Origin of the sequence: Pseudomonas asiatica, from assembly GCF_040214835.1 — a bacterium.
In the GTDB taxonomy this organism is placed as follows: Bacteria; Pseudomonadota; Gammaproteobacteria; order Pseudomonadales; family Pseudomonadaceae; genus Aquipseudomonas; species Aquipseudomonas putida_Z.
On sequence record NZ_CP157874.1, the window covers coordinates 1,064,300 to 1,121,970 of the forward strand.

The 57,671-nt window shown below is 63.7% G+C and carries 47 protein-coding genes (1 of these 47 cut by a window edge); 21 read left to right on the top strand and 26 right to left on the bottom strand.

The genetic code is table 11. From position 1 onward, the window contains the following. Positions 1-28: 28 nt before the first annotated feature. The 5 genes from rlmF to ABNP31_RS04945 all read right to left on the bottom strand — a co-directional run bounded on the left by rlmF (position 29) and on the right by ABNP31_RS04945 (position 6,563). On the bottom strand, positions 29-982 hold the full coding sequence (rlmF, locus tag ABNP31_RS04925; protein ID WP_350013049.1) for a 23S rRNA (adenine(1618)-N(6))-methyltransferase RlmF: 954 nt from the start codon (positions 980-982) through the stop codon (positions 29-31). A 179-nt stretch (positions 983-1,161) separates the two neighbouring features. After that, on the bottom strand, positions 1,162-4,008 hold the full coding sequence (locus tag ABNP31_RS04930) for a valine--tRNA ligase (protein ID WP_013971095.1): 2,847 nt from the start codon (positions 4,006-4,008) through the stop codon (positions 1,162-1,164). Between the two features lie 209 nt (positions 4,009-4,217). Next, positions 4,218-4,583, bottom strand: coding sequence for a hypothetical protein (locus ABNP31_RS04935; protein WP_013971096.1), 366 nt, complete (start codon positions 4,581-4,583; stop codon positions 4,218-4,220). Positions 4,584-4,588: 5 nt separating this feature from the next. Further along, positions 4,589-5,020 carry a DNA polymerase III subunit chi gene (locus ABNP31_RS04940; RefSeq protein WP_350013050.1) on the bottom strand — a complete coding sequence of 144 codons (432 nt, stop codon included), beginning with the start codon at positions 5,018-5,020 and terminating at the stop codon, positions 4,589-4,591. A gap of 49 nt (positions 5,021-5,069) precedes the next feature. Continuing rightward, a complete protein-coding gene (locus tag ABNP31_RS04945; RefSeq protein WP_238067305.1) occupies positions 5,070-6,563 on the bottom strand; it encodes a leucyl aminopeptidase in 1,494 nt (497 codons plus the stop codon). 301 nt (positions 6,564-6,864) lie between these two features. Here ABNP31_RS04945 and lptF point away from each other — a divergent pair, with 301 nt between their 5' ends. Continuing rightward, on the top strand, positions 6,865-7,980 hold the full coding sequence (gene lptF / locus ABNP31_RS04950; protein ID WP_025337841.1) for an LPS export ABC transporter permease LptF: 1,116 nt from the start codon (positions 6,865-6,867) through the stop codon (positions 7,978-7,980). Beyond that, positions 7,973-9,034 (top strand): LPS export ABC transporter permease LptG, encoded by a 1,062-nt coding sequence (gene lptG / locus ABNP31_RS04955; RefSeq protein WP_025337842.1) that lies wholly within the window; start codon positions 7,973-7,975, stop codon positions 9,032-9,034. The genes lptF and lptG overlap by 8 nt, the downstream gene beginning before the upstream one ends. 178 nt (positions 9,035-9,212) lie before the next feature. Here lptG and ABNP31_RS04960 read toward each other — a convergent pair whose 3' ends face one another. The 6 genes from ABNP31_RS04960 to gcvH all read right to left on the bottom strand — a co-directional run bounded on the left by ABNP31_RS04960 (position 9,213) and on the right by gcvH (position 16,286). Continuing rightward, complete coding sequence (locus tag ABNP31_RS04960; protein WP_075043880.1) at positions 9,213-9,701, bottom strand: RDD family protein; 489 nt, start codon at positions 9,699-9,701, stop codon at positions 9,213-9,215. Positions 9,702-9,792: 91 nt separating this feature from the next. Next, complete coding sequence (locus ABNP31_RS04965) at positions 9,793-10,005, bottom strand: cold-shock protein (RefSeq protein ID WP_003257941.1); 213 nt, start codon at positions 10,003-10,005, stop codon at positions 9,793-9,795. 356 nt (positions 10,006-10,361) lie between these two features. After that, positions 10,362-11,483, bottom strand: coding sequence for a glycine cleavage system aminomethyltransferase GcvT (gcvT, locus tag ABNP31_RS04970; protein ID WP_085664523.1), 1,122 nt, complete (start codon positions 11,481-11,483; stop codon positions 10,362-10,364). Between the two features lie 27 nt (positions 11,484-11,510). Next, positions 11,511-12,887: an L-serine ammonia-lyase gene (locus ABNP31_RS04975; RefSeq protein WP_350013051.1), complete on the bottom strand. Its 1,377-nt coding sequence runs from the start codon at positions 12,885-12,887 to the stop codon at positions 11,511-11,513. A 148-nt stretch (positions 12,888-13,035) separates the two neighbouring features. Continuing rightward, positions 13,036-15,891, bottom strand: a complete 2,856-nt coding sequence (gene gcvP / locus ABNP31_RS04980; RefSeq protein ID WP_350013052.1) for an aminomethyl-transferring glycine dehydrogenase — start codon at positions 15,889-15,891, stop codon at positions 13,036-13,038. Positions 15,892-15,902: 11 nt separating this feature from the next. Continuing rightward, entirely contained in the window at positions 15,903-16,286 is a 384-nt protein-coding gene (gene gcvH, locus ABNP31_RS04985) for a glycine cleavage system protein GcvH (RefSeq protein WP_003257943.1), read from the bottom strand. Between the two features lie 473 nt (positions 16,287-16,759). Here gcvH and ABNP31_RS04990 point away from each other — a divergent pair, with 473 nt between their 5' ends. The 4 genes from ABNP31_RS04990 (at position 16,760) to ABNP31_RS05005 (ending at position 21,148) form a co-directional block, all read left to right on the top strand. After that, a complete protein-coding gene (locus tag ABNP31_RS04990; protein ID WP_025337847.1) occupies positions 16,760-18,817 on the top strand; it encodes a carbon starvation CstA family protein in 2,058 nt (685 codons plus the stop codon). A 13-nt stretch (positions 18,818-18,830) separates the two neighbouring features. Further along, positions 18,831-19,034 (top strand): YbdD/YjiX family protein, encoded by a 204-nt coding sequence (locus ABNP31_RS04995; protein ID WP_003257949.1) that lies wholly within the window; start codon positions 18,831-18,833, stop codon positions 19,032-19,034. 102 nt (positions 19,035-19,136) lie between these two features. Beyond that, positions 19,137-20,483 (top strand): cache domain-containing protein, encoded by a 1,347-nt coding sequence (locus tag ABNP31_RS05000; RefSeq protein WP_085664596.1) that lies wholly within the window; start codon positions 19,137-19,139, stop codon positions 20,481-20,483. A gap of 32 nt (positions 20,484-20,515) precedes the next feature. After that, positions 20,516-21,148, top strand: coding sequence for a response regulator (locus ABNP31_RS05005; RefSeq protein ID WP_085664525.1), 633 nt, complete (start codon positions 20,516-20,518; stop codon positions 21,146-21,148). Here ABNP31_RS05005 and gltS read toward each other — a convergent pair. The 7 genes from gltS to arcD (ABNP31_RS05040) form a co-directional block, all read right to left on the bottom strand. Next, on the bottom strand, positions 21,145-22,344 hold the full coding sequence (gltS, locus tag ABNP31_RS05010) for a sodium/glutamate symporter (RefSeq protein ID WP_085664526.1): 1,200 nt from the start codon (positions 22,342-22,344) through the stop codon (positions 21,145-21,147). The genes ABNP31_RS05005 and gltS overlap by 4 nt on opposite strands. Positions 22,345-22,652: 308 nt before the next feature. Continuing rightward, positions 22,653-24,161: a sigma-54-dependent transcriptional regulator gene (locus ABNP31_RS05015; RefSeq protein ID WP_075043888.1), complete on the bottom strand. Its 1,509-nt coding sequence runs from the start codon at positions 24,159-24,161 to the stop codon at positions 22,653-22,655. Between the two features lie 169 nt (positions 24,162-24,330). Beyond that, on the bottom strand, positions 24,331-24,699 hold the full coding sequence (locus ABNP31_RS05020) for a DUF5064 family protein (protein ID WP_238067313.1): 369 nt from the start codon (positions 24,697-24,699) through the stop codon (positions 24,331-24,333). Between the two features lie 55 nt (positions 24,700-24,754). Beyond that, complete coding sequence (gene arcC, locus ABNP31_RS05025) at positions 24,755-25,684, bottom strand: carbamate kinase (protein WP_003257953.1); 930 nt, start codon at positions 25,682-25,684, stop codon at positions 24,755-24,757. Positions 25,685-25,864: 180 nt separating this feature from the next. Then, positions 25,865-26,875, bottom strand: coding sequence for an ornithine carbamoyltransferase (locus tag ABNP31_RS05030; RefSeq protein ID WP_025337853.1), 1,011 nt, complete (start codon positions 26,873-26,875; stop codon positions 25,865-25,867). Positions 26,876-26,944: 69 nt separating this feature from the next. After that, positions 26,945-28,198 (bottom strand): arginine deiminase, encoded by a 1,254-nt coding sequence (arcA, locus tag ABNP31_RS05035; protein WP_075043890.1) that lies wholly within the window; start codon positions 28,196-28,198, stop codon positions 26,945-26,947. A gap of 33 nt (positions 28,199-28,231) precedes the next feature. After that, positions 28,232-29,659 (bottom strand): arginine-ornithine antiporter, encoded by a 1,428-nt coding sequence (gene arcD / locus ABNP31_RS05040; protein WP_025337855.1) that lies wholly within the window; start codon positions 29,657-29,659, stop codon positions 28,232-28,234. Positions 29,660-30,095: 436 nt separating this feature from the next. Between arcD (ABNP31_RS05040) and arcD (ABNP31_RS05045) the strand changes: the two genes are divergently transcribed. Continuing rightward, entirely contained in the window at positions 30,096-31,523 is a 1,428-nt protein-coding gene (gene arcD / locus ABNP31_RS05045) for an arginine-ornithine antiporter (RefSeq protein WP_137163069.1), read from the top strand. On the opposite strand, the gene ABNP31_RS05050 is transcribed toward arcD (ABNP31_RS05045), so the two are convergent. The 6 genes from ABNP31_RS05050 to gap all read right to left on the bottom strand — a co-directional run bounded on the left by ABNP31_RS05050 (position 31,503) and on the right by gap (position 38,450). Next, complete coding sequence (locus tag ABNP31_RS05050) at positions 31,503-31,919, bottom strand: YbaN family protein (RefSeq protein WP_350013053.1); 417 nt, start codon at positions 31,917-31,919, stop codon at positions 31,503-31,505. The genes arcD (ABNP31_RS05045) and ABNP31_RS05050 overlap by 21 nt on opposite strands. Positions 31,920-31,973: 54 nt before the next feature. Further along, positions 31,974-32,567: a biliverdin-producing heme oxygenase gene (locus ABNP31_RS05055; RefSeq protein ID WP_025337858.1), complete on the bottom strand. Its 594-nt coding sequence runs from the start codon at positions 32,565-32,567 to the stop codon at positions 31,974-31,976. 221 nt (positions 32,568-32,788) lie between these two features. Further along, on the bottom strand, positions 32,789-35,392 hold the full coding sequence (locus tag ABNP31_RS05060) for a TonB-dependent receptor (protein WP_350013054.1): 2,604 nt from the start codon (positions 35,390-35,392) through the stop codon (positions 32,789-32,791). A 267-nt stretch (positions 35,393-35,659) separates the two neighbouring features. Then, entirely contained in the window at positions 35,660-36,619 is a 960-nt protein-coding gene (locus ABNP31_RS05065; protein WP_075043895.1) for a FecR family protein, read from the bottom strand. 71 nt (positions 36,620-36,690) lie between these two features. Beyond that, complete coding sequence (locus tag ABNP31_RS05070) at positions 36,691-37,203, bottom strand: RNA polymerase sigma factor (RefSeq protein WP_025337861.1); 513 nt, start codon at positions 37,201-37,203, stop codon at positions 36,691-36,693. A 245-nt stretch (positions 37,204-37,448) separates the two neighbouring features. Continuing rightward, positions 37,449-38,450, bottom strand: coding sequence for a type I glyceraldehyde-3-phosphate dehydrogenase (gene gap, locus ABNP31_RS05075; RefSeq protein ID WP_041506241.1), 1,002 nt, complete (start codon positions 38,448-38,450; stop codon positions 37,449-37,451). Between the two features lie 265 nt (positions 38,451-38,715). On the opposite strand from gap, the gene edd reads away from it, so the two are divergent. The 11 genes from edd to ABNP31_RS05130 all read left to right on the top strand — a co-directional run bounded on the left by edd (position 38,716) and on the right by ABNP31_RS05130 (position 52,163). Further along, positions 38,716-40,542 (top strand): phosphogluconate dehydratase, encoded by a 1,827-nt coding sequence (gene edd / locus ABNP31_RS05080; protein WP_238067316.1) that lies wholly within the window; start codon positions 38,716-38,718, stop codon positions 40,540-40,542. Continuing rightward, positions 40,539-41,501, top strand: a complete 963-nt coding sequence (locus ABNP31_RS05085; RefSeq protein WP_350013055.1) for a glucokinase — start codon at positions 40,539-40,541, stop codon at positions 41,499-41,501. The genes edd and ABNP31_RS05085 overlap by 4 nt, the downstream gene beginning before the upstream one ends. 168 nt (positions 41,502-41,669) lie before the next feature. Beyond that, positions 41,670-42,395: a two-component system response regulator GltR gene (gene gltR / locus ABNP31_RS05090; protein ID WP_025337864.1), complete on the top strand. Its 726-nt coding sequence runs from the start codon at positions 41,670-41,672 to the stop codon at positions 42,393-42,395. Next, positions 42,376-43,830, top strand: a complete 1,455-nt coding sequence (locus tag ABNP31_RS05095) for an ATP-binding protein (protein ID WP_025337865.1) — start codon at positions 42,376-42,378, stop codon at positions 43,828-43,830. Before gltR ends, ABNP31_RS05095 begins: the two co-directional genes overlap by 20 nt. Before the next feature lie 240 nt (positions 43,831-44,070). Continuing rightward, positions 44,071-45,321 carry an AGE family epimerase/isomerase gene (locus ABNP31_RS05100; RefSeq protein WP_350013056.1) on the top strand — a complete coding sequence of 417 codons (1,251 nt, stop codon included), beginning with the start codon at positions 44,071-44,073 and terminating at the stop codon, positions 45,319-45,321. Positions 45,322-45,425: 104 nt separating this feature from the next. Further along, positions 45,426-46,712 carry an ABC transporter substrate-binding protein gene (locus tag ABNP31_RS05105; RefSeq protein WP_238067320.1) on the top strand — a complete coding sequence of 429 codons (1,287 nt, stop codon included), beginning with the start codon at positions 45,426-45,428 and terminating at the stop codon, positions 46,710-46,712. A 181-nt stretch (positions 46,713-46,893) separates the two neighbouring features. Then, positions 46,894-47,802: a carbohydrate ABC transporter permease gene (locus ABNP31_RS05110; protein WP_025337868.1), complete on the top strand. Its 909-nt coding sequence runs from the start codon at positions 46,894-46,896 to the stop codon at positions 47,800-47,802. Then, positions 47,795-48,640, top strand: coding sequence for a carbohydrate ABC transporter permease (locus ABNP31_RS05115; RefSeq protein ID WP_075043901.1), 846 nt, complete (start codon positions 47,795-47,797; stop codon positions 48,638-48,640). The genes ABNP31_RS05110 and ABNP31_RS05115 overlap by 8 nt, the downstream gene beginning before the upstream one ends. A gap of 3 nt (positions 48,641-48,643) precedes the next feature. Continuing rightward, the gene (locus ABNP31_RS05120; protein ID WP_025337870.1) at positions 48,644-49,798 is read left to right on the top strand and encodes an ABC transporter ATP-binding protein; all 1,155 of its coding nucleotides are present in this window, start codon (positions 48,644-48,646) and stop codon (positions 49,796-49,798) included. Positions 49,799-49,899: 101 nt separating this feature from the next. Continuing rightward, positions 49,900-51,192: a carbohydrate porin gene (locus tag ABNP31_RS05125; RefSeq protein ID WP_350013401.1), complete on the top strand. Its 1,293-nt coding sequence runs from the start codon at positions 49,900-49,902 to the stop codon at positions 51,190-51,192. 116 nt (positions 51,193-51,308) lie between these two features. Then, positions 51,309-52,163: a D-hexose-6-phosphate mutarotase gene (locus tag ABNP31_RS05130; protein ID WP_013971129.1), complete on the top strand. Its 855-nt coding sequence runs from the start codon at positions 51,309-51,311 to the stop codon at positions 52,161-52,163. Here the strand turns inward: ABNP31_RS05130 and hexR are convergent. Next, on the bottom strand, positions 52,156-53,019 hold the full coding sequence (hexR, locus tag ABNP31_RS05135; protein WP_169774905.1) for a DNA-binding transcriptional regulator HexR: 864 nt from the start codon (positions 53,017-53,019) through the stop codon (positions 52,156-52,158). The genes ABNP31_RS05130 and hexR overlap by 8 nt on opposite strands. A 212-nt stretch (positions 53,020-53,231) precedes the next feature. Here hexR and zwf point away from each other — a divergent pair, with 212 nt between their 5' ends. From zwf to ABNP31_RS05150, 3 genes are read left to right on the top strand one after another with little or no spacing between them, the layout of a single operon-like run. After that, entirely contained in the window at positions 53,232-54,701 is a 1,470-nt protein-coding gene (gene zwf / locus ABNP31_RS05140; protein WP_085664535.1) for a glucose-6-phosphate dehydrogenase, read from the top strand. Next, positions 54,688-55,401: a 6-phosphogluconolactonase gene (gene pgl / locus ABNP31_RS05145; protein WP_350013057.1), complete on the top strand. Its 714-nt coding sequence runs from the start codon at positions 54,688-54,690 to the stop codon at positions 55,399-55,401. The genes zwf and pgl overlap by 14 nt, the downstream gene beginning before the upstream one ends. A gap of 17 nt (positions 55,402-55,418) precedes the next feature. Beyond that, the gene (locus ABNP31_RS05150) at positions 55,419-56,099 is read left to right on the top strand and encodes a bifunctional 4-hydroxy-2-oxoglutarate aldolase/2-dehydro-3-deoxy-phosphogluconate aldolase (RefSeq protein WP_350013058.1); all 681 of its coding nucleotides are present in this window, start codon (positions 55,419-55,421) and stop codon (positions 56,097-56,099) included. 238 nt (positions 56,100-56,337) lie between these two features. Here the strand turns inward: ABNP31_RS05150 and leuA are convergent, their stop codons facing one another. Continuing rightward, positions 56,338-57,671, bottom strand: the 3' portion of a protein-coding gene (gene leuA / locus ABNP31_RS05155; protein ID WP_085587545.1) for a 2-isopropylmalate synthase. The gene runs 340 nt beyond the window's last position; 1,334 of the gene's 1,674 nt are visible here — the last part of the coding sequence; its start codon lies beyond the right edge, outside the window — the gene reads right to left on this strand; the stop codon is at positions 56,338-56,340.

Genomic DNA, 57,671 nt, shown 5'->3' on the forward strand with positions numbered 1-57,671 from the left:
GCGCCCGGCTTGCCCGGGCGCGGTTTTTTCATGCCTGGGTTTTACGCCTGGCGTGCCAGGCTTGGCGTGCGGCGTCGTCGTGGAAGCTCCAGGCGACCATGCGGCTTTGCTTCTGCCCCTGGCCCATTTCACTGATGCGCACGGCCTTGGCGCCCGCTTTCCTGAGCGCAGCCTCGATCCCCGGCAGGTTGCTGGCCTTGGACACCAGGCTGGTGAACCACAGTACCCGCTCGGCGTACTGCACGCTTTCGCTGACCAGTTGGCTGACAAAGCGGATCTCGCCGCCTTCGCACCACAGTTCGTTGTTCTGGCCGCCGAAGTTGAGCACCGGCAGCTTGCGCTTGGGGTCCTGCTTGCCGAGGTTCTTCCACTTGCGCTGGCTGCCACGGGTGGCTTCGTCGCGTGAGGAATGGAAGGGCGGGTTGCACAGGGTGAGATCGAAGCGTTCGCCCTCCTGCAGCAGGCCGCTGAGGATGTGTGCACGGTTGGCCTGCTGGCGCAGGGTGATGGCCTTGCCCAGGCCATTGGCCTGGACGATGGCCTTGGCCGAAGCCAGGGCCACGGGGTCGATGTCCGAGCCGAGGAAGCGCCAGCGGTAGTCGCTGTGGCCCAGCAGCGGGTAGATGCAGTTGGCCCCCACGCCTATGTCCAGCGCCCGCACCTGGGCGCCCTTGGGGATCTCGCCAGCATTGTCGTCGGCCAGCAGGTCGGCGGCCACGTGGATGTAGTCGGCGCGGCCGGGAATCGGCGGGCACAGGTAGTCGGCGGGGATATCCCAGTGCTGGATGCCGTACTGGGACTTCAGCAGGGCACGGTTGAACACCCGCACGGCCTCGGGGTTGGCGAAGTCGATGCTGGGTTTGCCGTGGGGGTTGGTGATGGTGAAGCGCGCCAGGTCAGGGTGGGCCTTGATCAGGCTGGGGAAGTCGTAGCGGCCCTGGTGGCGGTTGCGCGGGTGCAGGGTGGGTTTGTTCGGGGTCATGGCAGTGTCCAGCCCTATACGAGCGGTGGCTGATAGAGCCTGGGGCTGCTTTGCAGCCCTTTCGCGACACAAGGCCGCTCCTACAGAATAGCGGCGCCCTTCAGACCGGCGCCGTCCCTGTAGGAGCGGCCTTGTGTCGCGAAAGGGCCGCAAAGCGGCCCCAGCTTTTTCTCTAGTGATTAAAGCGCTGCAATCCGCGCATGCTGCTCGGTGAAGTTGGCCAGGGCCTGTTCGGACTCGGCCAGCTTGGCGCGTTCCTTCTCGATCACGGCAGGTGGTGCCTTGTCGACGAAGGCGGCGTTGGAAAGCTTGCCACCCACGCGAGCCACTTCACCCTGCAGGCGCTGGATTTCCTTGTTCAGGCGCGCCAGCTCGGCATCCTTGTCGATCAGGCCGGCCATTGGCACCAGCACTTGCAGGTCACCGACCAGGGCGGTGGCCGACAGCGGGGCTTCGTCGGCATCGCCCAGTACGGTGAACGATTCGACCTTGGCCAGCTTCTTCAGCAGGGCTTCGTTTTCCTGCAGGCGACGCTGGTCGTCGGCGTTGGCGTTCTTCAGGAACAGCGGCAGCGGCTTGCCCGGGCCGATGTTCATTTCGGCGCGGATGTTGCGCAGGCCGACCATCAGCTCCTTGAGCCACTCGATGTCGCCTTCGGCGGCAGCATCGATGCGGCTTTCATTGGCCACCGGCCATGGCTGCAGCATGATGGTCTTGCCTTCGATGCCGGCCAGCGGCGCGATGCGCTGCCAGATTTCTTCGGTGATGAACGGCATGAACGGGTGTGCCAGGCGAAGCGCCACTTCCAGCACGCGCACCAGGGTGCGGCGAGTGCCACGGGCGCGCTCGACCGGGGCGTTCTCGTCCCACAGCACCGGCTTGGACAGCTCCAGGTACCAGTCGCAGTACTGGTTCCAGATGAACTCGTACAGCGCCTGGCTGGCCAGGTCGAAGCGGAACTGCTCCAGCTGGCGGGTCACTTCGGCTTCGGTACGCTGCAGCTGCGAGATGATCCAGCGGTCGGCCAGCGACAGCTCGTAGGCTTCGCCGTTCTGGCCGCAATCCTCGCCCTTGTCCAGCACGTAGCGGGCGGCGTTCCAGATCTTGTTGCAGAAGTTGCGGTAGCCTTCGACGCGGCCCATGTCGAACTTGATGTCGCGGCCGGTGGAGGCCAGCGAGCAGAAGGTGAAGCGCAGGGCGTCGGTGCCGTAGCTGGCGATACCTTCGGGGAACTCGGCCTTGGTCTGCTTGGCGATCTTCTCGGCAAGCTTGGGCTGCATCATGCCGCTGGTGCGTTTTTCCAGCAGGGCGTCGAGGGTGATGCCGTCGACGATGTCCAGCGGGTCCAGCACGTTGCCCTTGGACTTGGACATCTTCTGGCCCTGGCCGTCACGTACCAGGCCGTGCACGTACACGGTCTTGAACGGTACCTGCGGGGTGCCATCCTCGTTCTTGATCAGGTGCATGGTCAGCATGATCATGCGCGCAACCCAGAAGAAGATGATGTCGAAGCCGGTCACCAGCACGTCGGTGGAGTGGAACTTCTTGAGGAACTCGGTCTGTTCCGGCCAGCCCAGGGTAGAGAAGGTCCACAGGCCCGAACTGAACCAGGTATCGAGTACGTCGTCGTCCTGGCGCAGGACCACGTCGGCGCCCAGGTTGTGCTTGGCGCGCACTTCTTCCTCGTTGCGGCCGACATAGACCTGGCCGGCCTCGTCGTACCATGCCGGGATGCGGTGGCCCCACCACAGCTGGCGGCTGATGCACCAGTCCTGGATGTCACGCATCCAGGAGAAGTACATGTTCTCGTACTGCTTGGGCACGAACTGGATGCGGCCATCTTCCACGGCGGCGATGGCAGGTTCTGCCAGCGGCTTGGTTGAAACGTACCACTGGTCGGTCAGCCATGGCTCGATGACGGTGCCCGAACGGTCGCCTTTCGGCACTTTCAGCGCGTGGTCGTCGATGCTCACCAGCAGGCCCTGGGCATCCAGGTCGGCGACGATCTGCTTGCGCGCGACGAAGCGGTCGAGGTTGGCGTATTGGGCCGGCAGGCGGGTGTCCACCTGCTCGTTGACGCTGCCGTCGAGGTTGAAGGCCTGCGCGCTGGCCAGCACGAAGGCGTTCTTGTCGAAGATGTTCAGCAGCGGCAGGTTGTGGCGCTTGCCGACTTCGTAGTCGTTGAAGTCGTGGGCCGGGGTGATCTTCACGCAGCCGGTACCGAACTCGGGGTCGCAGTAGTCGTCGGCGATGATCGGGATGCGGCGGCCGACCAGTGGCAGTTCGACGAACTTGCCGATCAGTGCCTGGTAGCGCTCGTCGTTCGGGTTGACCGCCACGGCGGCGTCACCCAGCAGGGTTTCCGGACGGGTGGTGGCGACTACCAGGTAGTCCTTGCCTTCGGCGGTCTTGGCGCCGTCGGCCAGTGGGTAGCGCAGGTTCCACAGGTGGCCCTTCTCGTCGTGGTTTTCCACTTCGAGGTCGGAGATGGCCGTGTGCAGCTTGGTGTCCCAGTTGACCAGGCGCTTGCCGCGGTAGATCAGGCCGTCTTCATGCAGGCGCACGAAGGCTTCCTTGACCGCTTCGGACAGGCCGTCGTCCATGGTGAAGCGCTCGCGGCTCCAGTCGACCGACGAGCCCAGGCGGCGGATCTGACGGCTGATGTTGCCACCGGACTGATCCTTCCATTCCCAGACCTTTTCCAGGAACTTTTCGCGGCCCAGGTCATGCCGGTTCTGACCCTTGGCCTCGAGCTGGCGCTCGACCAGCATCTGGGTGGCGATACCGGCGTGGTCGGTGCCTGGCTGCCACAGGGTGTCGCGGCCTTGCATGCGGCGGAAACGGATCAGGGCGTCCATGATCGCGTTGTTGAACCCGTGGCCCATGTGCAGGCTGCCGGTCACGTTCGGCGGCGGGATCATGATGGTGTAGGACTCGCCTGCACCTTGTGGGGCGAAATAGTTCTCGGACTCCCAGGTGTTGTACCAGGAAGTTTCGATGGCGTGCGGCTGGTAGGTCTTATCCATGCGCGGCGGGACCCTGTGCATTTATTCGGGAAAGCCGGGAAGTATAACCAAGCTGGGGGCCGCAGGCGACAAGCTGCTGCTATCTGGCAGGCAGGGACGGCCTATTCGCGGGTAAACCCGCTCCCACAGGAGCTGCGCAAGCTTTGAGACTTGCGCCGGTCCTGTGGGAGCGGGTTTACCCGCGAAGAAGGCACCGCCGAATTTCGGTTTTACTCGGAACGCTTGATCAACCGCTCGATCCGCGCATCCAGCCGGCGCTTGATCTCGTTCTCGATGTGCGGGGTGAAGTCGTTGATCACGTCCTGCATGATCATCTGCGCTGCCGCACGCAGCTCGCTTTCCAGGTGCAGCAGGGTGTCCTGGCGGCGGGTCTGCGGGTCGTCTTCGGGTTCGGCAGCTACCGGTTCGGCCGCAGGCACATGATTGCCGGGCGCTTCTTCCAGCAGCAACGGGATCTGCTCCACCGTCTCGGTCAGCAGCGGCGGTTGCAGGTCGGCGTCGCCAAGCAGCTGGCGTATCGACTCGAGGTCATCGAGCAGATGGGCGGAATCGGGCAGGGGGGAGGGCTTGTCCATCGTCGTCAAAGTCGCTGTAAGCGGTGGTCTTGCAGAGCATAGCCCTGTTCACGGTAGAAACGGAATCGTTCACGGGCCGATTGGCGGATGCCAGGCTCTTCAACGACGATTTCGGCCACTCGCTCGAACTGGCCGACGAAGGCCGGTACGCCGGCGCCCAGGTTGATCAACAGGTCGTGGTGGTCGCCTGCACTGTCGGCGGCCAGGCCCAATGCCACGCTGGCATCGGCATGTACCTCCGCGAGGTCGTGGGGCACGAAGGCCTCGCCCTTGAAGCGCCACAGGCGTTGGTCCAGCTCGCTGCGCTGCTCGGCGTCCTGGCAATTCAGGTAGACCCGGTGGCCAAGGCGCCAGGCCTTTTCGCACAGCTTGCAGGCGAAATCGAGCCGCGCCGACAGCGAGTCGGTGGGCAGGATGTAGAAATCGACTTTGCTCATGGTGGTATCGCCGGCCGGTGGCGCGCGGGGCGCCACCGGCTTCATGGCGTCAGGCGCCTGCGCGGTCCAGCAGGTACTGGGTCAGCAGGGGCACAGGGCGGCCAGTGGCGCCCTTGTCCTTGCCACCGCTGACCCAGGCGGTGCCGGCGATGTCCATGTGCGCCCAGTCGTAGGCCTTGGCAAAGCGCGACAGGAAGCAGCCGGCGGTGATGGTGCCGGCCTTCGGCCCGCCGATGTTGCCCATGTCGGCGAACGGGCTGTCCAGCTGCTCCTGGTACTCATCGAACAGCGGCAGCTGCCAGGCACGGTCGTCGGCGCGCTTGCCGGCGTCGAGCAACTGGCCGACCAGGTCGTCGTTGTTGCCCATCAGGCCGGTGGTGTGGCTGCCCAGGGCGACGATGCAGGCACCGGTCAGGGTGGCGATGTCGATGACTGCCTGCGGCTTGAAGCGCTCGGCGTAGGTCAGGGTGTCGCACAGCACCAGGCGCCCTTCGGCGTCGGTGTTGAGGATTTCCACGGTCTGCCCGCTCATGGTGGTGACGATGTCACCCGGGCGGGTGGCGCCGCCGCTCGGCATGTTCTCGGCGCAGGCCAGCAGGCACACCAGGTTGACCGGCAGCTGCAACTCGAGCACCGCACGCAGGGTGCCGAGCACGCTGGCGGCACCGCACATGTCGTACTTCATTTCGTCCATGCCGGCACCAGGCTTGAGGCTGATGCCGCCGGTGTCGAAGGTAATGCCCTTGCCCACCAGCACGAACGGCTTGTCCGCCTTCTTGCCGCCCTGGTAGTTGAGCACGATCAGGCGTGGTGGCTGGTCGCTGCCCTGGCCGACGGCGTAGAACGCGCCCATGCCCAGGTCCTTGATCTTCTTCTCGTCCAGCACTTCGACTTTCAGCGCCTTGTGCGTCTTGCCCAGGTCCTTGGCCTGTTCGGCCAGGAAGCTTGGGTGGCACAGGTTGGGCGGCAGGTTGCCCAGGTCGCGGGTGAAAGCCATGCCGGTGGCGATGGCGCTTGCATGCTTGACGGCACGCTCGACCTCGACCTGGCCGGCCTTTTCGGCCAGCAGGGTGACCTTCTTCAGGGCGCGCGGCTCGGCCTTCTGGCTCTTGAAGCGATCGAACACGTATTCGCCGTCGAGCAGGGTTTCGGCCAGCAGGCGGTACTTGCCATAGTGGGCATCGCGGTTGCTGACCGCGATGTCGTCCAGGGCCAGCACTGCGTCAGCGCCGTTCAGGCCCTTGAGCACACCGGCGACGCTGGCGACCAGTTTGCGCCAGGCGCGGTCGCCCAGGGCTTCGTCCTTGCCGCTGCCCACCAGCAGCACGCGCTCGGCCTTCAGGCCCGCGAGGTTCTGCAGGAGCAGGGTCTGGCCCGGCTTGCCGGCCAGGTCGCCACGCTTGAGCACGGCACTGATGGCGCCCTCGCTGGCCTGGTCGACGGCCTTGGCCACGGCGCCGAGCTTGCGGTTTTCACCTACCGGGAGGACCAGGGTGGCGGTTTTTACGGATGCAGCAGCTACGCTTTTTACAACCAGTTCCATGTCAGGATCCCCGAATGATCGATACAGTCGGCGCTGTGTGTTCCAGCGCTCTGGACAGGCCTGGCCGCGTCGTCGCGCGCCAGCGGAAAAGCTGCCAGTTTGAGCCTGCGGCAAGCGTGCTGACAACCCCGTTATGCGCCTTCATGCGCGGCGAAGTGACAGGGGCGGTCAATCACAGGATAATGCGCGCACTTTACATGGAGGTTCGCCTTTGGCGAACCGGCATTGGTCTTGGCTGTACTAAGTCATTGTCTGGCGCCATTGCTTGGCAGTCCGCCCTGACAACCCAGGAGTGTCTGGTTTGATCGTCTTTCGTTATCTGTCCCGCGAGGTCCTGGTGACCTTGAGCGCCGTCAGCGCTGTGCTGCTGGTGATCATCATGAGTGGGCGCTTCATCAAGTACCTGGCCCAGGCTGCCCAGGGTGTGCTCGACCCGAGCGTGCTGTTCCTGATCATGGGCTTCCGTCTGCCGGGCTTCCTGCAGCTGATCCTGCCTCTGGGGCTGTTCCTCGGCATTCTCCTGGCGTACGGGCGCCTGTACCTGGAAAGCGAGATGACCGTGCTGTCGGCCACCGGCATGAGCCAGCAGCGCCTGCTGGGCCTGACCATGGCACCGGCCGCCCTGGTCGCCCTGCTGGTGGCCTGGCTTAGCCTGAGCCTGGCGCCGCTGGGTGTTGCCCAGGTGCAGCAGATCATCAGCCAGCAGGATGCCCTGACCGAGTTCGACACCCTGGTGCCGGGCCGCTTCCAGACCCTGCGCGACGGCTCGCGGGTGACCTACACCGAAGAGCTGTCGGACGACCGCATCAACCTGGCCGGGGTGTTCATTTCCGAGAAGCGCTTCAACCAGGACAAGACCAAGGACCGCGCCCCGTCGGTGCTGGTTGCCGAAAAAGGCCACCAGGAAATCCAGGCCGACGGCAACCGCTATCTGGTGCTGGAAAACGGTTACCGTTACGACGGCAACCCGGGCCAGGCCGATTACCGTGCAATCAAGTACGACACCTACGGCGTGCTGCTGCCCAAGCCGGAAGTCGCCGAGGAAGTGACCGATCGCGAAGCCATCCCCACTTCCGAGCTGATCGGCAAGAAAGGCCTGCGTGAGCGCGCCGAGCTGCAATGGCGGCTGTCGCTGCCGATCCTGGTGTTCATCGTCACCATGCTGGCGGTGCCGCTGTCCCGGGTCAACCCGCGCCAGGGCCGCTTCCTCAAGCTGCTGCCGGCAATTCTTCTGTACATGGCCTACCTGACAATGCTGATTTCCGTACGTGGCGCCCTCGAGAAGGGCAAATTGCCGATCGCCCTGGGCATGTGGTGGGTCCACGGCCTGTTCCTGCTGATCGGCCTGGGCCTGATGTACTGGGAGCCGCTGCGTCTCAAGCGCGCCGCCCGTCGTGCGGAGGTGGCCCATGGGTAAGCTCGACCGCTACATCGGCCAGAGCGTGCTGCTGGCCATCCTCGCCGTGCTGGGGATCATCCTCGGCCTGGCTTCGCTGTTCGCCTTCATCGACGAGATGAGCGACCTGAGTGACACCTACACGGTGATGGAGGCGGGCAACTTCGTCCTGTTGACCGCACCGCGGCGGCTGTACGAAATGCTGCCGATGGCCGCCTTGATCGGCTGCCTGATTGGTCTGGGCAGCCTGGCCAGCAGCAGCGAACTGACCATCATGCGTGCTGCCGGGGTTTCCATCGGGCGCATCGTCTGGGCGGTGATGAAGCCGATGCTGGTACTGATGCTGGTCGGCCTGCTGATCGGCGAGTACGTGGCGCCGGTGACCGAGAACAAGGCCCAGGCCGACCGTTCCCTGGCCCAGGGTGGTGGTGATGCGCAAAGCTCCAAGCGCGGCATGTGGCACCGCCAGGGCGAGGAGTACGTGCACATCAACGCCGTGCAGCCCAACGGCCTGCTGCTGGGCGTGACCCGTTACCGCTTCGACAGCGAGCGCAAGATCGTCACCTCGAGCTTCGCCCGCCGTGCACAGTACCAGGACGACCACTGGATGCTCAGCGACGTGCGCACCACCTTCTTCCGTGGCGACCACACCGAAGTGGTGACCGCGCCGCAGGAGCGCTGGGACGTTTCGCTCACGCCGCAGCTGCTCAATACCGTGATCCTGGCGCCGGAGTCGCTGTCCATCACCGGGCTGTGGGACTACATCCACTACCTGTCCGACCAGGGCCTGAACAATGCCCGTTACTGGCTGGCGTTCTGGACCAAGGTATTGCAGCCGATGGTGACCGCGGCGCTGGTGCTGATGGCCATTTCCTTCATCTTCGGCCCGCTGCGTTCGGTAACCCTTGGCCAGCGCGTGTTCACCGGTGTACTGGTGGGCTTCGTGTTCCGCATCGCCCAGGACCTGCTGGGGCCTTCGAGCCAGGTGTTCGGCTTCCCGCCGCTGCTGGCGGTGGTGATCCCGGCAGGCATCTGTGCGCTGGCCGGTGTGTGGTTGTTGCGCCGGGCAGGTTGATGGCCTGAGCTGTACAAAAAAAGCCGACCTCAGGGTCGGCTTTTTGCTGGCATTTGTGTTGCTTTCTTCGCGGGCTTGCCCGCTCCCACAGGAACCTCACCATCCTCAGGACCTGTGATGAACCTGTGGGAGCGGGCAAGCCCGCGAAGAGGCCATAGCAGGCAATACAAGTCTCAGTTCATTTCTTCTGCTTCGGCACCCGCACCAGCTGGCTTTCCGAATAGATGTCATGCCAGCCCCGCTGGCGCTTGTCGATCAAAACCCAGAAAAACCCCAGCCCCAGGCACAGCCACGAGGCAATCGACACCACGAAGCGCAGCAGCGCCTGCCACAGGCTGATGGCTGTGCCATCGGCGTTCTGCACCCGCACGCCCCACACCTGCATGCCCAGGGTCTGCCCGCCATGGGTCCAGAACTTGGCAAAGAAACCGAACAGGACGAACAGCAACACGGTGGACAACAGCGGGTCGCCGTCCAGTGCGCCAGCCTCGGTCAGCTCACGCATGCGGGCTTCGCCGATGATCGCCATCTGGATCATCTTGTAGGCACCGGCGGTCACGATCAGCAGCGCCGTGCACAGCAGGAAGTCGTAGAACATCGCCGCCAGGCGCCGGCCCAGGCCGACCGGCGGAAAATCACCCTGGGGTGTGAGCAGAGGCTTGGACATGCAAAACGGCTCCAGAAGACGAAGCCGCTATTCTACGGGCAAAAAAAAGCCCCTGCACTTGGCAGGGGCTTTTCTCGAAGTCGGGTTCGGCTTAGCCGGCGACCTGAACTTTGTCAGCCTGCATGCCTTTCTGGCCCTGGACTGCTTCGAAGGTGACCTTCTGGCCTTCTTTCAGGCTCTTGAAGCCGTTACCTTCGATAGCGCGGAAGTGTACGAACAGATCCGGACCGCTTTCTGGGGTGATGAAGCCGTAACCTTTTTCGTCATTGAACCACTTGACGGTACCGTTCTGACGCTCAGCCATTGTCTTATTTCCTATGAAGCTTGAATTTTGATGACAGTTTCTTTTGCAATAAAGGAAGCAAAAGATTACTGGGCTGGGTTGCAGGAAAGTAAGAGACGTCGAACGGGTTGTAGCAGATTGCGGCTACTGGCCCAGGTCACGAACTGTTGCGACCCATGCAAACACAGTGCAGTGACTCTACGCCAACTCCCGAGCGAAAAACAAGCCCTTGGTCGTATGGAAAATCGGCCGTTTGCCGATAACCGACCGATTTGTCGGAAACGGCATGGCGCCTGGCCTGGCGCCATGTTCAAAAGTTATTGGACAGGTTCGAAAACGAATATGTCGAACCTGCCCGCAACCTTCACAAAGCGGCTTCAGCCCCGGTAGTAACGTTGTGCCACGAAAGGCATTTTGCTGACTTTCAAGGCAACCTTCTTGCCGCGCACCACGGCAAACAATGAGGTGTCGATAGCGCTATGTTCACTATCGATATAACCCATTGCTACAGGTGCACCGAGTGTCGGGCCAAAGCCGCCGCTGCACACTTTGCCTACAGGTTTATCGTGTGCATCGACAATATCCGCGCCTTCACGTACTGGGGTACGCTCCTGCGGCAACAGGCCCACACGTTTGCGCGCCACACCATCGCGCTGATGAGCGAAGATGGCCTCGGCACCCGGGAAACCGGCGGCACGCGCGCCATCGGCACGGCGAACCTTGGAAATGGCCCACAACAGGCTGGCTTCCACCGGCGTGGTTTCGGTGTTCATGTCGTGGCCATACAGGCACAGGCCGGCTTCCAGGCGCAGTGAGTCACGCGCACCCAGGCCGATCGGCTGTACTTCCGGCTCGGCCAGCAGGCGGCGGGCCAGGGCTTCGGCGGCATGTGCCGGTACCGAGATTTCGTAGCCGTCTTCGCCGGTGTAGCCCGAGCGGCTGACGAAGCAGTCTTCACCCAGCAGTTTCACCGGGCGGAACTGCATGAAGGTCATGCCGGCCACTTCCGGGGCCAGGCGCTCCAGCACCTTGACCGCCGCCGGGCCTTGCAGGGCCAGCAGGGCGCGCTGCTCGAACAGCGGTTGTACCTCGCAACGGCTGCCGATGTGCGCTTGCAAGTGGGCCAGGTCCTGGTCCTTGCAGGCGGCGTTGACCACCAGGAACAGCGTGTCGTCGCCCAGGTTGGCGACCATCAGGTCGTCGAGGATGCCGCCTTGCTCATTGGTGAACATGGCATAGCGCTGCATGCCCACCGGCAGGTCGATGATATCCACCGGCACCAGGCTTTCCAGGGCCTTGGCGGCATCGCTGCCGCGCAGGGTGATCTGGCCCATGTGCGAGACATCGAACAGGCCGGCCTGCTCGCGGGTGTGCAGGTGTTCCTTGAGCACGCCCAACGGGTACTGCACCGGCATGTCATAGCCGGCGAACGGCACCATGCGCGCACCCAGTTCCAGGTGCAGGGCGTGCAGTGGGGTCTTGAGCAGTGTTTCGGACATCGGTGACTCCTTGCTGTTGTTGTCGGGTCAACATTCGATGATGTTGACGGCCAGGCCGCCACGGGCGGTCTCTTTGTATTTGCTTTTCATGTCGGCGCCGGTCTGGCGCATGGTGCGGATGACCTTGTCGAGCGACACGTAGTGCTGCCCGTCGCCGCGCAAGGCCATGCGCACCGCGTTGATCGCCTTCACCGAGCCCATGGCGTTGCGCTCGATGCAAGGCACCTGGACCAGCCCGCCAATCGGGTCGCAGGTCAGGCCCAGGTTGTGTTCCATGCCGATTTCGGCAGCGTTTTCCACCTGTTGCACGGTGCCACCCATCACCTCGCACAGCGCCCCGGCGGCCATCGAGCAGGCCACGCCGACCTCGCCCTGGCAGCCTACTTCGGCGCCGGAGATGGAGGCGTTTTCCTTGTACAGGATGCCGATGGCCGCGGCGGTGAGCAGAAACCGCACCACCCCGTCCTCGTTGGCTCCCGGTACGAAGCGCATGTAGTAATGCAGCACCGCCGGGACAATGCCCGCCGCGCCGTTGGTCGGCGCGGTGACCACACGCCCGCCGTAGGCGTTTTCCTCGTTCACTGCCAGGGCATAGAGGTTGACCCAGTCGAGTACCGACAGGGCATCGCGCAGGCTGGCTTCCGGGTTGCGGCTCAGTTGGCGGTACAACGCCGGTGCCCGGCGCTTGACCTTGAGCCCGCCCGGCAGGATGCCTTCATGCTGGCAACCGGCTTCGACGCAGTCCTGCATCACCTGCCAGATGCGCAGCAGCCCGGCACGGGTTTCCGCCTCGGGGCGCCAGGCCGCCTCGTTGGCCAGCATTACCTGGCTGATCGACAGGTTTTGCCCGGTGCAATGGCCGAGCAGCTCCTTGGCGGTCTTGAACGGGTAGGTCAGCGGTGTGCTGTCCTCGACGATGCGGTCGTGGCCGGCGGCGTCCTGGTCGACCACGAAACCGCCGCCCACCGAGTAGTACTCGCGGCTGCGGATTTGCAGGCCGGCCTCGTCGAAGGCGCGGAAAATCATGCCGTTGGGGTGGTAGTCCAGCGGCTTGCGAATCATCGCCAGGTGCTGCTTTTCGATGAACGCGATGCTGTGCTCGCCGAGCAGGTTCAGCCGACCGCTGTCGCGGATGGCCTGCAGGCGGGCAGGGATGGTGTCGGTGTCGATGACATCGGGGTGTTCGCCTTCAAGGCCCAGCAGCACGGCCTTGTCGCTGCCGTGGCCCTTGCCGGTGGCGCCGAGCGAGCCGTACAGCTCGGCCTTGACGCTGACCGTGCGGGCGAGCATGCCATCACGGCGCAGCCCTTCGGCGAAGCGCGCGGCGGCGCGCATCGGGCCGACCGTGTGCGAGCTGGAGGGGCCGATGCCGATCTTGAACAGGTCGAAGACGCTCAAAGACATGGTGACCTCCTGCCAGGTTGATTGGGCGGACGGTGAACCCTGTGGGAGCGGGTTTACCCGCGAATGCGGCGGTAGAGCCACCATCGCATTCGCGGGTAAACCCGCTCCCACAGGCCGCCAACCAAGCCAGGTGGCGGGGGAAGGGCTATCAGGCGTCCTGATAGCTCTCGATCGACGGGCAGGCGCACACCAGGTTGCGATCGCCGAACACGTTGTCGACCCGGCCGACCGGTGGCCAGTACTTGCCTTCCACCAGGCTCGGCAGCGGGTACACCGCCTGCTCGCGGCTGTAGCCATGGGCCCATTCGCCAACCAGCTCGGCCGCAGTGTGCGGGGCGTTCTTCAGCGGGTTATCGTCCTTGTCCAGGCTACCGTTCTCGACCGCGCGAATTTCTTCGCGGATCTGGATCATCGCGTCGCAGAAGCGGTCCAGTTCTTCCTTGGACTCGCTTTCGGTCGGTTCGATCATCAGCGTGCCCGCCACCGGGAAGGACATGGTCGGGGCGTGGAAGCCGAAGTCGATCAGGCGCTTGGCCACGTCGTCGACGCTGATGCCGCTGGTGTCCTTCAGTGGGCGCAGGTCGAGGATGCACTCGTGGGCCACCAGGCCATTGCCGCCGGTATACAGAACAGGATAGTGCTCTTCCAGGCGACGGGCGATGTAGTTGGCGTTGAGGATCGCCATCTGCGAGGCACGCTTGAGACCGGCACCGCCCATCATGCGGATGTACATCCAGGTGATCGGCAGGATGCTGGCGCTGCCGAACGGCGCGGCGCAAACCGCGCCCTCGGTGTTTTCCAGCTGCGCGTGGCCGGGCAGGAACGGCGCCAGGTGCGACTTGACGCCGATCGGGCCGACGCCCGGGCCGCCACCGCCGTGCGGGATGCAGAAGGTCTTGTGCAGGTTCAGGTGAGATACGTCGCCGCCGAACTTGCCCGGGGCGCACAGGCCGACCATGGCGTTCATGTTGGCGCCGTCGATGTACACCTGGCCACCGTTGTCGTGGATGATCGCGCAGATTTCGCCGATCGCTTCCTCGAACACGCCGTGGGTCGACGGGTAGGTGATCATGATCGCGGCCAGGCGCTCGCGGTGCTCGATGGCCTTGGCGCGCAGGTCCTCGACATCGACGTTGCCGCGGGCATCACAGGCGGTGACCACCACGCGCATGCCGGCCATGTGCGCGGTTGCCGGGTTGGTGCCGTGGGCCGACGACGGGATCAGGCAGATGTCGCGGTGGCCTTCGCCACGGCTGCGGTGGTAGGCGCGGATGGCCAGCAGGCCTGCGTACTCGCCCTGGGAGCCGGCGTTGGGCTGCAGCGACACGGCGTCATAGCCGGTGGCGGCGCAGAGCATGGCTTCCAGCTCGGTGGTCATCTGCAGGTAGCCCTGGCTCTGCTCGGCCGGGGCGAACGGGTGCAGGTTGCCGAACTCGGCCCAGGTGACCGGGATCATTTCGCTGGCGGCGTTCAGCTTCATGGTGCACGAGCCCAGCGGGATCATGCTGCGGTCCAGCGCCAGGTCCTTGTCGGCCAGGCGGCGCAGGTAGCGCATCAGCTCGGTTTCGCTGTGGTAGCGGTTGAATACCGGGTGGGCGAGGATGGCCGACTGGCGCAGCAGGGCGGCAGGCAGCAGCGAGCCGGTGCTGGCGGCCAGGGCGTTGAAGTCCGGCTGGGCCTGGTCGCCACCGATCAGCTGCCACAGGGCCTCGACATCGGCCTGGCTACTGGTTTCGTCCAGCGACAGGCCCACGTGGGCGGCGTCGATCTGGCGCAGGTTGATGCCCTGGGCGCGCGCCCTGTCATGCAGGCTGGCAGTGGCACTGCCGGTGGCCAGGGTCAGGGTGTCGAAGGCGCTGGCGCCCACCACCTTCACGCCCAGCGTCTTCAGGCCGGCGGCCAGGATCGCGGTCAGGGCATGGGTACGTTCGGCGATGCGCTTGAGGCCGGCCGGGCCGTGGTATACGGCGAACATGCTGGCGATGTTGGCCAGCAGCACCTGGGCGGTGCAGATGTTGCTGGTGGCCTTTTCGCGGCGGATGTGCTGCTCGCGGGTCTGCATGGCCAGGCGCAGGGCGGTCTTGCCGAAGCGGTCGATCGACACGCCGACCAGGCGGCCCGGCATGTCGCGCTTGAACGCGTCACGGGTGGAGAAGTAGGCCGCGTGCGGGCCACCGAAGCCCAGTGGCACGCCGAAGCGCTGGGCGCTGCCGATGGCCACGTCGGCGCCGAACTCGCCCGGCGGGGTCAGCAGGGTCAGGGCCAGCAGGTCGGCGGCCACGGCGACCAGGGCGTTGGCGGCGTGGAAGCGCTCGACCACTTCGCGGTAGTCGAACACTTCACCGTTGCTGGCCGGGTACTGCAGCAGGGCGCCGAAGAAGGCGCTGACATCGCCCAGCTCGCGCTCGTCGCCGACCACGATCTCGATGCCCAGCGGCTCGGCACGGGTGCGCAGCACGTCGAGGGTTTGCGGGTGGCAGTGCACGGAGGCGAAGAAGGCGTGGCTGGCCTTGTTCTTCGACAGGCGCTTGCAGAAGGTCATGGCCTCAGCCGCAGCGGTGGCTTCGTCGAGCAGGGAGGCGTTGGCGATCGGCAGGCCGGTCAGGTCGCTGATCAGGGTCTGGAAGTTCAGCAGCGCTTCCAGGCGGCCTTGGGAGATTTCTGGCTGGTACGGGGTATAGGCGGTGTACCAGGCCGGGTTTTCCAGCAGGTTGCGCAGGATCGGCGCCGGAGTGTGGGTGTTGTAGTAGCCCTGGCCGATGTAGCTCTTGAACAGCTGGTTCTTGCCGGCGATGGCTTTGAGCGCGGCAAGCGCGTCGGCTTCGCTCTGGCCGTCGTGCGAGCCGAGCACGCTGGTGCCTTTGATGCTGTCGGGAATGACCGCGGCGGTCATGGCTTCCAGCGAGTCGAAGCCGAGGGCGGCCAGCATGGCCTGCTCGTCAGCGGCGCGCGGGCCGATGTGGCGGGCTATGAATTCGTTGGCGGTGCCGAGGTTGATGGTCATGGCGGGGTTCCTCAGGCGTCGTCGTTGGCTTTGATCAGGCGGTCGTAGGCGTCCTGGTCGAGCAGGGCGGCCACGGCGCTGGCGTCGGCGGGAATGAAGCGGAAGAACCAGCCTTCGCCCATCGGGTCTTCGTTGACCAGTTCCGGGCTGTCTTCGAGCTGGTCGTTGATCTGGACCACTTCGCCGGTCAGGGGCATGTACACACCGCTGGCGGCCTTGACCGACTCGACGGTGGACGCTTCGCTGCCTTTCTCATACTGCTGCAACTCTGGCAGTTGCACGAAAACCACATCGCCAAGGGCGTTCTGGGCGTAGGCGGTGATGCCCACGGTGACGCTGCCATCGGCTTCGACGCGCAGCCATTCGTGATCTTCAGTGAAACGCAACTCGCTCATGGGGAATCCTCGGGAAGCAGGGCGTTAGGCGCAGTGGCTCCGCGCTCTTGGGGTTGGGATTCCCTTAGCAAAAATGCGGCCAATCGTTAAAAATCGTTATAAATCAATATGTTAGTTATTTTGCGTAATCATTTTGTCATTCTTGTGGAATGAAAACGCTACAGCGGGTGGGGGATGGAAAAGGGTTTGGGGATCAAACCCTTGCACAGCCGTATCCGAATGGATGTGTATCGATTTGAATACGCTGTATTTAAATCAATACGACCCTGGCTGCAGGGCGCGAGTTTCAGCCGCCAGCCCTTCAGGCAGCCCTTTTTGCGATGCCCGGTCTACGTAGTTCTACGTAGATCGCGCCCGTAGTACTGCGAATTTTCTTGTGGACCCAGGATGGCGAAAGTGTCGCCGTCCTTATCCGGACACATACAACAACAAAAGCCGTCGCAGGTTTACCACCCGCGACAGGAGAAAATTCGATGACCACACTGGCTACCCGAATTGCCTGGTTTGCCGTTGCCTTGCTTGGTGCATTTGCGCTGGGCACGCTTGCCCTACGCAGGGGCGAAGCCATCAACGCCCTCTGGATCGTGACCGCAGCAGTTGCCATCTACCTCATTGCCTACCGTTACTACAGCCTGTTCATCGCCAACAAAGTGATGCAACTGGACGCCGCACGCGCCACGCCCGCCGTACTCAACAACGACGGCCTGGACTACGTACCGACCAACAAGCACATTCTCTTCGGGCACCACTTTGCTGCCATTGCCGGCGCGGGCCCTCTGGTTGGCCCGGTGCTCGCAGCACAAATGGGCTACCTGCCCGGCACGCTCTGGCTGATCGCCGGTGTGGTCCTGGCGGGTGCTGTCCAGGACTTCATGGTGCTGTTCATCTCCACCCGTCGCAATGGTCGCTCCCTGGGCGAACTGGTACGCGAAGAGATGGGCTCCATCCCCGGTACCATCGCCTTGTTCGGTGCCTTCCTGATCATGATCATCATCCTCGCGGTGTTGTCGCTGATCGTGGTCAAGGCGCTGGCGGAGAGCCCCTGGGGCATGTTCACGGTAATGGCCACGTTGCCGATTGCAGTGTTCATGGGCGTCTACATGCGCTACCTGCGCCCAGGGCGTATCGGTGAGATCTCCGTGATCGGCGTGGTCCTGCTGCTGGCGTCCATCTGGTGCGGTGGCCTGGTCGCCGCCGACCCAGTCTGGGGGCCTGCGTTCACCTTCACCGGGTTGCAGATTACCTGGATGCTCATCGGCTATGGCTTCGTTGCCGCGGTACTGCCCGTATGGCTGATCCTGGCGCCACGGGACTACCTTTCGACCTTCCTCAAGATCGGGACCATCGTCGCCCTGGCAATCGGCATCCTGGTCATCGCCCCCGACCTGAAAATGCCAGCCGTTACCCACTTCATCGATGGCACGGGCCCGGTCTGGAAGGGCGCCCTGTTCCCCTTCCTGTTCATTACCGTGGCTTGCGGCGCGGTGTCTGGCTTCCACGCGTTGATCAGCTCGGGTACCACACCCAAGCTGTTGGCCAATGAAAGTCATGCCCGTTACATCGGCTACGGCGCGATGCTGATGGAGTCCTTTGTCGCGATCATGGCCATTGTCGCGGCATCGGTCATCGAACCTGGGATCTACTTCGCCATGAACAGCCCGGCCGCCGTGGTGGGTGGCGATGTCGCGACCGTGGCGGCTACCGTGAGCAGCTGGGGCTTCACCATAACGCCGGAGATCCTGCAACAGACTGCCGCCGACATTGGCGAGCACACCATCCTGGCTCGCGCCGGTGGAGCGCCGACCTTGGCCGTGGGGATTGCCCAGATCCTCCACCAGGCGCTGCCAGGTGAGAACACCATGGCGTTCTGGTACCACTTTGCAATTCTCTTCGAGGCACTGTTCATCCTCACTGCCGTCGATGCCGGCACCCGTGCGGGGCGCTTCATGCTGCAGGACCTGCTCGGCAATTTCGTGCCGGCACTGAAGAAGACCGACTCCTGGACGGCGAACCTGATCGCTACCGCAGGTTGCGTGGCCATGTGGGGCTGGCTGCTGTACCAAGGGGTGATCGACCCGCTGGGTGGCATCAACACCCTGTGGCCGCTGTTCGGCATCTCCAACCAGATGCTGGCCGGGATCGCGCTCATGCTCGGCTGTGTGGTGCTTATCCGCATGAAGCGTCAGCGATACGTCTGGGTTACCTTGATTCCAGCCGTCTGGCTGCTGATCTGCACCACTACGGCTGGTCTCATCAAGCTGCTGGACAAGGACCCCTCGATGGGCTTCCTGGCGCTTGCCAAGAAGTACAGTGATGCTGCCGCTGCAGGCCAGGTACTGGCGCCTGCGAAGGATCTGATGCAAATGCAGCACGTAGTGTTCAATGCCTATACCAACGCGACGCTGACAGCACTGTTCCTGTTGGTGGTCCTGAGCATTCTTTGTTTTGCCGTGAAGGTTGGGCGCCGTGCCTGGGTCATGCCCGAGCGCACCGACAAGGAATCACCGTTCCAGCCACAGCCGGACGCCTGAGGGGGCGCCCGGAATGTTCAATGACCTGAGCAAGATGGGTAAGTACCTGGGGCAAGCCGCCCGGATGCTGGTCGGCATGCCAGACTACGACGCCTATGTGGAGCACATGCAGCTCAAGCACCCGGAAAAACCGCTGATGTCCTACGAGGCGTTTTTCCGGGAGCGACAGGAGGCACGTTACGGTGGTGGGAAGGGACGCCCTGTTCGTTGCTGCTGAGCAAGCCCAGGCAGGCGCAACGTTCATCGTGGTGCTCTCGCATTGGAGGGCCGGCAGCAGGCATAGTGCTGCTGCCGGCCCGCTCCTGCATTGGAAATGACCATGCAACTCAAGCACAAGATCGTCACCCTCAGTGTGCTTCCACTCATCCTTTCGGTCCTGTTCATCTGTGTCCTCGTGTTTGCCCAGAGCCGCAAGCTGGAGGAGGAACAGGCACGCCTGGTTGAAAGCAGCATCATGGCAGCAAAGAAGGCCGAGTTGAAAAACTACCTGGGCCTGGCGATGAGCCTCATCGCGCCGTTGTATGAAGGCAGCACCGATGATGAAGCAACTCGGCAGCGTGCACTGGAGATCCTGTCCCAAGCCAACTTCGGCCTCGACGGCTACTTCTTCGTGTACGACCAGCAGGGCAAGAACCTGATGCACCCGAGGCAGTCCGAGCTGGTTGGCAAGCAACTCATTGCGCTGACCGACAAGAACGGGCTGCCGGTCATCCAGGCGCTACTCAAGAGCGCCAGGGAGGGTGATGGATACCAGCTGTACGACTGGCAGAAGCCTTCTTCCGGGCAGATTACCGGGAAACTGTCTTATGTCGTGATGCTGGACCGTTGGGGCTGGATGCTTGGCACAGGCATATACATCGACGATGTGGAGGTGGCGACCCGCAAGTCCCGGCAAGAAGTCGCTACCGGGGTACTGACCACGGTTCTGGCGATCGCCTCGTTCTCGTTGATTGCCGTACTGGTGATTTTTACCGGTGGCCTGATGCTGAACGTCAGTGAACATCGCCTGGCGGACCGAAAGCTTTCCACGCTCAACCAGCGGATCGTGAACCTGCAGGAGGAGGAGCGCTCGCGGGTTTCGCGTGAACTGCATGACGGGATCAGCCAGGAGCTGGTGTCGATCAAGTTCCAGTATGAGCTGGCCGCTATCGAACTGGCCAACGGCCGAAGCGAGGGCCTGGAGAACCTGCGCAAAGGTACTTGCAGACTTGGCGCGGCGATCGGTGAGATACGCCGCATTTCCCATGATCTGCGCCCCTCGCTTCTGGACACGTTGGGGTTGTCGCCTGCCATTGAGCAACATGTCAGTGAGTTCGAGCAACGTACTTCGATTCACACTCAGTATGAATGTGGAATGGATGCGGCGGACATCGATACCAGCCTCAGGTTGACGCTGTTCCGCATCATTCAAGAGGCCCTGGCGAACGTGGAACGTCATGCCAAAGCCACTGCAGCGATCGTTTCCGTCACGCAACAGCAGGGCATGATCGTGTTGCGTGTCGAGGACAACGGGGTAGGGTTCGACACCCGCGCAGCAGACGAATGCCACGGTATCGGCCTGAGGAACATTCGCGAACGAGTGGAGCACCACTCGGGTAGCGTCAACATTGCATCCTCTTACGGCCGTACCGAACTACAGGTGCAGATACCGGTTACGATCAGCTGAGCAGCTTTGCCACTCCAAACCTCGAGGCCCCCATGAGCGCAACCCATCCGGTCAGAATCGCCCTGGTCGACGACCACGTCCTTGTGCGTGATGGCGTCAAGGCTCTGCTGTGCGCGATCCCGCATTTCGAGGTGGTCGGCCAGGCCGAGTCAGCGGCCCAGGCAATCGAGCTGGTAGCAAGCACTGAACTGGACATCCTCCTGGTCGATGTAGGGCTTCAGGACATGAATGGGTTGGAGCTCACGCGCAAGCTGCGCGAGCTCTACCCGGATATCAGGATCCTCATGCTGAGCATGTACGACAACCAGGAGTACGTGCGCACTTCCATCAGTTCCGGAGCGCTAGGTTACGTGCTGAAGAACGCGCCCTCCGCAGAGCTTATCGCGGCCATCGAGGCCATCGCTGCGGGAGGACGCTTCTACAGCTCGGAAATCACTCGCAAGCTCGCCGGGAGCAACCGGGACGAGCACGAGCTGACACCCCGTGAACTGCAAGTGCTGTCAATGATCGCCAAGGGGCACAACAACAAGAAAATGGCCCGAGAGCTGGATATCAGTGTTCGAACAGTCGAAACCTACCGGCTTAGCATCAGGCGCAAGCTCAACATCGATACGCCTGCGGCACTGGTGAAATACGCCCTGGAACATGGCCTGACCTCGATCTAGGCAAACCAGGGCAGCGCCAGATACAGCTTGATGACGATGACATTGATGATGTCGATGAAGAACGCCCCCACCATCGGCACCACCAGGAAGGCAATGCGCGAGGCTCCGTAGCGCTGGGTCACCGCTTGCATGTTGGCGATTGCCGTAGGCGTTGCGCCCAGGCCGAAACCACAGTGCCCGGCAGCCAGTACCGCTGCATCATAGTTGCGGCCCATGACCCGGAACGTGACGAATATCGCGAACAGTGCCATGACCAATGTCTGTGCGGCGAGCAATGCAAAGAACGGTAATGCCAGCGCTGAAAGGTCCCACAACTTGAGCGACATCAAGGCAATGGCCAGGAATAACGACAAGCTCACATTGCCCAATACCGAGACTTCCCGCTCGAAGACTTGATAAAAGCCGAGCGCCGAAAGGCCGTTTCGCAACACCACGCCCACGAACAACACGCAAACGAACGTTGGCAGTTCAAACGCAGTGCCTTTCAGCAAACCGTTAAGTAACGAGCCCGCCAGCAAACTGACAGCGATCAGCGCCAGTGTTTCGATAAATGAAAACGGTGTAATCAGGCGCTCCTTGTCCGGTTGTTCGAAACCTTTGGGCAGTTGTGGTGCTGCTTCTTCGATACCAGGTGTCGTTACCCGCTTGATCAGCAACCGGGCGACCGGACCACCAATCAGGCCACCCAGTACCAGGCCGAAGGTAGCTGATGCCATTGCCAGTTCGGAGGCCGACGCCAGGCCAAACTTTTCGGTGAAAGTGGCCCCCCACGCAGCGCCTGTACCGTGGCCGCCGGACAAGGTGATGGAGCCAGCCAGCAGACCCATCAGCGGGTCGAGCCCCAGTGCCGTTGCCAGGCCGATGCCCATGGCGTTCTGGACCAGCAGCAAGCCGGTTACCACCAGCAGGAACACGGTCACCACGCGGCCACCTTTTTTCAGGCTGGCGAAGTCTGCACTCAAGCCGATGGTAGCGAAGAATGCCAGCATCAGAGGGGTTTGCAGTGAAGTATCGAATTGCACGTGGATATCGAAACTGCGCAACGCCAGGAACGCCAAGGCCACTACCAGGCCGCCAGCGACAGGTTCCGGAATATTGTAAGTGCGCAAGAAACCAATACGCGCGACCAGGCCGCGTCCCAATAACAGTACCAAAGAGGCGGCTACAAGCGTCCCGTAAAAATCGAGTTCAAACATCAGGTGCTCTCGTTATATCCAGTAGCGGACCACTTCCCGCTATGGGGCGGACAAGTGGGGTGACAGGTGGGAATACACTGTCACCATTCTACGAGGCATCCGTGGGAGAGTATCTTTCACTGGCGTAGGAAAAGCCTGAATAACAACCGGATTATTACAATAACTATCAGGGGCCGCTTTGCGGCCCATCGCAGGCAAGCCAGCTCCCACAATTACCGTGACAACCTCGAGAGCAACGCCGTACCTATGGGAGCTGGCTTGCCTGCGATGGGCTGCGTAGCAGCCCCGTTGACGCTATCTGGCAGGTATCAGGCTTTGCCCGGTATTCCATATTTGCGCAGGCGCTGCGCAATGGCGGTATGTGAAGTTTGCAAGCGCCCGGCCAGTTGCCGCGTCGATGGGTAGCTGGCGTACAGGCGTTGCAGCAGCTCGCGCTCGAAATCGCCCACGGCCTGTTCCAGGCTGGCCACTTCGCCGTCCAGGCCACGGGCCACCGAGGTGCCGGCGATGTCCAGGTCACCGATATCCACCAGGTTGCCCTCGCAGATGGCTGCGGCGCGGAATATCACGTTCTGCAGCTGGCGCACATTGCCCGGCCAAGGGTTGGCCAGCAGTGCCGAATGGGTGGCCGGGGTCAGCCGGCACGGTGGGCGCTGGATCTGCGTGCAGGCCTGCTGCATGAAGAAATGCGCCAGCATCAGGATGTCCTGGCCACGGTCCCGCAGCGGTGGCACTTGCAGGTTGAGCACGTTCAGGCGGTAGAACAGGTCTTCGCGGAAGCTGCCTTCGGCGACCATGCGCTCCAGGTCGCGGTGGGTGGCGCTGATGATGCGTACATCCACCTTCACTTCGCGGTCGCCACCCACCCGGCGGAAGCTGCCATCGCTGAGAAAACGCAGCAGCTTGGCCTGCAGGTATGGCGACATCTCGCCGATTTCATCGAGAAATACCGTGCCCTGGTTGGCCAGCTCCATCAGCCCGGGCTTGCCGCCCCGTTGCGCGCCGGTGAAGGCGCCGGGGGCGTAGCCGAACAGTTCGCTCTCGGCCAGGCTCTCGGGCAGCGCGGCGCAGTTCAGGGCCAGGAATGGCGCCGCGTGGCGGCTGCTGATGGCGTGGCAGGCGCGGGCTACCAGCTCTTTGCCGGTGCCGGTTTCGCCATGCACCAGCAGCGGTGCATCGAGCGCCGCCACGCGCAAGGCGCGGGCCTTGAGGGTGCGGATGGCCGGTGACTCGCCGAGCAGGGCATCGAAGCCTTCGGCATGGTCGTGGTGCATGGCCGACAGGCGTTCGCCCATGCGCGTGGGTGGGTACAGCGTCAGCAGGCCACCGGCGTTGGTGATCGGCATGGCATCCAGCAGCAGGCTCTGGCCGTTGAGCTGCATCTCGCGCATGGGCAGGTGGAAGTTGTTGTCCAGCAGGGCCTGCAGCAGTGCCGGGTCGCCGAACAGTTCACCCACCGAGCGCCCGGCCGATTCGCGGCCGCACAGCTCGATCAGCGCCGGGTTGGCCAGCAGCACCTTGCCGGCACTGTCCACGGCCAGCACCGGGTCGCTCATCGCCGCCAGCAGGGCATCGAGCTGCAGGTGCCGGCGTTGGCCAGGGAGGATGTCGACCACGTCCACCGATTGCACGCCATGTACCTCGAACAGCGCGTCGTGCAGTTCTTCGAGCACGGCGGGGCTGAGGGTAGGGGCGTCGATGTAGACGTTCGGCGGGACCATCTCCACGGCGTCCAGGTTGAGGTTGCGGGCACCGAGCAGGGCGAGGACTTCCTGGGTGATGCCGACGCGGTCGATGAAGCTGACGTGGATGCGCATGGGGAGGGTGCGGTTGTGGCTGGGGGAGGGCGGTAGTATGCCTCAACATCGCCGGGGCCGCTTTGCGGCCCTATCGCGACGCAAGGCCGCTCCTACAGGTACAGCGCCACACCCTGTAGGAGCGGCCTTGTGTCGCGATGGGCTGCAAAGCAGCCCTCGGTTCTTGAAATCACTCCAGATGTTCAGGCTTGATCGGATCGCCCGATTTCACATCCAGCTTTTCGCGAATGTCCGCGAACATATGGTCATAAAGCTTGTGCGGCGAACTCAGGCTCTCGAATTTCTTCGGTGGCGTCAGGTATGACTGCGCCTTGCGGGTCAGCAGCATGAGGAAGCTGGGCAACACTTGGTCCTTGGCCAGGAAGAACTTTTCTTCCACTTGCTTGCCTTCGATGCTGCCATGCATCTTGAACTGGATGCCTCTGCCTTCCTTGGGGTCCGACACTGCCTCGTATTCGATGTTCAGGTCATAGCTGTGGTCGTTCTGGTTCAGCGCGGTGCGCTCGATGTGTACATGACCGGGCTGGTACTGGGCCATGGCAAGCTCCTTTGGAAGGTCGAAAATGGCGGGCGCTGGCGCCCGCCTACTGCATTCAACGGTAGCTGATCCCCGGCTTCGCGGTGGAAACCCGCGTGCCGGCGGTGCCTTTGACGATGTCTTCGATGTTCTCCAGCGAACTGATCACTGCCACTTTGCCGGTGTTGCGGGCAAAGTCGCAGGCCGCCTGCACCTTCGGCCCCATGGAGCCGGCGGCGAAGCCGAGGCGTTCGAGCTCGTCGGGGTGGGCCTGGGCAATGGCCTTTTGCGTGGGCTTGCCCCAGTCAACATACGCCGCATCGACGTCGGTGGCGATTATCAGAAGGTCGGCGTCCAGCTGCTCTGCCAGCAGGGCCGAGCACAGGTCCTTGTCGATCACCGCCTCGATGCCCTTGAGCTTGCGGTTCTCGTCGTACATGGTGGGGATGCCACCGCCGCCGGCGCAGATCACGATGCTGCTCTTTTCCAGCAGCCACTTGATCGGGCGGATCTCGAAGATGCGCTTGGGTTTCGGGCTGGCCACCACACGGCGGTACTTGTCGCCGTCGGCCTTGACCACCCAACCCTTTTCCTTGGCCAGGCGCTCGGCCTCTTCCTTGCCATAGACCGGGCCGATGAACTTGGTCGGGTCCTTGAAGGCGGGGTCGTTGGCGTCCACTTCGACCTGGGTCAGCAAGGTGGCGAACGGCACCTCGAAGGCCAGCAGGTTGCCCAGCTCCTGTTCGATCATGTAGCCGATCATGCCCTCGGTCTCGGCACCCAGCACGTCCAGCGGGTAGGCCTCGTCGGGCTTGTAGGACAGGCCCTGCAGCGACAGCAGGCCAACTTGCGGGCCGTTGCCGTGGGCGATGACCAGCTCGTTGCCTGGGTGGATCTTGGCGATCTGTTCGGTGGCGGTGCGGATATTGGCGCGCTGGTTGTCAGCGGTCATGGGCTCGCCGCGACGCAGCAGGGCGTTGCCGCCCAATGCAACAACGATACGCATGGGGAATGTCCTTTAACGAAAGAAGGGAGCGCTGCTCTCGACCGGTATCGCCGCCCCCTTGTGGGAGCGGGTTTACCCGCGAAAGCGTCAGCCCATGCAACACGGCTGGTGCTACTGACGCATTCGCGGGTAAACCCGCTCCCACAGGGATTCGGGTTGCCCGGCTTGCCGAGTCAGCCTTTACAGGTCTGCCAGTGTCGACACCAGGATCGCCTTGATCGTGTGCATGCGGTTTTCCGCCTGCTCGAAGGCGATGCAGGCCGGCGACTCGAAGACGTCGTCGGTCACTTCGATACCGTTGGCCAGGTCCGGGTACTGTTCGGCGATCTGCTTGCCTACCTTGGTTTCGGAGTTGTGGAACGCCGGCAGGCAGTGCATGAACTTGGTCCGCGGGTTGCCGGTGGATTTCATCAGCTGTGCATTCACCTGATACGGCTTGAGCAGCTTGATGCGCTCACCCCAGGCTTCGATCGGCTCACCCATCGATACCCACACGTCGGTGTGCACGAAGTCCACACCCTTGACCGCGGCAACCGGGTCTTCGGTGAGGGTGATGCGCGCGCCGCTTTCCTCGGCGTACTTGCGGCAACGCTCGACCAGGTCGTCATGCGGCCACAGCGCCTTGGGCGCGGCGATGCGCACGTCCATGCCGAGCTTGGCGCCAATCAGCAGCAGCGAGTTGCCCATGTTGTTGCGGGCGTCGCCCAGGTAGGCGTAGCTGATGTCGTGCAGCGGCTTGTCGCTGTGCTCACGCATGGTCAGCACGTCGGCGATCATCTGGGTGGGGTGGTATTCGTCGGTCAGGCCGTTGAACACCGGAACACCGGCGAACTTGGCCAGTTCTTCGACGATTTCCTGCTTGAAGCCACGGTACTCGATGGCGTCGTACATGCGCCCGAGCACGCGGGCGGTGTCCTTCATGCTTTCCTTGTGGCCGATCTGCGAGGAGGTCGGGTCGATGTAGGTGACATTGGCGCCCTGGTCATAGGCGGCCACTTCGAAGGCGCAGCGGGTGCGGGTAGAGGTTTTTTCGAAGATCAGCGCGATGTTGTTGCCTTTCAGGTGCTGCTGCTCGGTGCCGGTGTACTTGGCGCGCTTGAGGTCGCGGGACAGGTCCAGCAGGTAGCGCAGCTCGCGGGTGCTGTGGTGTTCCAGGCTGAGCAGGTTGCGGTTGTGAATATTGAACGCCATGACTTTTCTCCTTGAGTTTGGTGAGCACACCGGCCGCCGCTTTGTGAGGGCGGCCGGGGGTAATGGTCGTTAGTAGTCGATCGGGTCGCGCACGATCGGGCAGGTCATGCAGTGGCCGCCGCCACGGCCCCGGCCCAGTTCGCCGGCGCTGATGGTGATGACTTCGATCCCGGCCTTGCGCAGCAGGGTATTGGTGTAGGTGTTGCGGTCGTAGCCGATGACCACGCCCGGCTCGATGGCCACCACGTTGTTGCCGTCATCCCACTGTTCGCGCTCGGCGGCGAAGCTGTTGCCACCGGTCTCCACCACGCGCAGCTTGACCCCAAGCTGCTCGCCCACCACTTCGATGAACGACTTGTTGATGCGGCGCACGTCCATGCCGTAAGGCTTGCTTTCGTCCGGACGGATGATGAACGGCACGATCTCTTTCACCACTTCCGGGAAGACCGTGACCAAGTCGCGGTCGCAGAAGCTGAACACGGTATCCAGGTGCATGGCGGCGCGCGATTTCGGCAGGCCTGCGACGATCACTTCCTTGACGGCGCCCTTGGCGAACAGGTTCTGCGCGAGCTGGCCGATAGCCTGGCGCGAGGTACGCTCGCCCATGCCGATCAGCACGATGCCCTTGCCGATCGGCATGACATCGCCGCCCTCGAGGGTGGACTGGCCATGTTCCTTGTCCGGGTCGCCATACCACACCTGGAAGTCGGCGTTGGTGAACTGTGGGTGGAACTTGTAGATGGCGGTAGTCAGCAGGGTTTCCTGGCGTCGCGCCGGCCAGTACATCGGGTTGAGCGTGACGCCGCCGTAGATCCAGCAGGTGGTGTCGCGGGTGAACTGGGTGTTGGGCAGCGGTGGCAGGATGAAGCTGGAGTGGCCCAGGTAGTCGTTGTACATCTTGACCACCTCGGCACCTTCGCTCTGCGGCAGGTCCTGCCCGGCGACGCCGCCGATCAGGAACTCGGCCAGGTGGCGGGGCTCGAGGCCTTCGAGCCAGCTGCGCACTTCATTGGTCAGGCCCACGCCGACGGTATCGGGGGTGATCTTGCGATCGAGGATCCACTTCAGTGCTTCGGGTTGCTGGACGATGTCGGTCAGCAGGTTGTGCATCTCCAGCACATCCACGCCACGTTCGCGCATCTTGGTGACAAAGTCGAAATGGTCTCGCTTGGCCTGGTCGACCCAGATCACGTCGTCGAACAGCAGCTCGTCACAGTTGCTCGGCGTCAGGCGCTTGTGCGCCAGGCCCGGCGAGCAAACCATGACCTTGCGCAGTTTGCCGGCTTCGGAGTGGACACCGTACTTCTGTTTTTCAGCGGACATGATTTCATTCCTCCAGTTGAACGAAGACGTGGGTCAAAGAGTCAGGAAGCCGTCGTACAGGCCAAAGGCTGCCACCAAGGCGCCGATGACCACGGCTGCGAAGATCAGTTTTTCCACGTTGGTGAAGACAGGTTGGCCAACCTCACGCTTGGCCTTGGCGAACAGGATTGCGCCAGGTGCGTAGAGCAGGGCCGAGAGCAGCAGGTATTTCACGCCACCGGCGTACAGCAGCCAGACGGCGTACAACAGGGCGATACCACCGATCACCAGGTCCTTCTGCCGTTCGGCCAGGGCCTGCTCGTAGGTTTCGCTACGCACTGCCAGCAGCACGGCATAGGCTGCCGACCACAGGTAGGGCACCAGGATCATCGATGTGGCCAGGTAGATCAGCGACAGGTAGGTGCTGTTGGAGAACAGCGTGATCACCAGGAAGATCTGCACCATGGCGTTGGTCAGCCACAGGGCGTTGGCCGGTACCTGGTTGGCGTTCTCGCGGCGCAGGAACTCCGGCATGGTGTGGTCCTTGGCGGCGGCGAACATGATCTCGGCGCACAGCAGCACCCACGACAGCAGGGCCCCGAGCAGCGAGATGATCAGGCCGACGCTGATCAGCACCGCGCCCCAGTGGCCGACCACATGCTCCAGCACGGCAGCCATCGACGGGTTCTGCAGCTTGGCCAGTTCCGGTTGGGTCATGATGCCCAGCGACAGTACGTTGACGAGCACCAGGAACAGCAGCACGGTGACGAAGCCGATGACCGTGGCCTTGCCCACGTCAGAGCGTTTTTCCGCCCGCGACGAGAAGATGCTCGCACCCTCGATGCCGATGAACACCCACACGGTGACCAGCATCATGTTGCGCACCTGGTTCATCACGCTGCCAAGCTCTGGTGTGCCCAAGGCCCAGATGTCGGCGGTGAAGATGTCGAGCTTGAAGGCGAACAGGCAGATCAGGGCGAACAGCAGCAGTGGCACCACCTTGGCCACGGTGGTGACCAGGTTGATGAACGCCGCTTCCTTGATACCGCGCAGTACCAGGAAGTGCACGGCCCACAGCAGCACCGACGCGCCGATGATGGCGGCCGGGGTGTTGCCTTCGCCGAAGATCGGGAAGAAGTAGCCCAGGGTGCTGAACAGCAGCACGAAGTAGCCGACGTTGCCCAGCCAGGCACTGATCCAGTAGCCCCAGGCCGAGGAGAAGCCCATGTAGTCGCCGAAACCGGCCTTGGCGTAGGCATACACCCCGCCATCCAGGTCAGGCTTGCGGTTGGCCAGGGTCTGGAACACGAACGCCAGGGTCAGCATGCCGACCGCGGTGATCGCCCAGCCGATCAGCACAGCGCCAACCCCTGCGCTGGCAGCCATGTTTTGCGGCAGCGAGAAGATCCCGCCACCAATCATCGAACCGACCACAAGTGCAACTAACGCGCCGAGCTTTAGTTTTCCGGATGTATCAGACATTTAACAACTCCTGCCAGGAGAAAGTTGACGACAGAGTAAATCCGACGCCGCTGCCATTCGCTGACTTGGGTCAGTTCATGGCGACGTGAAGTAGGAAAATTCCTTCACGAAGCTCCTGGAGAGTGCCGACAACTTATGCTGCAGGGCTTGCACGCTGGCACCTCCATGTCCTTCTAGAGCAAACGCTCTGTTCAGCCTGCGATGCTTGAAGCTAGCCGCTTTTGCCGCTTTCGCAAATTTTTCACAAGAATTTCGAGTTTTATCGGATTCTTTTCTAGTTGCTCGGGAGCTGCTAGTTTTTACTCGAAGGGTGACATAGACAAAGCAGTTATTAGTGCTATAGCTTGATTGATCAGGATCATTATAAGTAACACCATCTATATGGCCCGCATGGCTGTTTCAAGCCCATGACAGCGCGCAAAAAAAAGGAAGGCTCATGAGCGAACCGGGACAGAAGCTGCGCCTGGGCGCGCTGATCGCGTTGGTGGTCGGCTCGATGATTGGTGGCGGGATCTTCTCGCTGCCGCAGAACATGGCGGCGCGTGCCGATGTGGGGGCGGTGCTGATCGGCTGGGGGATCACCGCGGTCGGCATGCTGGCCCTGGCGTTCGTGTTCCAGACCCTCGCCAACCGCAAGCCAGAGCTGGACTCGGGGGTGTACGCCTACGCCAAGGCCGGCTTTGGCGAGTACATGGGCTTTTCCTCGGCCTGGGGCTACTGGATCAGTGCCTGGCTGGGCAACGTCGGCTACTTCGTGCTGCTGTTCAGCACCCTGGGCTTTTATTTCCCTGTGTTCGGTGAGGGCAACACGCCAATTGCCATCGGTTGCGCCTCACTGCTGCTGTGGGCGGTGCATTTCCTGGTGCTGCGCGGTATCAAGGAAGCGGCGTTCATCAACCAGGTGACCACCGTGGCCAAGGTGGTGCCGTTGCTGATTTTCGTGGTGATCGCCGCGTTCGCCTTCCGCGCCGATATCTTCACCCGTGACATCTGGGGCCTGAGCAACCCGCAGTTCGGCAGCGTGCTGGAGCAGGTGCGCAACATGATGTTGGTCACCGTGTTCGTGTTCATCGGCATCGAGGGCGCCAGTGTGTATTCCGGGCGCGCCCAGCGCCGCTCGGATGTGGGCAAGGCCACGGTGATCGGTTTCCTGGGAGTACTGGCGCTGCTGGTGCTGGTCAACGTGCTGTCGCTGGGTGTGATGACCCAGCCGGAACTGGCCGGGTTGCAGAACCCGTCACTGGCCTCGGTGCTGGAGCATATCGTCGGGCCCTGGGGCGCCTTGCTGATCAGTATCGGCCTGGCGATTTCGCTGCTTGGCGCGCTGCTGTCGTGGGCGTTGCTGTGCGCCGAGATCCTCTTTGCCACGGCGCGGGACAAGACCATGCCGCGCTTCCTGGCCAAGGAAAACGCCAACCATGTGCCGGCCAACGCCCTGTGGCTGACCAACTGCATGATCCAGGGCTTCCTGCTGATCACGCTGTTTTCCGCCGGTACCTATACCAGCCTGATCTACCTGGCCTCGTCGATGATTCTGGTGCCATACCTGTGGTCGGCGGCCTACGCCGTGCTGCTGGCGGTGCGTGCAGAAACCTACGACGGGCAGCCGGCCCTGCGCCGCAAGGACCTGCTGGTGGCGCTGGTTGCCCTGGTGTATGCCGTGTGGCTGTTGTACGCCGGCGGGCTCAAGTACCTGTTGCTGTCGGCGCTGCTGTACGCGCCGGGCGTGATCCTGTTCGCCAGGGCCAAGCATGAGCAGGGAAAAACCTTGTTCACCACCTGGGAAAAGCTGATCTTCGCCGCCGTGCTGGCAGGTGCCGCGCTGGCGGCCTATGCCCTGTACTCAGGGCTGCTGAGCTTGTGACGGGGCAGGGCAGGGGGTGTGCTCGGGGCGGGACCAGATCCACAGGTTGCCCAGGGTCATGCCGGCAATGGCCAGGAACACCGGCCAGCGGTGTTCCAGGAACGTCAGCATCAGGCCCGCGCACAGCAGCATGCTGAGGGTCGCGCTGACCTTGGCCCGGCGCTGGATCACCTTGCCATTGCGCCAGTTGTACAGGATTGGCCCGAACAGCCGGTGGTTTTCCAGCCAGGCAGACAAGCGCGGCGAACTGCGCGTGGCCGCCCAGGCGGCCAGCAGGATGAATTCGGTAGTCGGCAGGCCGGGAATGACGATCGCGACCAGGCCCACGCCCAGGCTCACGTAAGCCAGGAGCGCATACAGCAGGCGGGCGAATTTCGAGCGGGCGGGTCGGGTCATGGTCTCACTGCATAAAACGGTTCGGCCACCGGTAGGGTGGCCGGGTACGGCGTGTCAAACCAGCGCGGCATCCGCGGCGTAGGCGTGCTTGAGCAGCTCGGTGAAGCGCTCGAAGGCAGCAACTGCGCCGCGTTCGGCAGCGGCTTCCTCTTCGGCCGACAGGGCCAGGCCATCAAGAATGCGGGTGAACTGCTTCCAGCCTTCGGCACGGCCTCCGGCCGGTTCGCCCAGGTGTCGGGCACCGAAGCTGTCGGACAGTTCCAGGGCCACGGCACGCTTGATCAGAAACGCAGCGCCCAGTTTGGAGCCTTCGGAGACGAAGATCCAGCCCATTGCCTCGCCCAGGCTCGGGTTGCGCAGGGCTCCCGGCACGGCTGGCGGTACCTCTGTGTCGAGGTCGGCGAGGTCCAGGCGGGCCTGTTCGGCGCGGCAGCGCTCCGCCAGGTCGGGGACGATGGCGATCAGTTGCGGGTCGTTGTACAGGGCCTGCAGCTCGGCCTGGAACAGGTACTGGGCGACCACGAAGCGGGCGAAGCTTTCGCGGCTGTCGAAGGGCGCGTGGGCTTTGACCAGGGCATCCAGTTCGGCGTGGGGGGCGTGGGTGATCTGGTTGAGGCGCTGAGAGCGCAGGGCTGGGCGGTCGGTCATGGGGCAGTCCTTGGAAAAGGGGCGTCTAGAGACAAGACGAAACAGCGGGGGTGGGACAGTAAAAAAAGCTGGTATTTGTGCTGGTAGTGCTGGCCTCTTCGCGGGTAAACCCGCTCCCACAGGGACATTACAGCCCCGAGGTCTGCGCAATACCTGTGGGAGCGGGTTTACCCGCGAAGAGGCCGTCACTGACGAAACAAACCTGTCAGCGATAATCCAGGTCAGATATCCCAAACCACATTGATGCCGAAGTTGCGCCCCGGCATGGTCAGGCGGTCGATGTTGGCCGGCTGGGTCACGGCCGCTTCACCCTGGCCGTCGTAGCTGCGTACCGAATCCCACTGCCAGTACTTCTTGTCGGTGAGGTTGTACAGGCCGGCGTTGATGGTCACGTCGTCGGTGATCTTGTAGTAACCGGTCAGGTCCAGCACCCCATAGCCGGGGGTACGGAACTTGGAACTCGAGCCGTCGGGCGAGTAGAAGGTGCTGTCGTCGACGCGGGTCTTGCGCTTGACCAGTGTCCAGCTCAGCAGGCCGCCGTAGTGCTGTTGTTCGTAACCCAGGCCAAACACGCCCTTGAGCGGGTTGACGCTGTTCAGTGGCTCGCCGGTGTCATCGTTGCGGCCATAGGTGTAGGCGATCGAGCCTTGGGTATACAGGCCCTGCGGCGCACCGAAGTGGTCGAGGTTCAGGCGGCCCTTGACCTCGGCACCCTTGATGGTGGCGTGCTTGATGTTGTTGGCCTGGAAAGTCTGCTCCAGGTTGGCGCTTTGTACGGCGTCTTCGTCGATGAAGTCGCGGTACTTGTTGTAGAACACAGCCACGTCGAAGTTGCCGGCGTCGAAGTTGCCACGCAGGCCGGTTTCATAGCTTTTGCTTTTTTCCGGTTCCAGGCCCGGGTTGCCTTCGACGCGGTAGCCTTGCTCGATGTTCTCAAATTTCCCGTACATGGATTTGGCAGTCGGGGTGCGGAAACCTTCGGCGTACTGGCCATACCAAGTGTAGTTGTCGTTGAAGGCGTAGGTCAGGCCTAACTTGGGCGAGACGCGATGCCACTTCTTGTCCGAGTCGTCCTGGGAGGTGGGTGCGGTACCGCTGGACTCCAGGCCACGCAGGAATTCCTCGGTGAACCTGGGCTCCATGCGCGTGTAGTCGTAACGAGCACCAGGCATGAAGGTCCAGTTGTTCCAGCGGATTTCATCCTGCACGAACAAGCTGTAGGTGTTCACGGTCGGGTCCGGGAAGTCGCTGACCAGGGCCTGGCCGTCTGCCGGGCGCTCGGCGCCAGCGGCAGAACAACCTGAACCAACGGCCAGGCAGGTGCCAGTGCCGCTGCGCGAACCGGTGACCTTCTCGTGCTTGAGGGTGGTGCCGTAGGTCAGCAGGTGGTCGGTGGCGCCGAGGCTGAAGGCCTTGTCCAGCTGGGCGTCGAATACCCACTGGCGGTCCTTGTAGGTGGTGTCGCGGGTACGCAGCACCTGACGGCCAGGTGGTGCGTAGACTTCTTCGGTGTGCTGGTCGGTCTTGGCGATCTGATAGTTCAGGCTCCACTTCACATGGTCGGCCACCAGCGAATCCAGGCCGAACTCATGGTTGATGCCAAAGCGTTCGCGGGTGATGGTGTCGTTGCCATTGCGCGCCTTGTAGTAACCCGAGGCACCAAAGCCAGGAATGAACGGCCCGCCCACCGCACTGAGGATGTTCTGGTCGCGGTCATCCTTGTAGCGTTCGTAGGTGAAACCCAGGCGCGCGTCGTCGGCGTAGTTCCAGCCCAGCTTGGCCAGCACGTTTGTGGTGCGCACGTCCATCGGGTTGGCTTCGGTACGGGCCAGGCCGTCACCGCTGTGGCCGCCGTGGGTCTCGGTTTCGTGGCCGTTGCGCTGGCTCAGGTGCAACAGGCCGTCGAAGTCGCCCTGGCGGCCGGCGACGGTGGCGGAGGTCAGCCAGCTTTCGTCGGCCGAGCTGTAGCCGGTCTTCAGGCGGGCGCCTGCGTCCTTGCCGGGCTTGATGATGTCGTCCGGGTCGAGGGTGAAGTAGCTCACCGCGCCGCCGATGGCGTTGCTGCCGTACAGCACCGAAGCCGGGCCGCGGAGGATTTCCACACGCTTGACGATCTCCGGGTCCACGTAGTTGCGCTGGGTCTGGGCGTAGGGGCCGAAGAAGAAGCTGTCGGGGATCGACACCCCATCGACCTGGGTGAGGATGCGCTCGCCGTCGATGCCACGGATGTTGTAGCCGTTCAGGCCGCTGCGCTGGCCGGTGCCGGCTACCGACACGCCCGGTTCGTAGCGCACCAGGTCCTGGATGTTGTTGACGTTCTGCCGGTCCAGTTGCTCGCGGGTCTGCACGCTGACGGTGCTCGGCACCTGGCTGACGTCCTGGGCGCTGCGGGTGGCGCTGACGGTCACCTGCTGCAGGGCAATCACATTGGCGCTGGCCTGGCGTTCGAGCACCACATTGCCGTTGCTGATCTTGCGAAAGCCCAGGCCGGTGCCGTGCAGCAGGCGCTTGAGTGCGGCTTCCGGCGGCAGCGAACCCTGCACCCCTGGCGATGCCACGCCGTCGGCCAGTTCGGCGCTGAAGCCGACCTGCCAGCCGGTGACCTGGCTGAAAGCATTGATGGCCGAAACCAGCGGCTGCTGGCCGATGCTGAAGCGGTAGTCGCCCATGCGCGGGCTGCTGGCCTGTGCCGGCTCGGCGGCCAGTGCCGGCAGGCTGATGGCGCCGCTGGCGAGCAGGGCGAGGCTCAGTAGGGAAAGGCTCAGGAGGGGCAGTTGCCCTCCATGGCGAGGAAGAGTGGAGGGGCGGGTAGGACCTGTGGACATCGGAAGCGCTCCCTGACGCGCGGACTGTTATAGGTGATGGCTGTCCTCGTTTTCAAACGAGAATCAGTTGCATTGGCTATAACGAGACGGGCGGGGTAGCGCGACTGCGTAAAAAAAGTTGGATTGCGGTCTGGCGATCGGTATCGCGATTTCTGTGGGAGCGGGCATGCCCGCGAAACAGGCACCGCGGTGGATGGCACGGGCGTTGCCCGTGTTCGCGGGCACGCCCGCTCCCACAGGGACCGTGTCGGGTTTCAGATTTGCGGATCAGTTCAGGATGACCAGTGCCGGGAACTCATGCAGCTGTGCCGAGGTGATGTGGGCCAGCGCGCGCAGGGTTTCCAGCGGCTGGTCGAGGCGGTAGTTGCCGGTGACCGCCATGTCTTCCAGCTGCGCGTTGCGGTTGATGATCCAGCCCGGGTAGTAGCGCTGCACCTCGGCCAGCACCTGGCTCAGCGGGCAGTTCTCGAACACCAGGCGGCCGTCGACCCAGGCCAGGTCCTTGTGCATGTCGGGGCGCTGGCGCTGGCCGAACCCCTGGGGGCCGACGCTGATGCTGTCGCCGGCACTCAGGCGGATGCGCTGGTCGCGGCCCCCCTGCAGGTCGACATCGCCGCGCTGCACCCGCACCTGTGCCTCGCCGTCGAGGTAGCGCACGGCAAAGTCGGTGTCGCGCACCTGCGCGCGCAATGGCCCGGCCTGCACTTCCAGTGGCAGCAGCGCGCCCTCGGGGACTTGGAAATAGGCCTCGCCTTGTAGCAGGCGGGCGATCTGGCGGCCGTCACGCTGCTCGCTGGCAAATGCCGAATTGGTGTTGAGCAGCACTTTCGCGCCGTCTTCCAGCTGCAGGCGCTGGCGCTCGCCCACCACCGTCAGGTGGTCGGCCTGCAGGCGCATGGGCAGGTTGCCGAGGGTGAACAGCCCGACCAGCAGCAGCGCCGCCGTGGCCAGGGGTTTCCAGTGGCTGCGCAGGCGCCCGCGCCACGAGCGGCGCTGTTGCTGATGCATCTGCACGGCCACCTGGTGCAGCGGTGCGCCGTTCCACAGGGCTTCTGCCTCGACATAGGCCTCGGCATTTTCCGGCGCTGCGCTCAGCCAGGCTTCGAAGGCCTGGGTGTCCTCGGCGTCGGCGCATTGCAGGCGCACCAGCCAGTCCAGCGCCTCGTCCATGGCACGAGCACGGGCGCTGGGCCCGGCGGGTGACGGGCGAGGGGGGCTGTCGGTCACGGTGAATCCTTGAATGGTTTTTTGCGAATGATCAAGGCTGAGGCGGGGCGTGGCAAGGGCTTTGCGTTGCCTCACTTGAGGCGGTCGGCGACACCCATGCAGATCGCCATGATCAGTTTCAGTTCCTTCTGTACCGTGCTGGGCGAAACATTCAGTTGTTCGGCGATTTCCAGGTAGGTGGCGCCATGCAGGCGGCTGAGGATGAAGATGCGCTGCTGGCGTTCGCTCAACTGGTTGAGGCTGATGCTCAGGTGCTTGAGCAACTGCTCGGCATGGGCCGCATCCTCGCTGCTGGTGGCCGGCGCGGCCACGCTGTGCAGGACCTCGTCGGGCACGTCGTCGACCAGCATGCGCGATTGCACCCTGCGTGCGCGCAGGTGGTCGAGGGCCAGGTTGCGTGCGGTCTGGAACACGAACGGTTCGATGTGTTCGATGGGCCGCTCACCGAGGGCGCGGGACACCCGCAGGTAGGTTTCCTGCAGCAGGTCCTCGGCCGTGTTGGGGTTGCCCACCATGCGCTGCAAGGTGCGCAGCAGTGTAAGGCGCTGGACGAGGAAGACAGAGTTGAACCGGGACTGACTCACTGGGGGACCTGGCCGACGAAAGGTTAATGATAATGCTTATCATCCATATCGAAGGTCAAGCCTGGAAATGTTAGGAAAAGGTAAAGATTGTGAGTCCCAGCCTTGCGCGGTCCCATGTAGGAGCGGCCTTGTGTCGCGATGGGCTGCGCAGCAGCCCCAGGATTTTGGCCGTGGCACAGATTGCAGGGGGCTGCTGCGCAGCCCATCGCGACACAAGGCCGCTCCTACAGGGAGCGTGCCGAAGCTCAGCGGGCGCGGCACAACGCCAGACAGTTATCCAGCATGCGGTTGGAGAACCCCCACTCGTTGTCATACCAGGCCAGCACCTTGAGCATGCGCCCGTTGGCCCGGGTATGGTTGGCATCGAAGATCGACGACAGCGGGTTGTGGTTGAAGTCGCAGGAAACCAGCGGCAAGGCGTTGTAGCCCAATACCCTGGAATGCTTGCTGGCCTCGAGGAACAACTGGTTGACCTGCTCGGCCGTGGCCTCGCGCTTGAGGTTGACGGTGAGGTCCACCAGCGACACGTTGATCACCGGCACCCGTACCGCCATGCCGGTAAGCTTGCCGGCCAGCTCCGGCAGCACCAGGCCAACGGCCTCGGCAGCGCCGGTCTTGCTCGGGATCATCGACTGGGTCGCCGAGCGCGCACGGTACGGGTCGCCGTGGTACACATCTGTCAGCACCTGGTCGTTGGTATAGGCATGGATGGTGGTCATCAGGCCCTGTTCGATGCCGAACTCGCGGTGCAACACCTGGGCAATCGGTGCCAGGCAGTTGGTGGTGCAGGAGGCATTGGAAATGATCTGGTGCGAGGCCCGCAGGATGTCATGGTTGACCCCGTACACCACGGTGGCATCGGCGCCTTTGGCCGGTGCCGAGACAATCACCTTGCCAGCTCCCGCAGCCAGGTGTGCGGCGGCCTTGGCGCGCTCGGTGAACAGCCCGGTGCATTCGAACACCACGTCGATCGCCTCGGCCTTCCAGGGCAGTTCGGCCGGGTTGCGGATGGCGCTGACCGCGATACGGTCACCATTGACCGTGAGGCTTTCGTGGTCGGCCTCGACGCTGGCGTCGAAGGTGCCGTGCACGCTGTCGTACTTGAGCAGGTGGGCATTCATGGCGCTGTCGCCCAGGTCGTTGATGGCGACGACCTGCAGGTCCTGGCGGTAGCCTTGGGTATACAGTGCGCGCAGGACGTTGCGCCCGATGCGGCCGAATCCATTGATGGCGATGCGTAGAGTCATGGCAGTACCTCTGGCAGTCCGAGTGAAACCTGTGGCACAAAGGAGCTTCACTGAAACGGTTTTGTTGTTGGAATTACAAGATTATTCACCTGCCGATAGAAAACAAGCCTTTTTAGTGGCAGTATTTTGTTTAAACATACAACGAGTGGTTGGGCGACGTGCCTCCACCGATGCAGCGGGCTCCTCTACCTTGAGCCTAGGCCGCAATCGTTTGGAGGGGAAATGCCCGGTAAACCGCCCTTACAATTAGCCTGGAGTCCAGTACATGCATCCGCGCATCCTTGAGGTCACCCAGCGGCTGGTCGAACGTAGCCGTGCCACCCGCGAACGCTACCTGCAACTGATTCGCGGCGCGGCCAGTGACGGCCCCATGCGTGCCAGCCTGCAGTGCGCCAACTTCGCCCATGGCGTGGCCGGTTGCGGCAGCGACGACAAACAGACCCTGCGCCTGATGAACGCGGCCAACGTGGCCATCGTCTCGGCCTACAACGACATGCTTTCGGCGCACCAGCCGTACCAGCACTTCCCCGAGCAGATCAAGCAGGCCCTGCGCGAGGTCGGCTCGGTCGGCCAGTTCGCCGGTGGCGTGCCGGCCATGTGCGATGGCGTGACTCAGGGCGAGCCAGGCATGGAGCTGGCCATCGCCAGCCGCGAAGTGATCGCCATGTCCACCGCCGTGGCCCTGTCGCACAACATGTTCGACGCCGCGCTGATGCTGGGCATCTGCGACAAGATCGTCCCCGGCCTGATGATGGGGGCGCTGCGCTTCGGCCACCTGCCGACCATCTTCGTTCCGGGCGGGCCGATGGTCTCCGGCATTTCCAACAAGCAGAAGGCCGACGTGCGCCAGCGCTATGCCGAAGGCAAGGCCAGCCGCGAAGAGCTGCTGGAATCGGAGATGAAGTCCTACCACAGCCCTGGCACCTGTACCTTCTACGGCACTGCCAACACCAACCAGCTGGTGATGGAAGTGATGGGCCTGCACCTGCCGGGCGCCTCGTTCGTCAACCCGTACACACCGCTGCGCGACGCGCTCACCGCCGAGGCCGCGCAGCAGGTCACGCGCATGACCAAGGCCAGCGGCAACTTCATGCCGCTGGGTGAAATCGTCGACGAGAAGGCGCTGGTCAACTCCATCGTCGCCCTGCACGCCACCGGTGGCTCGACCAACCACACCCTGCACATCCCGGCGATTGCCCAGGCCGCGGGTATCCAGCTGACCTGGCAGGACATGGCCGACCTGTCCGAGGTAGTACCGACCCTGTCCCACGTCTACCCCAACGGCAAGGCCGACATCAACCACTTCCAGGCCGCGGGCGGCATGGCCTTCCTGATCCGCGAGCTGCTCGATGCCGGGCTGCTGCACGAAGACGTCAACACCGTGGCCGGCCATGGCCTGCGCCGCTACACCCAGGAGCCGTTCCTCGACAACGGCAAGCTGGTGTGGCGCGAAGGGCCGCAGCACAGCCTGGACGAAAGCATCCTGCGCCCGGTGGCGCGGCCGTTCTCGGCCGAAGGCGGCCTGCGGGTGATGGAGGGCAACCTTGGCCGCGGCGTGATGAAGGTGTCCGCTGTTGCCCCCGAGCACCAGGTGGTCGAGGCCCCGGCGCGGGTGTTCCACGACCAGCAGTCGCTGGCCGATGCGTTCAAGGCCGGCGAGCTGGAGCGTGACTTCGTCGCCGTGGTGCGCTTCCAGGGCCCGCGCTGCAACGGCATGCCCGAGCTGCACAAGCTCACACCGTTCCTCGGCGTGCTGCAGGACCGTGGCTTCAAGGTGGCGCTGGTGACCGACGGGCGCATGTCCGGTGCCTCGGGCAAGATCCCGGCGGCCATTCACGTTTGCCCCGAGGCTTATGACGGCGGCCCGCTGGCACGGGTGCGCGATGGTGATATGGTGCGGGTCGATGGTGTCGAAGGCACGCTGCGGGTAATGGTGTCGGCCGAAGAACTGGCCAGCCGCGACCTGCCGCCAGCGCCACAGGGCAACGACCTGGGCTGCGGGCGCGAGCTGTTCGGCTTCATGCGCGTGGCGTTCAGCCCGGCAGAGCAGGGCGCCAGTGCGTTCACCTCGGCCCTGGAGAACCTCAAATGAAGGACCTGCTGGTTGGCGACATCGGCGGCACCAATGCCCGTTTTGCGTTGTGGCGTGACAACCAGCTGCACGAAGTGAAGGTCTTCGCCACCGAGGACTACACCAGCCCGGAACAGGCCATCGAGGCTTACCTTGAAGGCTTGGGCATTACCCGCGGCGGCGTGACTGCTGCCTGCCTGGCGGTGGCCGGGCCGGTCGATGGCGATGAGTTCCGCTTCACCAACAACCATTGGCGCCTCAGCCGCGTGGCCTTCTGCCAGACATTGCAGGTCGAGCGGCTGCTGCTGATCAACGATTTTACCGCCATGGCGCTGGGCATGACCCGTCTGCGCCCTGGCGAGTTCCGCGAAGTGTGCCCAGGCCAGGCAGACCTGTCGCGGCCGGCCCTGGTCATCGGCCCTGGTACCGGGCTGGGCGTGGGCGCGCTGCTGCGCCTGGGCGAACAGCACTGGCATGCCCTGCCGGGGGAGGGCGGGCACGTCGACCTGCCGGTGGGCAATGCCCGCGAAGCGGCGATTCACCAACAGATTCACGCTCAGATCGGCCACGTCAGCGCCGAAACCGTGCTCAGTGGCGGTGGCCTGCTGCGCCTGTACCAGGCAATCTGCGCGCTGGACGGCGACACACCCCGACACAAGACCCCGGCACAGATCACCGATGCCGCGCTCGGCGGCGAGCCGCGGGCGCTGGCGGTGATCGAGCAGTTCTGCCGGTTCCTCGGCCGAGTCGCTGGTAACAATGTTCTGACGCTGGGCGCGCGGGGAGGGGTCTATATTGTCGGCGGCGTGATCCCGCGCTTTGCCGAGCTGTTCGTGCGCAGCGGGTTTGCCGCCAGTTTCTCCGACAAGGGATGCATGAGTGGCTATTTCGATGGCGTACCGGTTTGGCTAGTGACGGCGGAGTTTTCCGGGTTGCTGGGTGCCGGGGTGGCCTTGCAGCAGGCGCTGGATAACCGATAGGTAGCAGGGGGCCGCTGTGCGGCCCATCGCGACACAAGGCCGCTCCTACACGGGGCCGCGCCATTCTGTAGGAGCGGCCTTGTGTCGCGATGGGCTGCAAGGCAGCCCCCGAAGGCAACACCCGACAGCAGGCAAAAAGACCTGCAATCAACAAGAGGAAGGACCACCTTGAGCACTGCCGGCAAATCGATCCTGATGGTCGACGACGACCAGGAAATCCGCGAACTGCTGCAAACCTACCTGAGCCGCTCCGGCTTCCAGGTGCATGCCGAAGCCGACGGCAAGGGCTTTCGCCGCGCGCTGGAGTCCACCCCCTGCGACCTGGTCATCCTCGATGTCATGCTGCCCGACGAAGACGGCTTCAGCCTGTGCCGCTGGGTACGCCAGCACCCGCGCCAGGCACGGGTACCGATCATCATGCTCACCGCCAGCTCCGACGAAACCGACCGGGTCATCGGCCTGGAGCTGGGCGCCGACGACTACCTGGGCAAACCGTTCAGCCCCCGCGAACTGCAAGCGCGGATCAAGGCCCTGCTGCGCCGCGCCGAGTTCGGTCAGGCGGCGCCGGGCAGTGCGGTGCTGGCCTTCGACGACTGGCGCCTGGACACGGTCAGCCACCGGCTGTTCCATCGCGACGGTGAGGAGGTGATTCTCTCCGGCGCCGACTTCGCCCTGCTCAAGCTGTTCCTCGACCACCCACAGCAGATCCTCGACCGCGACACCATCGGCAACGCCACCCGTGGCCGCGAGCCGATGCCGCTGGACCGCATCGTCGACATGGCGGTCAGCCGCCTGCGCCAGCGCCTGCGCGATACCGACAAACCACCTCGGCTGATCCGCACCGTACGCGGCAGCGGCTACCTGTTGGCTGCCCATGTCTGCAATGCGCCCTGAGCGGCGCTGGCGACTGCTGCCGCGCTCGCTACTGGGGCGCATGCTGCTGCTGACCCTGCTGGTAGTGCTGCTGGCCCAGGGGTTGTCGAGCATCATCTGGGTTGCCCAATTGCGCGCCAGCCAGTTGCAGGGCCTGCGTGCCAGCGCCAGCAGCCTGGCTCATTCGATGAGTGCCAGTGTCAGCTACTTCCGTTCGTTGCCGGTGGCCTACCGGCCGATGGTCCTCGACCAGCTGCGCAGCATGGGCGGTACGCGCTTTTTCGTGTCGCTCAACGCCAAGCCGCTGGACATGCCGCTACTGCCCGTTACCCCGCGCAAGCAGGCGGTTATCGATGTGTTCCAGCAAGTGCTGCATGAGCGCCTGGGTTCGCAGATGGAAATTTCCGTGGAGTTCGTCGGGCCGGACGACCTGCGTATCTTCAACAGCGGCCTGAAGCTCGACGAACTGCCACGCTCCTGGGCGCATTACTCGCTGACCCTGGAGCCACTCAACCCGCCGGTGCTGGTCACCCAGATCCGCCTGGGCGAGGGTGAGTGGCTGTACATCGCCTCGCTGCTGCCCGAGCCCTACACCAGCCTGGAGGCCGAGCGCCTGCCGCGTCAGCAGATAGGCTTCATCGTGCTGACCACGGCCTTGCTGCTGTTGTTCATCGGCTTGCTGGTGCACTGGCAAAGCTGGCCGCTCAAGCGCCTGGCCCGGGCTGCGCGGGAGATGTCGCTGGGCGCCGATGTGGCGCCGGTGGCCGAAGGTGGTGGCAGCGAGGTGGTCGAAGTGGGGCGTGCGTTCAACAGCATGCGCGAGCGCATCAGCCGCTACCTGACCGAGCGCAGCCAGCTGTTCAGCGCCATTTCCCACGACCTGCGCACGCCGATCACCCGCTTGCGCCTACGCGTCGAGCTGCTGGAGGACGAGCGCCTGCAGGCCAAGTTCAGCCAGGACCTGGACGAGCTGGAGCTGCTGGTCAAAGGCGCGTTGCAGTGCGTGAAGGACACCGACATCCACGAGAACATCGAGCCGGTAGACCTCAACCAGGTGCTGGAAATCCTGGCCGAGCCTTACCTGGGCGATGGCCGCATCACGCTCGAAGGCCGGGCGCTGGCGCCTTACCCGGGCAAGCCGCTGGCATTGCGGCGCTGCATCGGCAACCTGATCGACAACGCCATCAAGTACGGCGAACGGGCGCGGCTGCGCATCATCGACAGTGCCGAGGGGTTTGTGCTGCAGGTGGATGACCAGGGGCCGGGGGTGCCGCAGCAGCAACTGGAACAGGTGTTCGAGCCGCACTTCCGTCTGGCCGGGCAGCAGCAGGGGTACGGGCTGGGGTTGGGGATTGCGCGCAACATTGCCCATAGCCATGGCGGGGAGGTGAGCTTGCTGAACCTGCGTGAGGGCGGGTTGCGGGTGACCTTGTATCTGCCGCGGGGCATGGACTGAAGGGTTGTATTGCCTGTACCGGCCTCTTCGCGGGTAAACCCGCTCCCACAAAGACCTCACAGGTCGATACAGACTCCGAGGCTGACGCAAAAACCTGTAGGAGCGGGTTTACCCGCGAAGAGGCCGGTACGGGCAACACAAATGTCACTGGCTGGTGACAAATCCACCCTCCTTGGTGACATTCCCATCCAGGCCCGCTCACTAGAATTCGCAGACGACTGGCAAGGATCAAGCTGGCCCATGAGCACCTCCAACCTGCCTTCCACCCGCTGGCTCGACGCCCCGGCGCACAACGCCTGGCGCATGGCAGAAGGGCAACGCCTGCTGGCCTTCGCCACGGCTTCGAAACTGCCCGATGGCTTCGGCAGCCTCGACGCCGCAGGCCTGCTTGCCCCCGGTGCCCGCGCCGAAACCCTGATCACCGCCCGCATGACCCACTGTTTCGCCCTGGCCGACCTGCAGGGCGTGCCCGGCTACCTGGCATATGCCGAACACGGTGTGGCCGCCCTGCGTGGCGCGCTGCAGGATGCCACCTACGGCGGCTGGTTCGCCCACCCCGGTGGCCATGACGACAGCGGCAAGGCGGCTTACCTGCATGCCTTTGTCGCCCTGGCCGCCAGCTCGGCGGTGATGGCAGGTGCTGGCGGTGCACCAGCCCTGCTGGCAGACGCGGTGCAGGTGCTCGAAGCGCATTTCTGGAGCGAAGAGGAGGGTGCCCTGCGGGAAGCCTTCTCCCGCGCCTGGCAGTTGCCCGAGCAGTACCGTGGCGCCAACAGCAACATGCATGCGGTCGAGGCCTTCCTGGCCCTGGCAGACGTCACTGGCGACAGCCTGTGGCTGCAACGCGCCTTGCGCATCGCCGAACGCATCATCCATACCCATGCCGCTGCCAACGGCTACCGGGTCATCGAGCATTTCGACGCCCTCTGGCAGCCACTGCCGCACTACAACCAGGCGCACCCGGCCGACCACTTCCGGCCTTATGGTTCCACGCCCGGGCATGCCCTGGAGTGGGCGCGGTTACTGCTGCATCTTGAAGCCAGCCTGGAACGGGCCGGCCTGCATGCCCCGCAGTGGCTGCCAGACTGTGCCCGCGCATTATTCGATACAGCCTGCCAGCAGGCCTGGAACGTCGATGGCGCGCCCGGTTTCGTCTACACCCTGGACTGGGACGATCGCCCGGTGGTGCGCGCACGCCTGCACTGGGTGCATGCCGAAGCCTGCGCCGCCGCCGCGGCCCTGTTGCAGCGCACGGGCGAGGCGCACTACGAGCAGTGGTACCGCCGTTGCTGGGACTTCATCGCCAACCATTTCGTTGACCATGGCGCTGGCAGCTGGCACCACGAACTCGATGCGCACAACCAGCCGGCCGCGACCATCTGGCCAGGCAAGCCCGACCTCTACCATGCCTACCAGGCGCTGCTGCTGCCAGGCTTGCCACTGGCACCCAGCCTGGCCAGCAGCTTGGCCGGCAATGTAACCAAACGATGACATTCACGCATCGCTTCGTTACCTGGCGAGGCGAGCACGCTGTTTAGACTTCATGCAACGCAAGCGATCGACTTGCACGGCATAACAACAAGAAAGGTGCTTCGATGAATTCCACGCTCCGTCTCGCTGCCGCAATCTCACTGGCCTCCTTGTTCCCGCTGAGTGCCTTGGCTGCCGATGCCAAAGGCAGTGTCGAGGTGGTGCACTGGTGGACCTCCGGTGGTGAAAAAGCGGCGGTCGATGTGCTCAAGGCCCAGGTCGAAAAAGATGGCTTCACCTGGAAGGACGGCGCTGTCGCCGGTGGCGGTGGTGCCACCGCCATGACCGTGCTCAAGAGCCGCGCCGTGGCCGGCAACCCGCCGGGTGTCGCGCAGATCAAGGGCCCGGACATCCAGGACTGGGCAGCCACCGGCCTGCTCGACGCCGATGTGCTCAAGGGCGTGGCCAAGGACGAAAAGTGGGACTCCCTGCTCGACAAGAAGGTCGCGGATACCGTGAAGTACGACGGTGACTATGTCGCCGTGCCGGTGAACATCCACCGCATCAACTGGCTGTGGATCAACCCCGACGTCTTCAAGAAGGCCGGCATCGACAAGGCGCCAGCCACCCTCGACGAATTCTACGCCGCCGCCGACAAGCTCAAGGCCGCCGGCTTCATCCCGCTCGCCCATGGCGGCCAGCCGTGGCAGGACAGCACCGTGTTCGAAAGCGTGGTACTGGCGGTGATGGGGGCCGATGGCTACAAGAAGGCTCTGGTCGACCTCGACAGCGCGGCCCTGACCGGCCCGCAGATGGTCAAGGCGCTGACCGAACTGAAGAAGGTCGCCACCTACATGGACCCGGACGGCAAAGGCCAGGACTGGAACCTGGAAGCGGCCAAGGTCATCAACGGCAAGGCCGGCATGCAGATCATGGGCGACTGGGCCAAGAGCGAATGGACCCTGGCGAAGAAAACCGCCGGCAAGGACTATCAGTGCGTGCCATTCCCCGGCACCGACAAGGCGTTCCTGTACAACATCGACTCGCTGGTGGTGTTCAAGCAGAACGACGCCGGCACGTCTGCCGGCCAGCAGGATATTGCCCGCAAGGTGCTGGGCGAGGACTTCCAGAAGGTCTTCAGCAGCAACAAGGGGTCGATCCCGGTGCGCAACGACATGCTGGCCGACATGGGCAAGTATGGCTTCGACGCCTGCGCGCAAACCTCCGCCAAAGACTTCCTGGCCGATGCCAAAAATGGCGGCCTGCAGCCGAGCATGGCGCACAACATGGCCACCACGCTGGCCGTGCAAGGCGCGTTCTTCGATGTGGTGACCAACTACATCAACGACCCCAAGGCCGACCCGGCCGATGCGGCGAAGAAGCTGGCGGCGGCGATCAAGGCTGCCCAGTAAAGCTGACGCGATTCCGTTGTAGGAGCGGCCTTGTGTCGCGATGGGCTGCGCAGCAGCCCCATAACCTGCGCACTCGATCTTTAAGGTAGGTAATCGACCTTGAGTCCTTTGGGGCTGCTGCGCAGCCCATCGCGACACAAGGCCGCTCCTACAGGGGAGTGCGGCGCCTTTGAGGTGAACCATGACCACAGCAACCGCCCAACTGCGGGCCTCACCCCTGGACGCGCTACAGCGCTGGCTGCCCAAGCTGGTGCTGGCGCCGAGCATGTTCATCGTCCTGGTGGGCTTCTACGGCTACATCCTCTGGACCTTCGTCCTGTCCTTCACCACCTCGACCTTCCTGCCGACCTACAAATGGGCCGGCCTGGCGCAGTATGCCCGGCTGTTCGACAACGACCGCTGGTGGGTGGCAAGCAAGAACCTGCTGCTGTTCGGCGGCCTGTTCATCGCCATCAGCCTGGTCATCGGCGTAGTGCTGGCGGTCTTGCTGGACCAGCGCATCCGTCGCGAAGGTTTCATCCGCACCATCTACCTGTACCCCATGGCGCTGTCGATGATCGTCACCGGCACCGCCTGGAAGTGGCTGCTCAACCCCGGCATGGGCCTGGACAAGCTGCTGCGTGACTGGGGCTGGGAGGGCTTTCGCCTGGACTGGCTGATCGATCCCGACCGGGTGGTGTACTGCCTGGTGATCGCCGCCGTGTGGCAGGCCTCGGGCTTCATCATGGCAATGTTCCTCGCCGGCCTGCGTGGCGTCGACCCGTCGATCATCCGTGCCGCGCAGATCGATGGCGCCAGCCTGCCGCGCATCTACTGGCGCGTGGTACTGCCCAGCCTGCGCCCGGTGTTCTTCAGCTCGCTGATGATCCTCGCGCACATTGCCATCAAGAGCTTCGATCTGGTGGCGGCGATGACTGCCGGCGGCCCTGGCTACTCGTCCGACCTGCCGGCGATGTTCATGTATTCGTTCACCTTCAGCCGCGGCCAGATGGGCATGGGCTCGGCCAGCGCCATCCTGATGCTCGGGGCGATCCTGGCGATCCTCGTGCCTTACCTGTACTCGGAGCTGCGGAGCAAACGCCATGCATAGCCCTCTCGACAAAGCGGTGCTTAGCCCGAGCCGCATCGCCATCCACGCAGTGCTGTTGCTGGCGGTGCTGCTGTACCTGGTGCCGCTGGTGGTGATGCTGCTGACCAGCTTCAAGACCCCGGACGACATCAGCACCGGCAACCTGCTGAGCTGGCCGGTGGCAATTACCGGCATCGGCTGGGTTAAGGCCTGGAGCACGGTCAGCGGTTACTTCTGGAACTCGATCATGATCACCGTGCCAGCGGTGCTCATCTCCACCGCCATCGGCGCGCTGAACGGCTATGTGCTGTCGATGTGGCGCTTCCGCGGTTCGCAGCTGTTCTTCGGCCTGCTGCTGTTCGGCTGCTTCCTGCCGTTCCAGACCGTGTTGCTGCCGGCCTCGTTCACCCTCGGCAAGCTCGGCCTGGCCAGCACCACCACCGGCCTGGTCCTGGTGCACGTGGTCTACGGCCTGGCCTTCACCACGCTGTTCTTCCGCAACTTCTACGTGAGCATCCCCGATGCGCTGGTCAAGGCTGCGCGCCTGGACGGTGCCGGGTTCTTCACCATCTTCCGCCGCATCATCCTGCCGATGTCCACGCCGATCATCATGGTCTGCCTGATCTGGCAGTTCACCCAGATCTGGAACGACTTCCTGTTCGGCGTGGTGTTCTCCAGCGGCGATTCGCAACCGATTACCGTGGCCCTGAACAACCTGGTCAACACCAGTACCGGGGCCAAGGAATACAACGTCGACATGGCGGCGGCGATGATCGCCGGCCTGCCAACCCTGCTGGTCTACGTGGTGGCAGGCAAATATTTCGTCCGCGGGCTGACTGCTGGCGCGGTAAAGGGGTAAGTCATGGCAACGCTCGAACTTCGCAATGTGAACAAGACCTACGGCAGCGGCCTGCCGGACACCCTCAAGGACATCCAGCTGTCGATCAAGGATGGCGAGTTCCTGATCCTGGTCGGCCCGTCGGGTTGCGGCAAGTCGACCTTGATGAACTGCATCGCCGGGCTGGAGCAGATCACCGGCGGCGCGATACTCATCGACCAGCAGGACGTCAGCGGCATGAGCCCCAAGGACCGCGACATCGCCATGGTGTTCCAGTCCTACGCGCTGTACCCGACCATGAGCGTGCGCGAGAACATCGAGTTCGGCCTGAAGATCCGCAAGCTGCCCCAGGCCGCCATCGACGAGGAAGTGGCGCGGGTGGCCAAGCTGTTGCAGATCGAGCACCTGCTGGCGCGCAAGCCGGCGCAGCTGTCCGGTGGCCAGCAGCAGCGCGTGGCCATGGGCCGGGCGCTGGCGCGGCGGCCGAAGATCTACCTGTTCGATGAACCGCTGTCCAACCTCGATGCCAAGCTGCGCGTCGAAATGCGTACCGAAATGAAACTGATGCACCAGCGCCTGAAGACCACCACCGTGTACGTCACCCATGACCAGATCGAGGCCATGACCCTGGGCGACAAGGTGGCGGTGATGAAGGACGGCATCATCCAGCAGTTCGGCACCCCGCAGCAGATCTACAACGATCCGGCCAACCAGTTCGTCGCCAGCTTCATCGGTTCTCCGCCGATGAACTTCATCCCGGTGCGCCTCACGCAACAGGACGGGCGCCTGCTGGCCGTGCTCGACAGCGGCCAGGCGCGTTGCGAACTGCCTCTGGGGGTGGCTGCAGACGAGCTGGAGGGCCGCGAAATCATCCTGGGCATCCGCCCCGAGCAGATTGCCCTGGGTGCAGCCGAGGGCAATGGCCTGCCCGGCATTCGCGCCGAGGTGCAGGTGACCGAGCCCACCGGGCCAGACCTGCTGGTGTTCGTCACCCTCAACCAGACCAAGGTCTGCTGCCGCCTGGCGCCGGATGTGCCGTGCCGGGTCGGCGACAGCCTGAACCTGCAATTCGACCCGGCCCGGGTGCTGCTGTTCGACGCCGCCAGCGGCGAGCGTCTGCACCTGGCCACTACTGCCGCAACCATGAAAGACAATGTGGCGCACTTCAAAGGCCGATAACTCGTCTACACCGTCAATAAGAACAAAGAGGACGCAAAGGGATGGAACAGCGCAAACGCATCAGGACATTAGGTTCGCTCGCCTTGCTCGCACCGCTGGCGATGGCCGCTGGCAGCGGCGCGCAGGCTGCCGAGGCTTTTTCCAGCGAATCGAAGTGGATGACCGGCGACTGGGGCGGCACCCGCACCGAGCTGCTGGAAAAGGGCTATGACTTCACTCTCGATTATGTCGGTGAGGTTGCCGGTAACCTGCACGGCGGCTACAACGACGACAAGACCGCGCGCTATAGCGACCAGTTCGCCCTGGGCGCGCACCTGGACCTGCAGAAAATCTTTGGCTGGCACGATGCCGAGTTCAAACTGGCGATCACCGAGCGCAGCGGCCGCAATCTGTCCAACGACCGCATCAGCGATCCGCGCGCCGGGCAGTTCAGCTCGGTGCAGGAAGTGTGGGGCCGCGGCCAGACCTGGCGCCTGACCCAGATGTGGGTCAAGCAGAAGTACTTCGACGGCGCACTGGACGTCAAATTTGGCCGCTTCGGCGAGGGCGAGGACTTCAACAGCTTCCCCTGCGACTTCCAGAACCTGGCCTTCTGCGGCTCGCAGGTGGGCAACTGGGTCGGCGGCATCTGGTACAACTGGCCGGTCAGCCAGTGGGCGCTGCGGGTGAAATACAACATCACCCCGGAATTCTTCGTCCAGGTCGGCGCCTTCGAGCAGAACCCTTCCAACCTGGAAACCGGCAACGGCTTCAAGCTCAGCGGCAGCGGCACCAAGGGCGCGATCCTGCCGGTGGAAGCGGTGTGGTCACCCAAGGTCAATGGCCTGCCGGGCGAGTACCGCCTGGGTTACTACTACAGCACGGCCAAGGCCGACGATGTGTTCGATGACGTCAACGGCAACCCGCAGGCGCTGACGGGCGAAGCCTTCAAGTCGCACTCCAGCAAGCATGGCTGGTGGGTGGTGGCGCAGCAGCAGGTCACCGCCCATGGTGGCGACGTCAACCGTGGCCTGAGCCTGTTCGCCAACTTCACCGTGCACGACCAGGCCACCAACGTGGTCGACAACTACCAGCAGCTGGGGCTGGTCTACAAAGGCGCATTCGACGCCCGGCCCAAGGACGATATCGGCTTCGGCGTGGCGCGCATTCATGTGAATGACGACGTGAAGAAGCGCGCCGAACTGCTCAACGCCCAGAGCGGCATCAGCGATTACGACAACCCAGGCTTCGTGCCGCTGCAGCGTACCGAGTACAACGCCGAGCTCTACTACGGCTTCCACGTCACCAACTGGCTGACCGTGCGGCCCAACCTGCAGTACATCAAGAGCCCCGGCGGGGTGGATGAGGTGGACAGCGCGCTGGTCGCGGGTTTGAAGATTCAGTCGTCATTCTGAGAGCAATTGTTGTAAATTTACGCCAATCCACTTCGGTACCCGGCAGCCACTGGCCTTCAGTGGTTGTCGGGGATAGGCCGAGACAGCGCTATCTCAAACAACAAGAGCTCTGAACCATGCCCGAACATCCGCTCCATCGCTTCTTTACCTCGCAGCGGCCCCGGCCGACATTCGAGTGGGAGCGTTACCAGCAGCGCGATGTGCTGATCATCGACCATCCCCGTTGCCAGGCGGTGTTCAGCCGCCAGGGTGCGCAACTGCTGCATTTTCAACCAGCGGGTGAACGGCCCTGGCTGTGGTGCGCCGAGCAGTGGCCGCAAGTGGGGGCGATCCGCGGTGGTGTGCCGGTGTGCTGGCCATGGTATGGCCGCCACCCCAGCGAGGACTTGTGGCCGGCCCATGGCTGGGCGCGCCTGCTCGACTGGAAGCTGGTGGACAGCCGCGAGGACGAAGAGGGCGTAACCCTGAAATGGCGGCTGGACCTGTGCGACTGGCAGGTCGACCTGCATGCCCGGCTGGGTAGCCGCATGGAGCTCAGCCTGAGCACCGAGCACCAGGACAGCGAACCCTGCCAGCTGAGCCATGCCCTGCTGGCCTACTGGCGCATCAGTGACGTGTCCGAGATAGCGCTGTCCGGGCTGGAGGATATAGAAGGCTACGACCGCCTGAACCGCCAGGCCTGCCGTGAAGATGGCGCGCTTAAGCTCAAGGGCGGCTGCCAGAAGGTCTACCCCGGCACGCCGCGGGTGCAACTGCAGGACCCGGCCTGGCAGCGCGAGCTGTGCATCGATACCGGTGACAGCGACGACACGGTGGTCTGGCACCCGGGCAACCGCCCGCTGATGGGCGTGACCGGGCGTGAATGCCAGCGCTTCGTCTGTGTCGAGGCCGCCAGCGGCAGTGGCGAGGGCCTGAGCCTGGCGCCGGGGCAGCGTGCCCACCTGCGCCTGCAGGCACACCGGCTCAGTTGAGCTCGTCGTCCTCGATCGGGTAGCGGCTGGCGTTGAGGCTTTCCTTGATCTTGCGCAGGTGCGGCTGGAAGTCCACGCCGCGACGCAGGGTCATGCCGGTGGCCAGCACATCGAGCACGGTCAGCTGGATGATCCGCGAGGTCATCGGCATGTAGATGTCGGTGTCTTCCGGCAGCGGAATGTGCAGGCTCAGGCTGCAGGCATTGGCCAGTGGCGAACCGGCGGCGGTCAGGCCCAGCACCGAGGCGCCGTTTTCCCGGGCCAGGCGGGCCACCTCGACCAGTTCGCGGGTGCGCCCGGTGTAGGAGATGATCACGAACAGGTCGCCGGTGTGTGCCACCGAGGCCAGCATGCGCTGCATCAGCACATCGGCGTGGGCCGATACTGCCAGGTTGAAGCGGAAGAACTTGTGCTGGGCGTCCAGCGCCACCGGGGCCGAGGCTCCCAGGCCGAAGAAGTGGATCTGCCGGGCCTGGATCATCATGTCCACGGCACGGCTGACCTGCTGCGGGTCGAGCTGCTGGCAGGCGCTGTCGAGCGAGGCGATGGCACTGGCGAAGATCTTCTGGGTGTAGGCGGCCGGGTCGTCGTCAGCCTCCACCGCGCGGCTGACGTAGGCGGCGCCGCTGGCCAGGCTCTGCGCCAGCTGCAGCTTGAGCTCGGGGTAGCCGCTGACGCCGAACGAGCGGCAGAAGCGGTTGACGGTCGGTTCGCTGACCTTGGCCGCCTGGGCCAGCGCAGCGATGCTGAAACGGGTGGCTTGTTGCGGGTTGAGCAGGATGACTTCGGCGACTTTGCGTTCGGCCTTGTTCAGCTCGTCGAGGCGGCCCTGGATCTGTTCCAGGAGGTTTCGCACGCGGTCCATGGGGTGTGTCCTTGGGTCGGGAAGACAGCCGGCTGTGGGAGCAGCAGGCTTTTTGCACGGTCGTCTATCGTACTGTCGGCGCGGTTGACGTACCACTTGTCTGTAACACTTGTGTGTAATGTTGTGGTTTTTACTACATTATCCCTTGAAAACCGTATGTGAAAGCGGTATTCCTAGACCAACTTTAGGAAAGAACCAACATCATGGCTGCGATCAGTGTCGAACCTTGCACCTTTGCCCTGTTTGGCGCCCTCGGCGACCTGGCATTGCGCAAGCTGTTTCCTGCGCTCTACCAGCTCGACCGGGCCAACCTGTTGCACCCGGAAACCCGCCTGCTGGCGCTGGCCCGCGAGGCCGGTAGCGCGCAGGGCCACCTGGACAGCATCGAAGCGCACCTGCGCCGGCATGTGCCCGAGGCCGATATCGAGCCCGCCGCGCTGGGCCGTTTCCTCGCCAGGCTGAGCTACCAGCACCTGGACTTCCTCCAGCCCGAGGGCTACCAGGCCCTGGCCGAGCAGTTGCCGGGCGAGCTGCCGCTGATCGCCTACTTCGCCACCGCTGCGGCGGTGTACGGGGCCATCTGCGAAAACCTCGACAAGGCCGGGCTGGCCGAACGCACCCGGGTGGTACTGGAGAAGCCCATTGGCCACGACCTGGAGTCGTCGCGCCGGGTCAACGATGCCGTGGCGCGGTTCTTCCCAGAGAGCCGGGTCTACCGCATCGACCACTACCTGGGCAAGGAAACGGTACAGAACCTGATCGCCCTGCGTTTCGCCAACAGCCTGTTCGAAACCCAGTGGAACCAGAATTCCATCTCCCATGTGGAGATCACCGTCGCCGAGAAGGTCGGTATCGAAGGCCGCTGGGGCTACTTCGACAAGGCCGGCCAGCTGCGCGACATGATCCAGAACCACCTGCTGCAGCTGCTGTGCCTGATCGCCATGGACCCGCCCAGCGAACTGTCGGCCGATGCCATCCGTGACGAGAAGGTCAAGGTACTAAAGGCCCTGGCACCGATCACCGGTGAAGGGCTGAGCACCCGTGTGGTGCGCGGCCAGTACATCGCCGGCTACAGCGATGGCAAGCCGGTGCCTGGTTACCTGGAAGAAGACAACGCCAACGCCCAGAGCGACACCGAAACCTTCGTCGCCCTGCGTGCCGACATCCGCAACTGGCGCTGGTCGGGGGTGCCGTTCTACCTGCGTACCGGCAAGCGCATGCCGCAGAAGCTGTCGCAGATCGTCATCCACTTCAAGGAAACGCCGCACTACATCTTCGCCCCGGAACAGCGTTTGCAGATCGGTAACAAGCTGATCATCCGCCTGCAACCGGACGAAGGCATCTCTTTGCGGGTGATGACCAAGGAGCAGGGCCTGGACAAAGGCATGCAACTGCGCAGCGGCCCGTTGCAGCTGAATTTCTCCGATACCTGGCGCAGTGCACGGATTCCGGATGCCTACGAGCGGCTCTTGCTCGAAGTGATGCGCGGTAACCAGAACCTGTTCGTGCGCAAGGACGAAATCGAGTATGCCTGGAAGTGGTGCGACCAGCTGATCGCCGGCTGGCGTAACGCGGGCGATGCGCCCAAGCCATACGCGGCAGGCTCTTGGGGGCCGATGAGCTCGATTGCACTGATCACACGCGATGGGAGGTCGTGGTATGGGGATATCTGAACTGAAACTGCCAGCGGCTGTGAAGGTACACGAGCTGGCGGATGCCAAGGCTCTGGCCGCGACCCAGGCCCATGACGTGGCCGAGCGCCTGCGCGCGGCCATTGCCGCCAAGGGCCAGGCCTGCGTGGTGCTGTCCGGTGGCCGCAGCCCGGTGCCGTTCCTCGAGCAGCTGGCCAGCGAAAACCTCGACTGGGCCAAGGTCACCGTCAGCCTGGCCGATGAGCGCTGGGTGCCGGTGGAGCACGCCGACAGCAACGCCGGCCTGCTGGCCCGCCACCTGTTCAAGGGCGCGGCGGCCAAGGCCCGCTTCGTTGGCCTTTACCAGCAGGCGGAGAACCTCGATGCCGCCGCGGGCAAGGCCGATCAGGCCCTGGCCGAACTGCCGCCGATCGACGTACTGGTGCTGGGCATGGGGGATGATGGCCATACCGCTTCGCTGTTCCCTGCCAGCCCCAACCTGGAGGCAGGCCTCGACCTGGCCAACCCACGCCGCTGCCTGCCCTTGCTGGCACCGAGCGTGCCGCGCCAGCGCCTGTCGATGACCCGCTCGCTGCTGGCCAGCTCCGCCTTTACCGCGCTGTCCGTACAAGGGCAGGGCAAGCTCGCTACCCTGCGCGCCGCGCTGGCTGGCACCGACCTTACCGAAATGCCGATTCGCGCTTTTCTTCACGACCCCCTGGACATCTACTGGTGCCCATGAGCCAAGGATCCACAGTCATGACCACCCTCGAACGCCCACAGCCCAAGCTCTCGATGGCCGACAAAGCCGCACGGATCGACGCCATTTGCGAAAAGGCGCGCATCCTGCCGGTGATCACCATCGCCCGTGAGGAAGACATCCTGCCGCTGGCTGACGCCCTGGCCGCCGGCGGTATCCGTACCCTGGAAGTGACCTTGCGCTCGCAATATGGCCTGAAGGCCATCCAGGTGTTGCGTGAGCAGCGCCCGGAGCTTTGTGTCGGCGCCGGCACCGTGCTCGATCGCGGCATGTTCGCCGCCGTTGAAGCTGCGGGTGCGCAATTCGTCGTTACCCCTGGCATTACCCAGGACATTCTCGAAGCCGGTGTGGACAGCGCGATCCCGCTGCTGCCAGGCATCAGCACACCGTCCGAAATCATGATGGGCTACGCCCTGGGCTACCGCCGCTTCAAGCTGTTCCCGGCGGAGATCAGCGGCGGCGTGGCGGCGATCAAGGCCTTTGGCGGCCCGTTCGGCGATATTCGTTTCTGCCCTACGGGCGGTGTGAACCCGGCCAACGTGCGCAATTACATGGCGCTGCCCAATGTGATGTGCGTGGGTGGTACCTGGATGCTCGACAGCAGCTGGATCAAGAACGGCGACTGGGCGCGGATCGAAGCGTGCAGCGCGGAGGCGATGGTGCTGCTGGACGCCAACTGAATTTGTTGTGTGCTTTACGGCTTGTGGGGCGCTTGGTCGGCGCCCCTTTTTTTGCCTGGAGATCTTGCAGCGCTTGTACCGGCCCTTTCGCGGGTGAACCCGCTCCCACAGGTACTTTACAGATGCTGAGTGCAGCGCGATCCCTGTGGGAGCGGGTTCACCCGCGAAGAGGCCGGCACAGGCCAACAAAAAAGCCCGCATCAAACGATGCGGGCTTCCTCATTCATTGCGGCACGGCTCAGGCCGCCTTGGCTTCCTGCAGGCTCAGCGAGCGGTTCAGCGCGCTGAACAGTGCCTTGAAGCTGGCCGTGGTGATGTTTTCATCGATACCCACACCATGCACCGGGCGGCCACCGGCCACGCGCAGTTCGATATAGGCCGCGGCCTTGGCATTGGTACCGGCGCCAATGGCATGCTCGTTGTAGTCCATGATCTCCACGGCAATCGGCAGGCCGGCCACCAGTGCTTCCAGTGCGCCGTTGCCCTTGCCGCGCCAGTGCAGGGTGGTTTCGCCTTCACCGGCGACTTCCACTTCCACGGCGCTGTGGCCGTTCTCTTCCTGCAGGCGGTGGCTGACCAGCGCGTACGGGGCGTTGGCCTGGAGGTATTCCTTGTGCAGCAGGCTGTAGATCTGCTGGGCGGTCATTTCCAGGCCCAGGCGGTCGGTTTCACCCTGTACTACCTGGCTGAACTCGATCTGCATGCGGCGCGGCAGGCTGATGCCGTATTCCTGCTCGAGCAGGTAGGTGATGCCGCCTTTGCCCGACTGGCTGTTGACGCGGATTACCGCCTCGTAGCTGCGGCCGATGTCGGCCGGGTCGATCGGCAAGTAAGGCACTTCCCACAGCTCGCCTTCCTGCTGCTTGGCGAAGCCCTTGCGGATGGCATCCTGGTGCGAGCCGGAGAACGCGGTGTGGACCAGGTCGCCCACGTACGGGTGGCGTGGGTGCACCGGCAGCTGGTTGCACTCTTCGACCACCTTGCGCACGCCGTCGATGTCGGAGAAGTCCAGCAGCGGGTCGATGCCCTGGGTGTAGAGGTTCAACGCCAGGGTCACCAGGTCGACGTTACCGGTACGCTCGCCGTTGCCGAACAGGCAGCCTTCGGCGCGATCGGCACCGGCCATCAGGCCCAGTTCGGTGGCGGCAATGCCGGTGCCACGGTCGTTGTGGCAGTGCAGGCTGATGATCACGCTGTCGCGACGGCTGACATTACGGCAGAACCATTCGATCTGGTCGGCGTAGATGTTCGGGGTGGACACTTCCACGGTGGCCGGCAGGTTGAGGATGATCTTGTGCTCGGGGGTAGGGTTCCACACCTCGATGACCGCGTCGCAGACTTCCTTGGCGAACTCCATCTCGGTGGCGCTGAAGGTTTCCGGCGAGTACTGGAAAGTCCACTGGGTTTCCGGCTGCTGGGCGGCGTACTTGACGAACAGCTTGGCCGCGTTCACCGCGATGTCCTTCACGCCTTGCTTGTCCTGGTTGAAGACGATGCGGCGGAACGACGGGCTGGTGGCGTTGTACAGGTGGACGATGGCCTTCTTCGCCCCGCGCAGCGACTCGAAGGTGC

What these genes read in the sequence shown, in the direction of transcription:
- rlmF (WP_350013049.1), bottom strand. Translation starts at nt 982, where the DNA reads ATGACCCCGAACAAACCCACCCTGCACCCGCGCAACCGCCACCAGGGC.
- ABNP31_RS04930 (WP_013971095.1), bottom strand. Translation starts at nt 4,008, where the DNA reads ATGGATAAGACCTACCAGCCGCACGCCATCGAAACTTCCTGGTACAAC.
- ABNP31_RS04935 (WP_013971096.1), bottom strand. Translation starts at nt 4,583, where the DNA reads ATGGACAAGCCCTCCCCCCTGCCCGATTCCGCCCATCTGCTCGATGAC.
- ABNP31_RS04940 (WP_350013050.1), bottom strand. Translation starts at nt 5,020, where the DNA reads ATGAGCAAAGTCGATTTCTACATCCTGCCCACCGACTCGCTGTCGGCG.
- ABNP31_RS04945 (WP_238067305.1), bottom strand. Translation starts at nt 6,563, where the DNA reads ATGGAACTGGTTGTAAAAAGCGTAGCTGCTGCATCCGTAAAAACCGCC.
- lptG (WP_025337842.1), top strand. Translation starts at nt 7,973, where the DNA reads ATGGGTAAGCTCGACCGCTACATCGGCCAGAGCGTGCTGCTGGCCATC.
- ABNP31_RS04960 (WP_075043880.1), bottom strand. Translation starts at nt 9,701, where the DNA reads ATGTCCAAGCCTCTGCTCACACCCCAGGGTGATTTTCCGCCGGTCGGC.
- ABNP31_RS04965 (WP_003257941.1), bottom strand. Translation starts at nt 10,005, where the DNA reads ATGGCTGAGCGTCAGAACGGTACCGTCAAGTGGTTCAATGACGAAAAA.
- gcvT (WP_085664523.1), bottom strand. Translation starts at nt 11,483, where the DNA reads ATGTCCGAAACACTGCTCAAGACCCCACTGCACGCCCTGCACCTGGAA.
- ABNP31_RS04975 (WP_350013051.1), bottom strand. Translation starts at nt 12,887, where the DNA reads ATGTCTTTGAGCGTCTTCGACCTGTTCAAGATCGGCATCGGCCCCTCC.
- gcvP (WP_350013052.1), bottom strand. Translation starts at nt 15,891, where the DNA reads ATGACCATCAACCTCGGCACCGCCAACGAATTCATAGCCCGCCACATC.
- gcvH (WP_003257943.1), bottom strand. Translation starts at nt 16,286, where the DNA reads ATGAGCGAGTTGCGTTTCACTGAAGATCACGAATGGCTGCGCGTCGAA.
- ABNP31_RS04990 (WP_025337847.1), top strand. Translation starts at nt 16,760, where the DNA reads ATGACCACACTGGCTACCCGAATTGCCTGGTTTGCCGTTGCCTTGCTT.
- ABNP31_RS04995 (WP_003257949.1), top strand. Translation starts at nt 18,831, where the DNA reads ATGTTCAATGACCTGAGCAAGATGGGTAAGTACCTGGGGCAAGCCGCC.
- ABNP31_RS05000 (WP_085664596.1), top strand. Translation starts at nt 19,137, where the DNA reads ATGCAACTCAAGCACAAGATCGTCACCCTCAGTGTGCTTCCACTCATC.
- ABNP31_RS05005 (WP_085664525.1), top strand. Translation starts at nt 20,516, where the DNA reads ATGAGCGCAACCCATCCGGTCAGAATCGCCCTGGTCGACGACCACGTC.
- gltS (WP_085664526.1), bottom strand. Translation starts at nt 22,344, where the DNA reads ATGTTTGAACTCGATTTTTACGGGACGCTTGTAGCCGCCTCTTTGGTA.
- ABNP31_RS05015 (WP_075043888.1), bottom strand. Translation starts at nt 24,161, where the DNA reads ATGCGCATCCACGTCAGCTTCATCGACCGCGTCGGCATCACCCAGGAA.
- ABNP31_RS05020 (WP_238067313.1), bottom strand. Translation starts at nt 24,699, where the DNA reads ATGGCCCAGTACCAGCCCGGTCATGTACACATCGAGCGCACCGCGCTG.
- arcC (WP_003257953.1), bottom strand. Translation starts at nt 25,684, where the DNA reads ATGCGTATCGTTGTTGCATTGGGCGGCAACGCCCTGCTGCGTCGCGGC.
- ABNP31_RS05030 (WP_025337853.1), bottom strand. Translation starts at nt 26,875, where the DNA reads ATGGCGTTCAATATTCACAACCGCAACCTGCTCAGCCTGGAACACCAC.
- arcA (WP_075043890.1), bottom strand. Translation starts at nt 28,198, where the DNA reads ATGTCCGCTGAAAAACAGAAGTACGGTGTCCACTCCGAAGCCGGCAAA.
- arcD (WP_025337855.1), bottom strand. Translation starts at nt 29,659, where the DNA reads ATGTCTGATACATCCGGAAAACTAAAGCTCGGCGCGTTAGTTGCACTT.
- arcD (WP_137163069.1), top strand. Translation starts at nt 30,096, where the DNA reads ATGAGCGAACCGGGACAGAAGCTGCGCCTGGGCGCGCTGATCGCGTTG.
- ABNP31_RS05050 (WP_350013053.1), bottom strand. Translation starts at nt 31,919, where the DNA reads ATGACCCGACCCGCCCGCTCGAAATTCGCCCGCCTGCTGTATGCGCTC.
- ABNP31_RS05055 (WP_025337858.1), bottom strand. Translation starts at nt 32,567, where the DNA reads ATGACCGACCGCCCAGCCCTGCGCTCTCAGCGCCTCAACCAGATCACC.
- ABNP31_RS05060 (WP_350013054.1), bottom strand. Translation starts at nt 35,392, where the DNA reads ATGTCCACAGGTCCTACCCGCCCCTCCACTCTTCCTCGCCATGGAGGG.
- gap (WP_041506241.1), bottom strand. Translation starts at nt 38,450, where the DNA reads ATGACTCTACGCATCGCCATCAATGGATTCGGCCGCATCGGGCGCAAC.
- edd (WP_238067316.1), top strand. Translation starts at nt 38,716, where the DNA reads ATGCATCCGCGCATCCTTGAGGTCACCCAGCGGCTGGTCGAACGTAGC.
- ABNP31_RS05085 (WP_350013055.1), top strand. Translation starts at nt 40,539, where the DNA reads ATGAAGGACCTGCTGGTTGGCGACATCGGCGGCACCAATGCCCGTTTT.
- ABNP31_RS05095 (WP_025337865.1), top strand. Translation starts at nt 42,376, where the DNA reads ATGTCTGCAATGCGCCCTGAGCGGCGCTGGCGACTGCTGCCGCGCTCG.
- ABNP31_RS05100 (WP_350013056.1), top strand. Translation starts at nt 44,071, where the DNA reads ATGAGCACCTCCAACCTGCCTTCCACCCGCTGGCTCGACGCCCCGGCG.
- ABNP31_RS05105 (WP_238067320.1), top strand. Translation starts at nt 45,426, where the DNA reads ATGAATTCCACGCTCCGTCTCGCTGCCGCAATCTCACTGGCCTCCTTG.
- ABNP31_RS05110 (WP_025337868.1), top strand. Translation starts at nt 46,894, where the DNA reads ATGACCACAGCAACCGCCCAACTGCGGGCCTCACCCCTGGACGCGCTA.
- ABNP31_RS05115 (WP_075043901.1), top strand. Translation starts at nt 47,795, where the DNA reads ATGCATAGCCCTCTCGACAAAGCGGTGCTTAGCCCGAGCCGCATCGCC.
- ABNP31_RS05120 (WP_025337870.1), top strand. Translation starts at nt 48,644, where the DNA reads ATGGCAACGCTCGAACTTCGCAATGTGAACAAGACCTACGGCAGCGGC.
- ABNP31_RS05125 (WP_350013401.1), top strand. Translation starts at nt 49,900, where the DNA reads ATGGCCGCTGGCAGCGGCGCGCAGGCTGCCGAGGCTTTTTCCAGCGAA.
- ABNP31_RS05130 (WP_013971129.1), top strand. Translation starts at nt 51,309, where the DNA reads ATGCCCGAACATCCGCTCCATCGCTTCTTTACCTCGCAGCGGCCCCGG.
- zwf (WP_085664535.1), top strand. Translation starts at nt 53,232, where the DNA reads ATGGCTGCGATCAGTGTCGAACCTTGCACCTTTGCCCTGTTTGGCGCC.
- pgl (WP_350013057.1), top strand. Translation starts at nt 54,688, where the DNA reads ATGGGGATATCTGAACTGAAACTGCCAGCGGCTGTGAAGGTACACGAG.
- ABNP31_RS05150 (WP_350013058.1), top strand. Translation starts at nt 55,419, where the DNA reads ATGACCACCCTCGAACGCCCACAGCCCAAGCTCTCGATGGCCGACAAA.